53 protein-coding genes and 1 pseudogene (1 of these 54 running past the window's edge) are annotated in these 54,815 nt (G+C 70.1%); 24 read left to right on the top strand and 30 right to left on the bottom strand.

Annotated elements, in window-relative coordinates:
• Window positions 1-580, top strand: the 3' portion of a protein-coding gene (locus tag ASF45_RS23815) for an NAD(P)H-dependent glycerol-3-phosphate dehydrogenase (RefSeq protein ID WP_056668992.1). The gene continues 413 nt to the left of window position 1, outside the view; only the last 580 of its 993 coding nucleotides appear in the window; its start codon lies off the left edge, out of view; it ends in the stop codon at window positions 578-580.
• On the opposite strand, the gene ASF45_RS23810 is transcribed toward ASF45_RS23815, so the two are convergent.
• Complete coding sequence (locus ASF45_RS23810) at window positions 581-1,381, bottom strand: ScpA family protein (protein ID WP_082551262.1); 801 nt, start codon at window positions 1,379-1,381, stop codon at window positions 581-583. It abuts the gene before it with no gap.
• A gap of 66 nt (window positions 1,382-1,447) precedes the next feature.
• On the bottom strand, window positions 1,448-1,654 hold the full coding sequence (locus ASF45_RS23805; protein ID WP_056668986.1) for a DUF3460 family protein: 207 nt from the start codon (window positions 1,652-1,654) through the stop codon (window positions 1,448-1,450).
• Window positions 1,655-1,734: 80 nt separating this feature from the next.
• Here ASF45_RS23805 and bamE point away from each other — a divergent pair, with 80 nt between their 5' ends.
• Window positions 1,735-2,208 (top strand): outer membrane protein assembly factor BamE, encoded by a 474-nt coding sequence (bamE, locus tag ASF45_RS23800; RefSeq protein WP_056668984.1) that lies wholly within the window; start codon window positions 1,735-1,737, stop codon window positions 2,206-2,208.
• A 16-nt stretch (window positions 2,209-2,224) separates the two neighbouring features.
• On the opposite strand, the gene ASF45_RS23795 is transcribed toward bamE, so the two are convergent.
• The 8 genes from ASF45_RS23795 to ASF45_RS23760 all read right to left on the bottom strand — a co-directional run bounded on the left by ASF45_RS23795 (window position 2,225) and on the right by ASF45_RS23760 (window position 9,247).
• Window positions 2,225-2,926 carry an SDR family NAD(P)-dependent oxidoreductase gene (locus ASF45_RS23795; protein ID WP_056668981.1) on the bottom strand — a complete coding sequence of 234 codons (702 nt, stop codon included), beginning with the start codon at window positions 2,924-2,926 and terminating at the stop codon, window positions 2,225-2,227.
• Complete coding sequence (phhA, locus tag ASF45_RS23790) at window positions 2,923-3,822, bottom strand: phenylalanine 4-monooxygenase (protein WP_056668979.1); 900 nt, start codon at window positions 3,820-3,822, stop codon at window positions 2,923-2,925. Before phhA ends, ASF45_RS23795 begins: the two co-directional genes overlap by 4 nt.
• Window positions 3,815-4,147, bottom strand: coding sequence for a 4a-hydroxytetrahydrobiopterin dehydratase (locus tag ASF45_RS23785; protein ID WP_056668976.1), 333 nt, complete (start codon window positions 4,145-4,147; stop codon window positions 3,815-3,817). The genes phhA and ASF45_RS23785 overlap by 8 nt, the downstream gene beginning before the upstream one ends.
• Window positions 4,148-4,158: 11 nt before the next feature.
• Window positions 4,159-5,475, bottom strand: a complete 1,317-nt coding sequence (fahA, locus tag ASF45_RS23780) for a fumarylacetoacetase (protein WP_056668973.1) — start codon at window positions 5,473-5,475, stop codon at window positions 4,159-4,161.
• On the bottom strand, window positions 5,472-6,017 hold the full coding sequence (locus ASF45_RS23775) for a VOC family protein (protein WP_056668968.1): 546 nt from the start codon (window positions 6,015-6,017) through the stop codon (window positions 5,472-5,474). Before ASF45_RS23775 ends, fahA begins: the two co-directional genes overlap by 4 nt.
• A gap of 14 nt (window positions 6,018-6,031) precedes the next feature.
• The gene (locus ASF45_RS23770; RefSeq protein ID WP_056668964.1) at window positions 6,032-6,415 is read right to left on the bottom strand and encodes a RidA family protein; all 384 of its coding nucleotides are present in this window, start codon (window positions 6,413-6,415) and stop codon (window positions 6,032-6,034) included.
• 9 nt (window positions 6,416-6,424) lie between these two features.
• Complete coding sequence (locus ASF45_RS23765; protein WP_056668961.1) at window positions 6,425-7,825, bottom strand: amino acid permease; 1,401 nt, start codon at window positions 7,823-7,825, stop codon at window positions 6,425-6,427.
• 93 nt (window positions 7,826-7,918) lie between these two features.
• Complete coding sequence (locus ASF45_RS23760) at window positions 7,919-9,247, bottom strand: FAD-binding oxidoreductase (protein WP_056668958.1); 1,329 nt, start codon at window positions 9,245-9,247, stop codon at window positions 7,919-7,921.
• Between the two features lie 160 nt (window positions 9,248-9,407).
• Between ASF45_RS23760 and ASF45_RS23755 the strand changes: the two genes are divergently transcribed.
• The gene (locus ASF45_RS23755) at window positions 9,408-10,052 is read left to right on the top strand and encodes a TetR/AcrR family transcriptional regulator (RefSeq protein WP_056668955.1); all 645 of its coding nucleotides are present in this window, start codon (window positions 9,408-9,410) and stop codon (window positions 10,050-10,052) included.
• A 9-nt stretch (window positions 10,053-10,061) separates the two neighbouring features.
• Here ASF45_RS23755 and ASF45_RS23750 read toward each other — a convergent pair whose 3' ends face one another.
• A complete protein-coding gene (locus ASF45_RS23750) occupies window positions 10,062-10,262 on the bottom strand; it encodes a hypothetical protein (protein WP_056668953.1) in 201 nt (66 codons plus the stop codon).
• Entirely contained in the window at window positions 10,262-12,331 is a 2,070-nt protein-coding gene (gene metG / locus ASF45_RS23745) for a methionine--tRNA ligase (RefSeq protein WP_056668949.1), read from the bottom strand. The genes ASF45_RS23750 and metG overlap by 1 nt, the downstream gene beginning before the upstream one ends.
• Before the next feature lie 135 nt (window positions 12,332-12,466).
• On the opposite strand from metG, the gene apbC reads away from it, so the two are divergent.
• From apbC to ASF45_RS23730, 3 genes are read left to right on the top strand one after another with little or no spacing between them, the layout of a single operon-like run.
• On the top strand, window positions 12,467-13,558 hold the full coding sequence (gene apbC / locus ASF45_RS23740; RefSeq protein ID WP_056669956.1) for an iron-sulfur cluster carrier protein ApbC: 1,092 nt from the start codon (window positions 12,467-12,469) through the stop codon (window positions 13,556-13,558).
• Window positions 13,559-13,585: 27 nt separating this feature from the next.
• Window positions 13,586-14,416 (top strand): formate dehydrogenase accessory sulfurtransferase FdhD, encoded by an 831-nt coding sequence (gene fdhD, locus ASF45_RS23735; RefSeq protein WP_056668946.1) that lies wholly within the window; start codon window positions 13,586-13,588, stop codon window positions 14,414-14,416.
• A gap of 29 nt (window positions 14,417-14,445) precedes the next feature.
• The gene (locus ASF45_RS23730; protein WP_063887770.1) at window positions 14,446-15,324 is read left to right on the top strand and encodes a CPBP family intramembrane glutamic endopeptidase; all 879 of its coding nucleotides are present in this window, start codon (window positions 14,446-14,448) and stop codon (window positions 15,322-15,324) included.
• A 4-nt stretch (window positions 15,325-15,328) separates the two neighbouring features.
• On the opposite strand, the gene ASF45_RS35585 is transcribed toward ASF45_RS23730, so the two are convergent.
• Together ASF45_RS35585 and ASF45_RS37150 are read right to left on the bottom strand one after the other, a co-directional pair.
• Entirely contained in the window at window positions 15,329-15,574 is a 246-nt protein-coding gene (locus ASF45_RS35585) for a hypothetical protein (RefSeq protein WP_056668940.1), read from the bottom strand.
• A gap of 59 nt (window positions 15,575-15,633) precedes the next feature.
• A pseudogene (locus ASF45_RS37150) lies at window positions 15,634-16,635 on the bottom strand (MFS transporter); the annotation flags it as partial.
• On the opposite strand from ASF45_RS37150, the gene ASF45_RS36860 reads away from it, so the two are divergent.
• From ASF45_RS36860 to ASF45_RS23685, 6 genes are all read left to right on the top strand, one after another.
• Complete coding sequence (locus tag ASF45_RS36860) at window positions 16,586-16,720, top strand: hypothetical protein (protein ID WP_255357807.1); 135 nt, start codon at window positions 16,586-16,588, stop codon at window positions 16,718-16,720. The pseudogene ASF45_RS37150 and the gene ASF45_RS36860 sit on opposite strands and share 50 nt — an antisense overlap.
• A 119-nt stretch (window positions 16,721-16,839) precedes the next feature.
• On the top strand, window positions 16,840-18,177 hold the full coding sequence (argG, locus tag ASF45_RS23705; RefSeq protein WP_056668928.1) for an argininosuccinate synthase: 1,338 nt from the start codon (window positions 16,840-16,842) through the stop codon (window positions 18,175-18,177).
• A gap of 27 nt (window positions 18,178-18,204) precedes the next feature.
• A complete protein-coding gene (locus tag ASF45_RS23700) occupies window positions 18,205-18,894 on the top strand; it encodes a MarC family protein (RefSeq protein WP_056668925.1) in 690 nt (229 codons plus the stop codon).
• Between the two features lie 239 nt (window positions 18,895-19,133).
• Window positions 19,134-20,666, top strand: a complete 1,533-nt coding sequence (locus ASF45_RS23695) for a BCCT family transporter (RefSeq protein ID WP_082551242.1) — start codon at window positions 19,134-19,136, stop codon at window positions 20,664-20,666.
• Window positions 20,667-20,682: 16 nt separating this feature from the next.
• The gene (locus tag ASF45_RS23690; protein ID WP_056668920.1) at window positions 20,683-21,384 is read left to right on the top strand and encodes a MarC family protein; all 702 of its coding nucleotides are present in this window, start codon (window positions 20,683-20,685) and stop codon (window positions 21,382-21,384) included.
• Window positions 21,385-21,466: 82 nt separating this feature from the next.
• Window positions 21,467-22,441: a tripartite tricarboxylate transporter substrate binding protein gene (locus ASF45_RS23685; RefSeq protein ID WP_056668917.1), complete on the top strand. Its 975-nt coding sequence runs from the start codon at window positions 21,467-21,469 to the stop codon at window positions 22,439-22,441.
• 144 nt (window positions 22,442-22,585) lie between these two features.
• Here the strand turns inward: ASF45_RS23685 and ASF45_RS23680 are convergent, their stop codons facing one another.
• Both ASF45_RS23680 and ASF45_RS23675 read right to left on the bottom strand, forming a co-directional pair.
• On the bottom strand, window positions 22,586-23,464 hold the full coding sequence (locus tag ASF45_RS23680) for a restriction endonuclease (RefSeq protein ID WP_056668914.1): 879 nt from the start codon (window positions 23,462-23,464) through the stop codon (window positions 22,586-22,588).
• Window positions 23,465-23,557: 93 nt separating this feature from the next.
• Window positions 23,558-24,496, bottom strand: coding sequence for an SMP-30/gluconolactonase/LRE family protein (locus tag ASF45_RS23675; protein WP_056668911.1), 939 nt, complete (start codon window positions 24,494-24,496; stop codon window positions 23,558-23,560).
• Window positions 24,497-24,604: 108 nt separating this feature from the next.
• On the opposite strand from ASF45_RS23675, the gene ASF45_RS23670 reads away from it, so the two are divergent.
• Window positions 24,605-27,124 carry an ABC transporter permease gene (locus tag ASF45_RS23670; RefSeq protein WP_056668909.1) on the top strand — a complete coding sequence of 840 codons (2,520 nt, stop codon included), beginning with the start codon at window positions 24,605-24,607 and terminating at the stop codon, window positions 27,122-27,124.
• 1 nt (window position 27,125) lies between these two features.
• Here the strand turns inward: ASF45_RS23670 and ASF45_RS23665 are convergent, their stop codons facing one another.
• Both ASF45_RS23665 and ASF45_RS23660 read right to left on the bottom strand, forming a co-directional pair.
• A complete protein-coding gene (locus ASF45_RS23665) occupies window positions 27,126-27,623 on the bottom strand; it encodes an ATP-binding protein (RefSeq protein WP_200932203.1) in 498 nt (165 codons plus the stop codon).
• Between the two features lie 158 nt (window positions 27,624-27,781).
• Entirely contained in the window at window positions 27,782-28,690 is a 909-nt protein-coding gene (locus ASF45_RS23660) for a LysR family transcriptional regulator (protein WP_235581017.1), read from the bottom strand.
• A gap of 56 nt (window positions 28,691-28,746) precedes the next feature.
• On the opposite strand from ASF45_RS23660, the gene ASF45_RS23655 reads away from it, so the two are divergent.
• Together ASF45_RS23655 and ASF45_RS23650 are read left to right on the top strand one after the other, a co-directional pair.
• Complete coding sequence (locus tag ASF45_RS23655; protein ID WP_082551241.1) at window positions 28,747-30,285, top strand: MFS transporter; 1,539 nt, start codon at window positions 28,747-28,749, stop codon at window positions 30,283-30,285.
• A 26-nt stretch (window positions 30,286-30,311) separates the two neighbouring features.
• On the top strand, window positions 30,312-30,716 hold the full coding sequence (locus ASF45_RS23650; RefSeq protein WP_056668906.1) for a group II truncated hemoglobin: 405 nt from the start codon (window positions 30,312-30,314) through the stop codon (window positions 30,714-30,716).
• Here ASF45_RS23650 and ASF45_RS23645 read toward each other — a convergent pair.
• Entirely contained in the window at window positions 30,713-31,645 is a 933-nt protein-coding gene (locus ASF45_RS23645; protein WP_200932202.1) for a LysR family transcriptional regulator, read from the bottom strand. The two genes, ASF45_RS23650 and ASF45_RS23645, sit on opposite strands and share 4 nt — an antisense overlap.
• Before the next feature lie 114 nt (window positions 31,646-31,759).
• On the opposite strand from ASF45_RS23645, the gene ASF45_RS23640 reads away from it, so the two are divergent.
• Both ASF45_RS23640 and ASF45_RS23635 read left to right on the top strand, forming a co-directional pair.
• Complete coding sequence (locus ASF45_RS23640) at window positions 31,760-32,737, top strand: tripartite tricarboxylate transporter substrate binding protein (protein WP_082551240.1); 978 nt, start codon at window positions 31,760-31,762, stop codon at window positions 32,735-32,737.
• 5 nt (window positions 32,738-32,742) lie between these two features.
• A complete protein-coding gene (locus ASF45_RS23635) occupies window positions 32,743-33,735 on the top strand; it encodes a 4-hydroxythreonine-4-phosphate dehydrogenase PdxA (protein WP_235581016.1) in 993 nt (330 codons plus the stop codon).
• A gap of 1 nt (window position 33,736) precedes the next feature.
• Here the strand turns inward: ASF45_RS23635 and ASF45_RS23630 are convergent, their stop codons facing one another.
• The 10 genes from ASF45_RS23630 to ASF45_RS23585 form a co-directional block, all read right to left on the bottom strand.
• Entirely contained in the window at window positions 33,737-34,729 is a 993-nt protein-coding gene (locus ASF45_RS23630) for a tripartite tricarboxylate transporter substrate binding protein (protein ID WP_056668899.1), read from the bottom strand.
• A gap of 32 nt (window positions 34,730-34,761) precedes the next feature.
• A complete protein-coding gene (gene catC / locus ASF45_RS23625; RefSeq protein ID WP_056668896.1) occupies window positions 34,762-35,046 on the bottom strand; it encodes a muconolactone Delta-isomerase in 285 nt (94 codons plus the stop codon).
• A 34-nt stretch (window positions 35,047-35,080) separates the two neighbouring features.
• Entirely contained in the window at window positions 35,081-36,421 is a 1,341-nt protein-coding gene (locus tag ASF45_RS23620) for a short-chain fatty acid transporter (protein WP_056668893.1), read from the bottom strand.
• Between the two features lie 37 nt (window positions 36,422-36,458).
• Entirely contained in the window at window positions 36,459-37,184 is a 726-nt protein-coding gene (locus ASF45_RS23615) for an SDR family oxidoreductase (protein WP_056668890.1), read from the bottom strand.
• A gap of 38 nt (window positions 37,185-37,222) precedes the next feature.
• Window positions 37,223-37,519, bottom strand: a complete 297-nt coding sequence (locus ASF45_RS23610; protein WP_056668887.1) for a YciI family protein — start codon at window positions 37,517-37,519, stop codon at window positions 37,223-37,225.
• A gap of 95 nt (window positions 37,520-37,614) precedes the next feature.
• Entirely contained in the window at window positions 37,615-38,685 is a 1,071-nt protein-coding gene (locus ASF45_RS23605) for a cyclase family protein (protein ID WP_056668883.1), read from the bottom strand.
• A 16-nt stretch (window positions 38,686-38,701) separates the two neighbouring features.
• On the bottom strand, window positions 38,702-39,496 hold the full coding sequence (gene pcaD, locus ASF45_RS23600) for a 3-oxoadipate enol-lactonase (RefSeq protein WP_056668879.1): 795 nt from the start codon (window positions 39,494-39,496) through the stop codon (window positions 38,702-38,704).
• Window positions 39,497-39,507: 11 nt separating this feature from the next.
• Window positions 39,508-40,713, bottom strand: a complete 1,206-nt coding sequence (gene pcaF, locus ASF45_RS23595) for a 3-oxoadipyl-CoA thiolase (protein WP_056668876.1) — start codon at window positions 40,711-40,713, stop codon at window positions 39,508-39,510.
• Between the two features lie 4 nt (window positions 40,714-40,717).
• Entirely contained in the window at window positions 40,718-41,362 is a 645-nt protein-coding gene (locus ASF45_RS23590; protein ID WP_056668873.1) for a 3-oxoacid CoA-transferase subunit B, read from the bottom strand.
• 2 nt (window positions 41,363-41,364) lie between these two features.
• Entirely contained in the window at window positions 41,365-42,066 is a 702-nt protein-coding gene (locus ASF45_RS23585; RefSeq protein ID WP_056668870.1) for a 3-oxoacid CoA-transferase subunit A, read from the bottom strand.
• A gap of 73 nt (window positions 42,067-42,139) precedes the next feature.
• Between ASF45_RS23585 and ASF45_RS23580 the strand changes: the two genes are divergently transcribed.
• Both ASF45_RS23580 and ASF45_RS23575 read left to right on the top strand, forming a co-directional pair.
• Complete coding sequence (locus ASF45_RS23580; protein ID WP_056668867.1) at window positions 42,140-42,940, top strand: IclR family transcriptional regulator C-terminal domain-containing protein; 801 nt, start codon at window positions 42,140-42,142, stop codon at window positions 42,938-42,940.
• Window positions 42,941-43,004: 64 nt separating this feature from the next.
• On the top strand, window positions 43,005-44,207 hold the full coding sequence (locus ASF45_RS23575) for an MFS transporter (RefSeq protein ID WP_056668864.1): 1,203 nt from the start codon (window positions 43,005-43,007) through the stop codon (window positions 44,205-44,207).
• Between the two features lie 28 nt (window positions 44,208-44,235).
• Here ASF45_RS23575 and ASF45_RS23570 read toward each other — a convergent pair whose 3' ends face one another.
• Window positions 44,236-44,940: a PEP-CTERM sorting domain-containing protein gene (locus ASF45_RS23570; protein WP_082551239.1), complete on the bottom strand. Its 705-nt coding sequence runs from the start codon at window positions 44,938-44,940 to the stop codon at window positions 44,236-44,238.
• A gap of 156 nt (window positions 44,941-45,096) precedes the next feature.
• On the opposite strand from ASF45_RS23570, the gene ASF45_RS23565 reads away from it, so the two are divergent.
• From ASF45_RS23565 to ASF45_RS36150, 5 genes are all read left to right on the top strand, one after another.
• Window positions 45,097-45,906, top strand: coding sequence for a CoA ester lyase (locus ASF45_RS23565; protein WP_056668858.1), 810 nt, complete (start codon window positions 45,097-45,099; stop codon window positions 45,904-45,906).
• Window positions 45,907-45,991: 85 nt separating this feature from the next.
• Window positions 45,992-48,163 carry a peptidase domain-containing ABC transporter gene (locus tag ASF45_RS23560; RefSeq protein WP_056668856.1) on the top strand — a complete coding sequence of 724 codons (2,172 nt, stop codon included), beginning with the start codon at window positions 45,992-45,994 and terminating at the stop codon, window positions 48,161-48,163.
• Window positions 48,164-48,346: 183 nt separating this feature from the next.
• Window positions 48,347-49,690: an HlyD family type I secretion periplasmic adaptor subunit gene (locus ASF45_RS23555; RefSeq protein ID WP_056668853.1), complete on the top strand. Its 1,344-nt coding sequence runs from the start codon at window positions 48,347-48,349 to the stop codon at window positions 49,688-49,690.
• Between the two features lie 266 nt (window positions 49,691-49,956).
• Window positions 49,957-51,483 (top strand): hypothetical protein, encoded by a 1,527-nt coding sequence (locus ASF45_RS36155; RefSeq protein WP_063887769.1) that lies wholly within the window; start codon window positions 49,957-49,959, stop codon window positions 51,481-51,483.
• A gap of 107 nt (window positions 51,484-51,590) precedes the next feature.
• Window positions 51,591-54,815: beta strand repeat-containing protein (locus ASF45_RS36150; protein ID WP_369802161.1), on the top strand; the 3,225-nt coding region annotated here is incomplete at its 3' end.

Here is a 54,815-nt window from a genome sequence, read left to right as displayed (position 1 = left end):
GGAGGTCGCGGCCGGCCAGCCGACCGCGCTGGTCGCCGCCAGCGCCGATGCGGCGCTGCGCGAGGCGCTGGTCCAGGCCTTCCACGGCCCCACGCTGCGCGTCTACAGCAGCGACGACGTACCCGGTGTGGAGGTCGGCGGTGCCGTCAAGAACCTGCTGGCGATCGCCACGGGCCTGTGCGACGGCCTCTCGCTGGGGCTCAATGCGCGGGCGGCGCTGGTCACGCGCGGCCTGGCGGAGATGACGCGGCTGGGCCTGGCCCTGGGTGCGCGCGCCGAGACCTTCATGGGTTTGTCGGGTCTGGGCGATCTGGTGCTGACGGCCACGGGTGACCTCAGCCGCAACCGCAAGGTGGGCCTGCTGCTGGCGCGCGGCATGCGGCTGGACGAGGCCGTGGCCTCGCTGGGGCATGTGGCCGAAGGCGTCTACAGCGCGCGCACCGTGGTGCAACGGGCTCGCGCGCTGCGTGTGGAGATGCCGATCGCTGAAAGCGTGCTGGCCCTGCTCGATGGCCAACTGCAGCCGCAGCAGGCCGTGGCCGCGCTGATGGGCCGCGAGCCGGCCGCCGACGGCGTGTAGTCAACTGGTGGCGGTGTAGGCCAGGCGCACGTAGATCGGTGCGAAGGCCTCGGCCTGCACGATCTCCACCAGCGTTTCCTTGCCCAGCTCCAGCAGCGCGATGAAGGTGACGACCAGCACGGTCGAACCCTTCTCCGGGTTGAACAGTTCCTCGAATTCGACGAACTTGCGGCCTTGCAGCGTGCGCAGCACCTGGGTCATGTAGTCGCGCACGGACAGCTCCTCGCGCGTGATCCGGTGGTGCTGTACGAGCTTGGCGCGCTTCAAAATGTCGCGCCAGGCCTCCTGCAGGTCCACCAGGTGTACGTCGGGAAAGCGCGGCTGCAGCGATTGCTCGATGGTGACCTGGGCCTTGAGGAAGTCGCGGCCGAACTGCGGCAGCGCGTTCAGCCGCGCGCCCGCCAGTTTCATCTGCTCGTACTCGAGCAGCCGGCGCACGAGTTCGGCGCGCGGATCTTCAGCCTCTTCGCCCTCGGCCGCCTTCTTGGGCGGCAGCAGCATGCGCGACTTGATCTCGATCAGCATGGCCGCCATGAGCAGGTACTCGGCCGCCAGCTCGAGGTTGCGCGTGCGGATCTCGTCGACATACGCCAGGTACTGCCGCGTCACGGCAGCCATGGGAATGTCGAGGATGTTGAAGTTCTGCTTGCGGATCAGGTAGAGCAGCAGGTCCAGCGGGCCTTCGAAGGCCTCCAGGAAGACTTCCAGCGCATCGGGCGGGATGTACAGGTCCTGCGGGATGGCGAACAGCGGCTCGCCGTACAGGCGCGCGAGCGCCACCTGGTCCACCACCTCCGGCATGGGGGCGGCCTCGCCGTGGGCGGGTGGCAGCAGCTTGGACTCCACGCGGCGTGGCGCCTGCGTCGATCAGCTGTTGTCGGTCTGGTAGACGTAGGGCTTCTGGGCCACCTGGCCCTGGCGGAACTCGGTCCAGACAGTGCGGTCCACCGCCTTGTCCCACAGCAGGGCGCGGCCGGCGCGCTGGCGCGCTTCCAGGTCGGGCTGCTGGGCCTTGAGCTGGTCGATGAACTGCGTGGCTTCGGACTTGTAATCGGGGCGGCGGAAGATGGACATACACTGAACCTTTCGAAGGCGCGGATTTTAAGGGGGGCGGCATGGCGGCGCGTTGGAACGGATTGGCGCGGTGGACTGCCATGGCGCTGGCAAGCCTGTCGCTGCTGGGCTGCGACCCGCAGCGCATCGATGCGCTGGAGGAGGGTGTGGCGACCGAGGCCGACGTGCGCAAGCAGTTCGGCGAGCCCGAGAAGATCTGGGATGCGCCGGGCGGCGGCCGCACCTTCGAGTACAACCGCCAGCCCGCCGGCCACCGCAACTACATGATCACCATCGGCCCGGACGGCAAGATGAGCGCGCTGCGCCAGGTGCTCACGCCCGAGAACTTCGCCAAGGTGCAGCCCGGCATGATGATGGAAGACGTGCGCAAGATGCTCGGCAAGCCGATGAAGATCACGCCCTACGACCTGCAGCGCGAAGTGGTCTACGACTGGCGCTACCTGCAGGCGCCCAACACCTCGATGGTGTTCAGCGTGGTCTTCAACACCGACTACCGGGTGCTGCGCACCGGCTCCATGCTCGACCCGCAGGCGCCGGAGAACAAGGTCCAGTAACGGCGCCGCATGGCCGCTACACCCGGCCGCTGACCGGTAGCGCGACCCCGTGCACGGCGCGCGCCGCGTCGGACGCGAGGAAGCCGATCACCTCGGCCAGCGCCGCGGGCGCGACCCAGCGCGAGGCGTCCGCCTCGGGCATGGCGGCGCGGTTGTCGGGCGTGTCGATCACCGAGGGCAGCACGCAGTTCACCTGGATGCCCTGGTCGCGCAGTTCGGCCGACATCGATTCCGTCAGCCGCATCAGCGCGCTCTTGGACGCGCAGTAGCCGCCCATGTGGGCCGCGCCGCGCTGCGCCGCACCGGCGCCCACCGTCACGATGCGGCCGGCGCCCTGGGCCAGCATGCGCGGCACCACAGCGGCCGCCACGTGCAGCAGGCTGCGCGCGTTGAGGTCCATCAGCAGGTCCCAGCTGCCGTCAGCGAGCATGTGCACCGCCTCGCCCATGCGGAAGCCGCCTGCCAGGTGGCACAGCACGTCGATGCGCTGCGGTGCGGGGCAAGCCAGCGCGATGCGGCCGAGCAGCTGCGGGCGGTCGAGCAGGTCGGCTTCGACCAGCACCGCGCCTGGCAGCGCGCCGTACAGGCGCTGCAGCGCCTGCGCATCGCGGTCCAGCAGCAGCAGGCGCGCGCCGGCCTGGTGGAAATGGGTCGCCACGGCCTGGCCCAGTTGGCCGGCGGCGCCGGTGACCAGCACCACGGGTGCCGGCGCCGTCATGCGGTCACCTGCTGGCGCTTGCGCGCGTGGTAGCGGCCGGTGCCGCGCGCCAGCACGGTGTCGCCCGGCAGCAGCTCGCCGGGCGCGTGCTCGGCGGCGCCACGCACGCGCGCGTAGGAGGGGGCGAAGTCGACCTGGGCCAGGGCCAGCAGGTCGTCGAGGTGGTCCAGCACGAAGTAGGTCTCCTGGAAATCGTCGATGCGGTAGCGCGTGCGCATCACGCGCTCGAGCGCGAAGCGCACGCGGTTGGGCGAATCGTCCTCGACCGAGAACCGCGTCTCGGTGGACGAGGACACGATGCCGGCGCCGTAGATGCGCGGGGCACCTTCTTCCAGCACCAGCCCGAATTCCACCGTGTACCAGTACACGCGTGCCAACTGCTCCAGCATGCCGAGCGACTTGGCGCGCAGGCCGCCCTGGCCGTACGCCTGGATGAAGCCGGCCATCACCGGGTTCATCAGCATGGGCACGTGGCCGAACACGTCGTGGAAGACGTCGGGCTCCTCCAGGTAGTCGAGCTCATGCGCCTTTCGGATGAACTGGCCGGCGGGAAAGCGCCGGTGGGCCAGGTGCTCGAAGAACACGTCGTCCGGCACCAGGCCGGGCACGGCCACGACCTGCCAGCCGGTGCGCTGCATCAACACCTCCGACAGCTCCTCGAAGTCGGGGATGCGGTCGGCGCACAGCGGCAGTTCGGCCATGCCGCGCACGAAGGCGGCGCAGGCCCGGCCGGGCAGCAGCCGGCTCTGGCGTTCGAACAAGGTCTTCCACACCGCATGCTCCTGCGCGGTGTAGCGGTCCCAGTCCTGGGCGATGGTCCAGTCGGGCCGCTCGGGGCGCGGGCCGCCGCCGGCCAGGCCGTGCAGGGTGCTGGCGGTGGGATCGGCTTCATGCATGCGCGTGCTCCTCGAAGGGGGCGGCCTGCTGCGCGAGCGCCGCGGCGACCTGGTCCATGGTGCGGGCCAGCCGGATGTCGCGCAGCGACAGGCCGCCCGCGTCGTGGGTGGTGAGCGTGACGTCCACGCGGTTGTAGACGTTGAACCACTCGGGGTGGTGGTCGTGCTTCTCGGCGTGCACCGCGATCTGGCACATGAAACCCATGGCCTGCGCGAAGTCGCGGAACAGGAAGCGGCGCGACAGCGTGCCGCCGCGTTCCGTATCGGCCTGCCAGGCGGGCAACTGGACCAGCAGCGGCTGCAGTTGGGCGGGGGACAGTCTCATCTCGGACTCCTTCAAAAGTTGGACAGGCTGGGCAAGACCGTGCCTTCGCAGCGGCCGAAGCCGATGCGTGCAGCCCCGGGTCGCGCGCACCAGCCGCGCAGCGTCACGCTGTCGCCGTCCTGCAGCCAGGTGCGCGCCTCGCCGTTCGGCAGCCGGACCGGCTGCGTGCCGCCGCTGGTCAGCTCGATCAGCGCGCCGGCCTGGTCCAGCGTGGGGCCGGACAGCGTGCCGCTGCCGAACAGGTCGCCGCTTTGCAGATTGCAGCCGTTGACCGTGTGGTGCGCCACCATCTGCGCCACCGTCCAGTAGGCGTGGCGGTAGCTGGTCTGCACGATGGGGGCCGGCGCCTGGCCGGCTGCGCGCATGGTGGCGGTTTGCAGCTCCACCGTCAGCTGGATGTCGAACGCGCCGGCCGCGCGGTTGTGGGCCGAGTCCAGGTAGGGCAGGGGCTGCGGGTCGCCGGCCGGCCGCTCGAAGGCCACACGGTACGGCGCCAGGGCCTGCAGCGTGACGATCCAGGGCGAGACCGTGGTGGCGAAGTTCTTCGACAGGAAGGGCCCCAACGGCTGGTACTCCCAGCCCTGGATGTCACGCGCCGACCAGTCGTTCAACAGGCACAGGCCGAACACATGGTCCTCGGCCCCCTGCATGGCGATCGGCTCGCCCGGCGCATTGCCGGTGCCGATGAACACGCCCAGCTCCAGCTCGATGTCCAGCCGCTGGCATGGCCCCAGGCGGGGCGACGCGGCGCCTGGCGCCATGGTCTGGCCGATGGGCCGGCGAAAGCGCTGGCCCGACACGCCGATGCTGGAGGCACGCCCGTGGTAGCCGATCGGCACCCACTTGTAGTTGGGCAGCAGCGGGTTGTCGGGACGGAACTGCCGGCCGATGTGGGTGGCGTGGTGGATCGAGGTGTAGAAGTCGGTGTAGTCGCCGATGCAGGCCGGCAGGCCGTACTCGGCCTCGGCCTGCGGCACCAGGCAGGCCTGCCAGGCGGACTGCTGCGGCGCGCCGGCGCGCAGGCCATCGGACAGGGCATGGCGCAGCGCGCTCCAGGCCGCCGGGCCCATGGCCATCAGCGTGTTGAGTTGCGGCTGGGCTGCCGCCGCCGCGGCCGTGGCCGCCAGGCCCTGCAGCGTGCCGCTGCGCTGCAGGGCCGCCAGGTCCAGCACCTGGTCGCCGATGGCCACGCCACCGCGGTAGGGCTCGGCCGTGCCCTGGCGGCGAAAGCTGGCAAAGGGCAGGTTCTGGATCGGGAAGTCGGTGTCGGCCGCGTGGGCCGAGGCGACCCAGCTGCGCAACGCCGGATCGTGCGTGGCGTCGATCATGCGGCGCCCTGGAGTTCGCGCGCGTGCAGGAAGGCCGCGTGCCGGGGCGCGCGCTTGGTCCTGGACCAATCCTCCAGCATGTCCCATTTCACGGCATCGAGCCGCCGGACCAGGGCCTCTTCCTGCGGGTCGGGGCAGGCCAGCTCCACGCGGTGGCCGTTGGGGTCGAAGAAGTAGATCGAGTGGAACGCGCCGTGGTCGGTCACCCCGAGCACCGGCACGCCCCTGGATTCCAGGTGCGCCTTGAACTGCAGCAGCTCGGCGCGGTCCTTCACCCGGAAGGCCATGTGCTGCACCCACTCGGGCGTGTTGGGATCGCGGCCCATGGGCGGCTGCGTGGGCAGCTCGAAGAAGGCCAGCACGTTGCCGTTGCCGGCGTCCAGGAAGACGTGCATGTACGGGTCCGGCGCCTTGGTGGAGGGCACCATGTCCTCGGCGATGGCCAGCACGAAATCCATGTTGAGCATGTCGCGGTACCAGAGCACGGTCTCCTTGGCGTCCCTGCAGCGGTAGGCGACGTGGTGGATGCGGTCGATCTTCATGGGGATGCTCCTGTTCAAGCGGGCGTGCCGGACATGTCCAGCGCCTGCACTTCGATCTCGACGGCCACGCCGAAGGCCAGCTCGGCCTGCACCAGGCTGCGCACGGGATAGCGGCCCTCCTGGAAGTAGCTGCGGTAGACCGCGTTGAACGCGGCGAAGTCGGCCAGGTCGCGCAGCCAGACGGTGGTCTTGACCACCTGGTCCAGCGTGCTGCCCAGGCCCTGCAGCGTGCCGGCGATGGTCTGCAGCACCGCATGGGTCTGCTCTTCGATGCTGCCGGCGTGCGGCTTGCCGGCAGCGTCGAAGGGGATCTGGCCCGACAGCATGAGCAGGCCGGCTGCGCGGACGGCGGTGGAGAACGGCATGGGGCCGGGGGCGGGGTGGAAGGTGGCGGACATGGGCTTGGTTCAGGCAGCGCCCTGCACGGAAGGCAGGGCCGGGCGGGACGACAGGGCGCGGAAGGCGAGGTACAGCACGCCGATCCAGACCGGGATGGCCAGGGCCGAGCCGCGGATGGACGGGGTCAGCAGCATGACGCCGACCACCAGCGCCATGCCGGCCAGGCAGACGAAGTTGGACACCGGGGCGAACGGGGCACGGAAGGCCAGCGGCGTCCCGTTGCGCACCGCATCGCGGCGAAAGCGCATGTGCGTGACGATGATGACGACCCAGGTGATCACCAGCGAGGCCACGATCAGCGACATCAGCAGTTCGATCAGGCCGTGCGGGGCCACATAGTTCAGCACCACGCACAGGGCGGTGGCCAGGCCCGGGTAGACGATGGCGCGCACCGGCACGCCGCGCCGGTTGACCTGCATCAGCGCGCGCGGCGCATTGCCCTCGCTGGCCATGCCGTACAGCAGGCGGCTGGTGCTGTAGACCATGCTGTTGTAGACCGACAGCGTGGCGGTCAGGATCACGAAGTTCAGCACATGGGCCGCCAGGGTCTGGCCGATGCCCGAGATCACCAGCACGAACGGGCTGTTGCTGTAGGTGTCGCCGCCGGCCTTGAGCTGGGCGACCAGGTCGGTCCAGGGCGTCAGCGACAGCAGCACGGCCATCGAGCCCACATAGAACACCAGCACGCGCCAGACCAGCTGGTTGATGGCCTTGGGGATGACCTTGCGCGGCTGGTCGGTCTCGGCCGCCGCGAAGCCCAGCATCTCGACGCCGCCGAACGCGAACATGATGAAGGCCAGCGACATGACCAGGCCGGCGATGCCGTTGGGCATGAAGCCGCCGTGCGTCCACAGGTTGCTGACGGTCTGGGTCGGATTGCTGGTGGTCGAGAGCAGGTAGATGCCGGTGGCGATCATGGCCACCACAGCGACGATCTTGATCAGCGCGAACCAGAACTCGAACTCGCCGTAGGCCTTGACGTTGATGAAGTTCACCGCGTTGATCAGCACGAAGAACACGGCGGCCGTGGCCCAGGTCGGTACCTCGGGCCACCAGTACTGGATGAACTTGCCGCAGGCGGTCAGCTCCAGCATGCCCACCAGCACATACAGCGCGATGCAGTTCCAGCCCGACAGGAAGCCCGCGAAGCGGCCCAGGTGGCGGTTGGCGAAGTAGCTGAACGAGCCGGCGTTGGGCGCCTCGACCAGCATCTCACCCAGGAAACGCATGATCAGGAAGATCAGCGCGCCGCCGATGGCATAGCCCAGCAGCACGGCCGGGCCGGCCATCTCGATGATGCCGGCCGAGCCCAGGAACAGGCCGGTGCCGATGGTGCCGCCCAGCGCGATCAGCTGGATGTGGCGGTTCTGGAGCTTGCGCTCCAGGTGGCCGCTGTGGGTGGGTGTCATGGGAATGTCTCCTCGGGTCAAGGTGGGGGGGGCGGCGGCTCGTGGCCGCCTTGGGAATCTCGGGGATGTCGGGGGATGGCGGGGGCGAAGGGCCTATTGCTCGGCCTTGCCGCGCCACATGTCCCAGGCCAGGGTCAGGCCCACGCCGACGTCGCGCACCGGGCGCGGCGGGATGTAGTTGGCCGTGCCCTGCACCAGGAAGTCGTCGATCAGCGTGTTCTTGTGGCCCAGGGCGTGGTCGGCGATCAGCATGCCGGCGGCCGTGTGCCGCACGATGCCAGAGCCGTTGCAGCAGGAGGCGGCCCAGGCCTGCGGGCCGATCTGGTCGAACGCCGGCGCGTGGTTGTGCGAGACGGCCAGCCAGCCCATCCAGAAATGCTCCAGTTCGATGGCGCCCAACTGCGGGAAGCGGCGGCGCAGCAGCTCCAGGTTCATCGCGCGGGCCTCGGCGCGGCGCGCGTCGTCGGTGCGCAGTTCGGGCGAGTATTCGAAGCCCTGGCGGATCATCAACCGTCCGTCGGCGGTCAGCCGCACGGTGGAGCCGGCCACGCCGTGCGCAGGCGTCACGCCCCAGACCGGTTCGGACCCCAGCCGGGCCAGCTGCGCGGGAGCCAGCCGGTGCGTGAGGCTGGCGAACAGCAGCACCGGTACCTGGCGTTCACGGAACACGCCGAAGGATTGCGAGTAGGCGTTGACGGTCAGGACCACGCGGCCGGCGCGGATGCGGCGGCCCTGGGCCGTGCGCACGTGTGGGTTCGCACCCTTGAGCTCGACCTCGACCACCGGCGTGTTCTCGAACAGCTGCACCTGCGCGGGCAGGCTGTCGGCCAGGCCCCGCACCAGTGCGGCGGGGTTCAACAGCCGGGTGCCCGGGGTGTAGACCGCCGCCGCGTAGTAGCTGGTGCCCAGGCGCTTGCGCAGCGCGTCTCGGTCCAGGTAGGCATAGGGCTCGTCCCAGGCCTGCAGGTTGCGGACATAGGGCTGCAGCGCGCTCTCGGCCACCGCGTCCGTCACCGCCACGTGGTAGCGGCCGCGCCGGGCCCAGTCGCACTGGATGCGGTGTTCGGCCACGAGGCTTTCCAGCGCGTCCACCGCGAAGCGGTTGACCCGGATGACGCGCCGGCCGGCTTCAACATCGGCGTCGGATGGCGCGGAGCTGTGCGGCAGGTCGATGGCGAAGCCCGAGTTGCGGCCCGAGGCGTTCTCGCCGACCACACTGGCATCGACCACGGCGATGCTGGCATGGGGTTCCTGGGCCGCCAGTTGGCGGGCAGCGGCCAGGCCGGCATAGCCGGCGCCGATGACCAGGAAGTCCACCGACAGATCCTGCTGCAGCGGCGCGCGCGGCTGGCGCGGGCCAAGCAATGCGCTCCAGCCGTTGGTGTTGTCGTCGGTCGGCAGGCGGTCGATGTCGTGGGGCAAGGCTGAACTCCGCAGGGTGGGCCTTGTGGGCCGGTGCGGAAATTGTGCAGTATCAATAAATTATTATTGTTTAGTGTATGACCCTATGGACAGGTGGCGGGGAAAAAGTTAAAGCGGCCAGCGCGGCGGGCGTCCGGCCATATCAATTTATTATTTGTGAATGACCGTTCGCCGCAGCTCCACGCCCTCCGACGAAGCCCGCGTCCGCACGCCGCAGAGCGAGCGCGTGGAAGCGACCCGGCGCAAGATCATCGAAGCGGCGCTGACGCTGCTGCGCGAGGAGGGTTTCAAGAGCGCCACGCTGCAGGCGATCGCACGCCGCGCCGAGGTCAGCATGGGTGCGCTGCAGCACCACTTCGAGAGCCGTGACGTGCTGATGGAGCGGCTGGTGGCCGAGGTCATGGCGCCGTTGGGCGACCAGGGCGGGGTCTGGCCGGACCCGGCACTGCCGCTGGAGCAGCGCGCGCCGCAGTTCGTCCAGCGCGCCTGGCAGCACATCTTCGGTGCGCCGAACTACCAGACGGCCTGGAGCCTGTTCTTCGGCTGCAAGGCGATTCCGTCGCTGTTCGCGCGCATCGAGAACTACCGCGAGGAGGTGGACCGCGGGTTCTACACGCAGTTCTTCGCCACCTTCCCCGAGCTGAAAACCCATCCCCATCCGCAGGGCGTGGCCTCGGTGGTCTTCTCCTCGCTGCGCGGCGCGGCGGTGCAGGAGTTGTTCACGGTCGATGCGGCCGAGAAGGTGGGCAGCCTGGAGGTGCTGGCCGAGCTGATCATGGGCGCCTGCGCCCACCGCGCGCACTGAGCGGCGGCGCTATTCGTTGTCGGGTGTCACCACGTCCACGGCGGCGCCCACGGCCTTGCCGGTGACCTTCACGGCGCCCACGGCCACGTCCGCCGCGACGCCCACGGCCGTGGCCCCCACGCTCACGACCGCACCCGCCACCGTCACCACCGCGCAGCCGCCCATCGCCATGCAGGCCAGGGCGGCGAGCAGGGCGGCCGCGTGCCGCATCAGCGCACCCGCATGCCGGGCTGGGCGCCGGGCCAGGGCTCCAGCACGTGGATGCCGGGCTGGGCCTTCTCGTCGGCGTGGCTGGCGGCCAGCACCATGCCTTCGCTGACGCCGAACTTCATCTTGCGCGGTGCGAGGTTGGCGACCATCACGGTCAGCTTGCCGACCAACTGCTCGGGCTGGTAGGCGCTGGCAATGCCGCTGAACACATTGCGCGTGCGGCCTTCGCCGGCGTCCAGCGTCAGGCGCAGCAGCTTGGTCGAGCCTTCGACCTTCTCGCAGGCCACGATCTGGGCGATGCGCAGGTCGATCTTGGCGAAGTCGTCGATGCTGATGGTTCCGGCGATCTCCTCGCCACCGGGCAGCAGCTTCTCGGGCTCGGGGGCCGCCGGCGGCTCGAACAGCGCGTCGAGCTGCTTGATGTCCACGCGTTGCATGAGGTGCTGGTACGCGCCGATGGCATGGCCCGCGCCCAGCAGCCGGTCGGCGTCGGACCACTGCAGCGGCTCCACCTTGAGGAAGGCCTCGACCTGCGCCGCCAGCGCCGGCAGCACGGGCTTCAAGTACAGGGCCAGCAGCCGGAAGGCCTCGATGCAGGTGCTGCAGACATCCTGTAGCCGCGCATCCGCGCCCTCTTGCTTGGCGAGTTCCCAGGGCTTGTTCGCGTCCACGTACTCGTTCACGCGGTCGGCCAGCAGCATGATCTCGCGCAGCGCGCGTGCGGTGTCGCGGCGCTCGAAGGCATCGGCGATGCCCTCGGCCTCGCCCTGCAGCGTTGCCAGCAGGGCCTGCCCATCGGCACCTGGCGCGCCGAGCTGGCCGGCGAAGCGCTTGGCGATGAAGCCGGCCGCGCGCGAGGCAATGTTGACGAACTTGCCGATCAGGTCGGCGTTCACGCGCGCCAGGAAGTCGTCGCGGTTGAAGTCGATGTCCTCGTTGCGGCCGTTGAGCTTGGCGGCGATGTAGTAGCGCAGCCATTCGGCGTTCATGCCCAGGCTCAGGTACTTGAGCGGGTCCAGGCCGGTGCCGCGGCTCTTGCTCATCTTCTCGCCGTTGTTGACGGTCAAAAAGCCGTGCACGAACACGTTGTTGGGCACCTTGCGGCCAGCGAAGTGCAGCACGGCGGGCCAGAACAGCGTGTGGAAGGTGACGATGTCCTTGCCGATGAAGTGGTACTGCTCCAGCGCCGGGTCGGCCATGTAGGCATCGAAGTCCTGGCCGCGCTGGTTGAGCAAATTCTTCAGCGAAGCCAGGTAGCCGATGGGTGCGTCGAACCACACGTAGAAGTACTTGCCCGGCGCATCGGGGATCTCGATGCCGAAGTAGGGCGCCTCACGCGAGATGTCCCAGTCCGCCAGGCCTTCGCTGGTGCTGCCGTCGGGGTTCTTGCGCACCGTGAACCACTCGCGCACCTTGTTCGCCACTTCGCTCTGCAGGCCGCTCTCGGTGATCCAGCCCTGCAGGTACTCGGCGCAGCGTGGGTCGGACAGGCTGAAGAAGAAATGCTCGCTGGTGCGCAGCTCGGGCTTGGCGCCGCTCAGTGCCGAATACGGGTTCTTGAGGTCGGTGGGCGTGTAGACGGCGCTGCACACCTCGCAGTTGTCGCCGTACTGGTCCTTGGCACCGCAGTTGGGGCATTCGCCCTTGATGAAGCGGTCGGGCAGGAACATGTTCTTCTCGGGGTCGAAGAACTGCTCCACGCTCTTTTGCGCGATCAGGCCGGCCGCGCGCAGCGCGCGGTAGATGTCTGCGCACAGCGCATGGTTCTCGGCGCTGTCGGTGTGGCTCCAGTTGTCGAAGGCGACATGGAAGCCGTCCAGGTACTGCTTGCGGCCCGCGGCGATGTCGGCCACGAACTGCTGGGGCGTCTTGCCGGCCTTCTCGGCCGCGATCATGATGGGCGCGCCGTGCGCGTCGTCGGCGCCCACGAAGTTCACCTGTGCGCCCCGCATGCGCTGGAACCGCACCCAGATGTCGGCCTGGATGTACTCCATGATGTGGCCGATGTGGAAGTTGCCGTTGGCATACGGCAGCGCGGTGGTGGCGAAGATCTTGCGCGGGGCGGACATCTGGAAGGGGCGCTTTCAGGAAAGGGCGGTGGCGTTGCGCGCCGGCCGGCGCGCAAGGGACGGGTATTTTAGGAGTGCGCTGCGCCGCGCACCCGGCTCGGTACACTTTGCGCCCCCAAAGGAGTGAATGCCAAGATGCCAGTGACGGAACAGGCGCTGACCGACGCGCTCAAGCAGGTGGTCGATCCGAACACCGGCAAGGACTTCGTGTCCACCAAGCTGCTGCGCAACCTCAGCGTGCAAGGCGGCGAGGTGGCCTTCGACGTGGAGCTCGGCTACCCGGCCAAGAGCCAGATCCCCGCGCTGCGCAGCGCGCTGGTGGCCGCGGCCCGCAGCGTGCCGGGCGTGGACAACGTGTCCGTCAACATCGCCAGCAAGATCACCGCGCATGCCGTGCAGCGCGGCGTGCAGCTGCTGCCGGGCGTGAAGAACATCGTGGCCGTGGCCTCGGGCAAGGGCGGCGTGGGCAAGAGCACCACTTCGGCCAACCTGGCGCTGGCGCTGGCCGCCGAGGGCGCCCGCGTGGGCCTGCTGGACGCCGACATCTACGGCCCCAGCCAGGCCATGATGATGGGCCTGTCGGGCCGGCCCGAGAGCCTGGACGGCAAGACCATGGAGCCCCTGCCGGGCCACGGCGTGCAGGTCATGTCCATCGGCCTCCTGGTCGACCAGGACCAGGCCATGATCTGGCGCGGTCCGATGGCCACGCAGGCGCTGGAGCAGATGCTGCGCCAGACCAACTGGACCGACCTGGACTACCTCATCGTCGACCTGCCGCCCGGCACTGGCGACATCCAGCTCACGCTGAGCCAGCGTGTGCCCATGACCGGTGCGGTGATCGTCACCACGCCGCAGGACATCGCGCTGATCGACGCCAAGAAGGCCGTCAAGATGTTCGAGAAGGTGGGCGTGCCCATCCTGGGCCTGGTGGAGAACATGGCCGTGCACGTCTGCAGCAACTGTGGCCACCAGGAGCACATCTTCGGCGCCGACGGCGGCAAGAAGATGGCGGCCGAGTACAAGATGGACTACCTGGGCGCACTGCCGCTGGCGCGGGCCATCCGCGAGCAGGCCGACAGCGGCACGCCCACCGTGGTGGCCGAGCCCGATGGCGAGCTGGCCGGCATCTACAAGGCCGTGGCGCGCCAGGTGGCGGTGGCCATCGCGCAGAAGAACAAGGACTTCTCGTCCAAGTTCCCGACCATCAAGGTGTCCAAGGACACCTGAGGCCGCACGCGCGAGGAGCAGGACCCCGTGGCCACGCAGCAGGACGCCGGCATCTGCCTTCCCGCCGGCACGCGCCGCGTGGTGGTGCAGCGCGGCCCCGGTGCGCCGGGCGCCGATGGCGTGGCCGAGGAAGTGCCGGTCGCGCTCGAATACAACGGCATCTCGCACGCCGTGATGCTGGCCACGCCGCTGGACCTGGAGGACTTCGCGCTCGGCTTCTCGCTGACCGAAGGCATCGTCGACAGCCGTGCCGACGTGCGCGAGATCGAACTCGTGGAGGGCTGCGGCGGGCTCACGGTCCAGCTGCAGATCGCCTCCGGCTGCTTCGCGCGGCTCAAGGACAAGCGCCGCAGCCTGGCCGGCCGCACCGGTTGCGGCCTGTGCGGCGCCGAGAGCCTGCCGCAGGCCGTGCAGCGGCCCGCGCCGCTGCAGAGCGCGGCCCGCTTCGAAGCCGCCGCCGTGTCGCAGGCCGTGCGGGCCCTGGACCTGCGCCAGCCGCTGCGCGATGCGAGCGGCGCCACACATGCAGCCGGCTTCGCCGATGCGCAGGGCCGCCTGCTGCTGGTGCGCGAGGACGTGGGCCGGCACAACGCGCTGGACAAGCTGGTCGGCGCGCTGCTGGCGGCGAACCGGCCAGCACAGGACGGCTTCGTCGTCGTGACCAGCCGCGCGAGCTACGAGATGGTGGGCAAGACCGTGCGTGCGGGCAGCGCATTGCTGGCGGCGGTCTCGGGCGTCACGGGCCTGGCGATCGACCACGCGGCGGATGCGAATCTGGCACTGGTCGGCTTCGCGCGCGGCGACAGGCTCAGCGTCTACACGCACCCCGAACGCGTGCTCTGGCCGGCCGCGGCCTGATGGTGCGCTGCCGGCGCGCGGCATAGGCCGTGCACACCTCCTTCGTTCTTTTGCTGCTCGCCATCGCCGTGGCCTGGTGGCCGCAGCCGCAGCGCGGCTGGCCGGGCCATGTGCCGCCCTGGGCGCTGCTGTACGGCATTGCCGTGGCCCTGGCCTGGCACCACGGCCTGCTGCGCCCGCCGGCACTTGCCGCGCTGGCAGCGCTGTTTGTGCTGGCCACCGCGGCGGCGCACGCGCAGAACCGTGCGTTGCGCCTGCTGCTCTGGCTGGCGCTGGCAGGCCTGTGCGCGGCACTGGCCTTGCACCGCGTGCCGGGCTTTCACAACCCCGTGTTGCTGGACGGCGTGCGCTGGTCGCCCGGGGCGCCGGCGTTCACGCAGCGCCTGAACTTCGACAAGGGCTCGGTGGGGCTGGCGCTGCTGGTGCTGCTGGTGCCGGCAGCGCAAGGCGACAGCCGGCGCGCGGTGGTGCCGACAGCGGCCATCGCGCTGGCGACGCTGTGCGGGGTGCTGGGCCTGGGCTGGTGGCTGGGCCTGGTGCGGCCGGACCTCAAGTGGAACCTGCAGCTGGCCTGGTTCCTGCCCGTGAACCTGCTGCTGACCTGTGTGGCCGAGGAGGCGCTGTTCCGCCTGCTCGTGCAGGACGCGCTGGCGGGCCGCTTCGCTGCGCCCGCGGTACGGCCCGCGGCGGGGCGCGCTGCGCTGGCCGTGCTGCTGTCGGCCGCGCTGTTCGGCCTGGCGCACCTGGCGGGCGGGCCGCGCATGGCCCTGCTGGCGGGCCTCACGGGCCTGGGCGCGGCGCTGGCCTATACCGTGACAGGCCGGCTCGGCCCGGCGGTGCTGGTGCACTTCGCCGTCAATGCCGTGCACGCGCTGGCCTTCACCTACCCTACGCTGTCTGGCCGTTGAAGGCTCAGGCGGCCTTGCCGGCCAGCATGCCCGCGCCCACGTCCGCCGGCACCTGCCGGTAGTGCCACAGCGCGAGCGCGCCGACCGCGGCCACGGCCAGGAAGGCCAGGTGGAAGTCCTGCAGCAGCACCTGGCCGCCGACCTGCGCATGCATCTGGCCCGCCAGCGCCAGCGCCAGTGCCGCGACCGCCACGCCCATGGCCGCGGCCACCTGCATGGTGATGGCCGACAGCGTGGAGCCGGCGCCCATCTGTGGGGCAGCTCGATCATCATGAGCGTGGAGTTGGCCGTCAGCAGCATGGAGCGCGCACAGCCGGCCAGCACCAGCAGCGCGGCCAGCACGGGCCAGCCGGTCTGCGGCGTGACGGCCGCGAACGCCGCGATGCCCAGCACGCTCAGGCTGCCCGCCACCAGCAGCACGCGCCGAAAGCCGAAGCGCTTGAGGATGGGCGTGGTGACCGACTTGAGCGCCAGGTTGCCCAGGAAGTAGGGCAGCAGCATGGCGCCGGCCGTCACCGCGTCGTGGCCCAGGCCGAGCTGGAACAAGAGCGGCAGCAGGAAGGGCGTGGCCTGGATGCTCATCGAGGCCAGCGTGCCGCCCAGCGAGGCGATGGAAAAGCTGCGCCAGCCGAACGGCGCCAGGCTCACGAGCGGGTGCGGCGCGCGGCGCAGGTGGCGTGCCGTCCAGGCCAGCAGCGCCAGCCCCGCCAGGGTGGCCAGCAACGCGGGCAGCCGCGAGGCCGCAGGATCGGTCGCGTGCGCGGCCGACTCCAGCCCCGTGATCAGCAGGCACAGCCCGCCGATCGCACCCACGGCGCCGGGCCGGTCCAGCGGCCGCGGCGCCGGCGCGGCATCGGCCGGCACCCAGCGCCGCACCAGCCACAGGCCGACCAGGCCGATCGGCACGTTGAGCAGGAAGTTCCAGTGCCAGGACCAGTAGGTCGTGATGAACCCACCCAGCGGCGGCCCCAGCACGGGTGCGAACAGCACGGGCCAGGTCAGCAGCGCGGTGATGGCGATGCGGTCTTCGGTGCGCGAACCGCGCAGTGCGATGGCGCGGCCGAGCGGCAGCAGCAGCCCGCCGCCCAGGCCTTGCAGCGCACGCGCCGCGATGAGCTGGCCCGGCGTCTGCGCCAGCCCGCACACCAGCGAGGCCAGCGTGAACACGCCCACGGCCACGAGGAACAGCCGGCGCATGCCGTAGCGTTCGGCCAGCCAGGAGGCCAGCGGCAGCACCACGGCGCTGGCCAGCAGGTAGGCCGTGACGGTGGCGCTGAGCGCCAGCGGCTGGGCGCCGAGATCACGTGCGATGGAGGGCAGCGAGGTGTTCAGGATGCTGCTGTCCAGCATCAGCATGAACATCACGGCCGCGACGGTCAGCGTCACGCGCCGGTAGCCGGGGATGGTGTGATTGGTTGACATTGTCTCCATTGTTGCCGTGATTGGTTGATATCGTCAACCATGGCCGCGCGCCCCTAAAATCGCGCCCTTTCCCTGCTTTCCGGACCCATTCCCATGACCGCCACCATCCTGAACCGCCTGCCTGCAGGCGAGCGCGTCGGCATCGCCTTCTCCGGCGGCCTGGACACCAGCGCCGCCGTGCACTGGATGCGCGCCAAGGGCGCCATTCCCTGCGCCTACACCGCGAACCTGGGCCAGCCCGACGAGAGCGACTACGACGATATCCCGAAGAAGGCCCTGGCCTATGGCGCCGAGAAGGCGCGCCTGGTCGACTGCCGCCCGCAACTGGTGGCCGAGGGCATCGCCGCGATCCAGTCCGGCGCCTTCCATGTCAGCACCGGCGGCGCCACCTACTTCAACACCACGCCGCTGGGCCGCGCGGTCACCGGCACCGTGCTGGTGGTGGCCATGCGCGAGGACGGGGTCGACATCTGGGGCGACGGCAGCACCTACAAGGGCAACGACATCGAGCGCTTCTACCGCTACGGCCTGCTCGCCAACCCCAAGCTGCGCATCTACAAGCCCTGGCTGGACCAGGCCTTCATCGACGAGCTGGGCGGACGCAAGGAGATGAGCGAGTACCTCATCGCCAACGGCTTCGACTACAAGATGAGCGTGGAGAAGGCCTACAGCACCGATTCCAACCTGCTGGGCGCCACGCACGAGGCCAAGGACCTGGAGTTCCTGAACGCCGGCATGCACATCGTCAAGCCCATCATGGGCGTGCCGTTCTGGCGCGAGGACTGCGTCGTCAAGCCCGAGACGGTGTCCATCCGCTTCGAGGAAGGCCAGCCCGTCGCGCTGAACGGCCGCACCTTCGACAGCCCGCTGGCGCTGTTCATGGAAGCCAACGTGATCGGCGGGCGCCACGGCATCGGCATGTGCGACCAGATCGAGAACCGCATCATCGAGGCCAAGAGCCGCGGCATCTACGAGGCCCCGGGCATGGCGCTGCTGCACATCGCCTACGAGCGCCTGGTCACCGGCATCCACAACGAAGACACCATCGAGCAGTACCGCGCCAACGGCCGCAAGCTCGGCCGCCTGCTGTACCAGGGCCGCTGGTTCGACAGCCAGGCGCTGATGCTGCGCGAGACCGCGCAGCGCTGGGTGGCCCGCGCCATCACCGGCGAGGTGACGCTGGAGCTGCGCCGCGGCAACGACTACTCGCTGATGGACACGGCCAGCCCCAACCTGACCTACAAGCCCGAGCGCCTGTCGATGGAGAAGGTGGAAGACGCGGCCTTCACGCCGGCCGACCGCATCGGCCAGTTGACCATGCGCAACCTGGACATCGCCGACACGCGCGACAAGCTGGCGATCTACGCGGGCGTGGGTCTGCTCGGCAAGGGCGGCGACACCGACCTGCCGCTGCTCTCGCAAGGCGAATAAGCCGCAAGGCCCGGACGGCGGCACGCCATGACGCTGGAACTGCTGGCAGCCCTGGGCAAGGGCTTCCTGTTCGCGTTCGTCACCGTGCTGCCCATCCTGAACCCGGCCGCCGCGGCGCCGGTGTTTCTGAGCCTGACCGACGGGGCCGCGCCGCCCACGCGCGCGCTGCTGGCGCGGCGCATCGCACGCAACGTGTTCTGGCTCATGCTGGGCGCGATGCTGGTGGGCGTGTACGTGCTGGACTTCTTCGGCATCTCTCTGCCCATCGTGCGCGTGGGCGGCGGCATGGTCGTTGCGGCCAGCGCCTGGCGCCTGCTCAACACCTCGCAGACCAGCAGCGACCACCGCACCGCGCTGGCCGAGGCCTACACGCCCGAGATGGCCAGGCGCCAGGCCTTCTACCCGCTGACCTTCCCGATCACCTCGGGCCCGGGCTCGATCACGGCAGCGATCACCGTGGGCGTCTCGCTGGCCGACCCGCGGCTGTTGTTGGCGCTGGCGCGCACCGGGGGCGCGGTGCTGGCGCTGCTGGTCATCGGCGTGCTGGTGTACCTGGCCTACCGCTACGCCGACCGGCTGCTCAAGCCGCTGGGCGAGGCCGGCATGATCATCTTCCTGCGTCTTTCGGCCTTCATCCTGCTCTGCCTGGGCGTGCAGATCGTCTGGAATGGCGTGCACGAGCTGGTGCTGGGGCTGCTGCGCGAGGCGGGCGGCTAGAATACGAGCCCCTTCGGCGACTTGCCGGTATACACAAAGTGCGTTGCACGGTACCGGCACCCAGGTTTCCAGGCCCTTGCTGACAGCTGCCACGCGTTCGCCGCGGCAGACTCCATCTGGCACATCGGGCCGGCACCTCCGCCATCCATCCGTACCGGTTCGCTTGCCGACGCCTTGCGTGCGCCCCCGTGGGTCTGCGCATGCTGCGGCGGCCCGGTCATCCGAGGAGGAAAGAGCACATGCAGCTCATCGTGTCGGCCGGGTTCATCCTGGCCATCGTCCTGTGGGGTGTCGTCGCCCCGACCCACCTGGGTGCCGTGTTCGACGGCGCGCTCGCGCTGATCACGCGCAACTTCGGCTGGTTCTACCTCTGGATGGTGCTGGGCCTGGTGGTCGTCGCGCTGGTGCTGGCCTTCAGCCGCTACGGCAATCTCAAGCTCGGCGGCGAGGACGATGAGCCGGAATTCTCGGTCGGCGCTTGGTTCGCCATGCTGTTCGCCGCCGGCATGGGCATCGGCCTGGTGTTCTGGGGTGTGGCCGAGCCTGTGTCGCACTATGGGGCGCCGCCGCCGGGCATCGCGCCGAACAGTCCCGAGGCCGCTAACGCGGCCATGCGCTACAGCTTCTTCCATTGGGGCCTGCATCCCTGGGCGGTCTACAGCGTGGTGGCGCTGGCCATTGCATTCTTCCAGTTCCGCCGCGGCGGCTCCGCGCTGGTCAGCACCGCGGTGGAATCGCTGCCCTGGGCACCGGTGCGCCGCATCGGGCCGCTGGTCAATGTGCTGGCCGTGATCGCCACGGCCTTTGGTGTGGCGGCCTCGCTCGGCATGGGGGCCCTGCAGATCAACAGCGGGCTCAGTGCGGTGTTCGGACTGCCTGTGAGCCAGACTTCGCAGCTGGGCATCATCGCGGTGACCACGGTTCTGTTCATCACATCGGCCGTCAGCGGCGTGACCAAGGGCATCAAGTGGCTGTCCTCGTTCAACCTGCTCATGGCCGCGGCGCTGGCGCTGGCGGTGTTCGTGCTGGGGCCGACGATTGCCATCATCGACACGCTGACCACCACGCTGGGCAGCTACCTCAGCGAGCTGGTGCGCATGAGCCTGCGCATGACGCCGTTCCGCGACAGCAGCTGGGTTGGCGGCTGGACCATCTTCTACTGGGCCTGGTGGGTGTCCTGGTCGCCCTTCGTAGGCCTGTTCATCGCCCGCGTGTCGCGTGGCCGCACCGTGCGCGAGTTCATCCTCGGCACGGTGGCCGCGCCCACCGTGGCCGCCTTCGTCTGGTTCTCGGTGTTCGGTGGCACCGCGCTGCACCTGGAGGTCATGCAAAACGTTCCGATCGCCGAGGCGGTCAAGGCAGATGTCTCCACCGCCCTGTTTGCGCTGTTCGACCAGCTGCCGCTGGGCATGCTGATGTCGGGTATCGCCACCATCCTGGTGGTGGTGTTCTTCGTCACCTCGGGCGACTCCGCGGTGCTGGTGCTGGGCATGATGAGCACGGGCGGCAACGAGAACCCCAGCGCGCGCGTGAAGATCGCCTGGGGCCTGCTGGTGGCGGGCATCGCCGCGAGTCTGCTGCTGGCCGGTGGCCTGCAGTCGGTGCAGACCGCCACCATCGTGTTCGCGCTGCCATTCACGGTGGTCATCGTGCTGATGGCGGTGGCGCTGTGGCGCGGCCTGCGCGAAGACTACGACGAGGAGCGCCGGCGCGAGCGTGCGCTGCGCCGGCGCATGCGCGAGCTGGCCGGCCAGCCCGCGTCCAGGCCCTGAGCCCGCGGAGACCGTCTTGACCTTCGAGTTGCTGGGCGCCTTCGGCAAGAGCTTTCTGTTCGTCTTCGCCGCGCTGCTGCCCATCCTGAACCCGGCTGCCACCGCCCCGATCTTCCTGGGCCTGACCGAGGGTGCGTCGCCGCCCACGCGCGCGCTGCTGGCGCGCCGCATCGCACGCAACATGTTCTGGCTGCTGCTGGGCGCGATGCTGGTGGGCTCGTACGTGCTGGAGTTCTTCGGCATCTCGCTGCCCATCGTGCGCGTGGGCGGTGGCCTCATCGTGGCGGCCACGGCCTGGCGCCTGCTGACGGCTACGCATGCCACCGTGGACAGCCGCACCGAACTGGCCGAGAGCTTCACGCCCGACATGGCGCGGCGCCAGGCCTTCTATCCGCTGACCTTCCCCGTCAGCTGCGGGCCGGGTTCCATCGCGGCGGCCATCACGGTCGGGGTGTCGCTGGCCGATGCGCGGCTGTCGCTGTCGCTGGCGCGCATGGGTGGCGGCGTGCTGGCGCTGCTGGCCGTCGGCGTGCTGGTGTACCTGGCGTTCCGCTACGCGCAGCAGCTGCTCAAACCGCTCGGCGAGGCCGGCACCGTGATCTTCCTGCGGCTGACCGCGTTCATCCTGCTGTGCCTGGGCGTACAGATCGTGTGGGACGGGGTGTACGAACTGGGCGTGGGCATGCTGCGCGACGGGCTGCTGCCCGTGAGCGCCTAGGCGACACCAGGCTGGGGGAAACCCAGTGGGCCGGCGGGCGGCGGCTGGCCAGAATCGCCGGCAACTTTCCACAGGAGACGCCGTGTCCGCATCCCGCATCACCCGCCGCACCGCCTTGGGCGGCATCGCCGCCAGCCTCGGCGCGCCTGTTCTGGCCAACGAGCCCTACCCGAGCCGCCCCGTCACCATGGTCGTGCCCTACACGGCCGGTGGCTCCACCGACATCGTCGCCCGGCTCATCGCGCAGAAGCTGTCGGAAAGCCTGGGCCAGCCCTTCATCGTGGACAACAAGGGCGGCGCCAACGGCGTGATTGGCATGGACATCGCGGCGCGCGCGGCGCCCGACGGCTACACGCTGCTCATGAACACCGCGGGCGCGCAGGCGCTGGCGCCGGTGATCTACAAGACCAAGTTCCATGCGCTGGACAGCTGGGAGCCGATCAGCCTGATCAGTTCCATCCCGTTCGTGATCGTCGCGCGCGAGGGCCTGCCCGTGAAGAATTTCGCCGAGTTCGCGGCGCTGGCCAAGGCCGGCAACCCACCCCTCAGCGCCTCCTCGGGCAGCAGCATGATCGTGCTGGCCACCGACCAGTTGAAACGCGTGATCGGAGCGCCCACGCTCATCAACGCGCAGTACAAGGGCACCTCGATGCAGGCCCAGGCCGTGATCAAGGGCGAGGTCGACGTGTCCTTCGACTCGTTCGTGACGCTGCCGCAGATCAAGGCCGGCAAGGTGCGCGCGCTGGCTGTGGTGGCCCCGCAGCGGGCCGCCTCGCTGCCCGACGTGCCCACGCTGGCCGAGCTGGGCGTGAAGGACATGGACTTCGCCAGCTGGTCCGGCCTGCTCGCGCCCAAGGGTACGCCCCGGGCCATCGTCGAGCGATTGTCGACCGAGGTGCAGAAGATCGTGCGCACGCCCGAGATGCAGGAGCGCCTGAAGGGCATGGACCACACGCCCGTGGGCAGCGGGCCGGCCGAGTTCGCCAAGCTGATCGGCGACGACTACGCGCGCTGGCAGCGCGTGGTGAAGGAGACGGGGTTCAAGATCGAAGGGTGAAGAACCTTGTAATTCTTCCAAATGATGGAACGATTGCAAGGATGGAGCGCCCGCCTGTCTGATGGCTTTAGCCTTGCGCAATCGTGCGAGGCTTTTCGTGGGCGAATCCAAACGCACCTTTGCTGCGCCTGGATGGGTGAACGCCTATAGCTTGAACTCGTTGAAAAACGAATGATCAAGTTCGTAGGTGGTGATAGGGCGCAGGCCCAGTTCAAAGCGCTCCAGCATGTCGATGAGCTTCTCGCCGTCGATCAATTCGATCGGTGGTGCGCCGTCTCGTGTTGCCTCGCGCTTTGCTTCGGCCGTGAAGGTGCCAGTGGTGATGATGATGCCTTTGTCAGCCCGGCCGGACATCGCACCGCGAAAGTCGCGCACTTGTGAGGGGGCCACAGACTTGGCGTAGCGCTTGCACTGGAAAAGCACTTTGAACGAAACCAAAGGGTTGACTTGAAGTATCCCGAATCCGTCGATGCCTCCGTCACCGCTTTGACCAGTGACAACAACTTGGGTGAACCCTGCCTCGCGCAGCAACCGCTGCGAAAGGCGTTCAAAACCGGCAGGCGCCAGCGATAGAAGCATCTCAAGCGCCTCATCTCGGTAGTCCTGTGAGAGGGCTCCAGTTCCTTCTGCGACCTTTTCAGCGACGGGCTCGGAAGCTTCCTTCTGCTTACGCTGCTGCTGAAAAATCTTGACCCATTTCAGGAAGATGGCCCTGGCCTGATCGTGGGTCAAGCTGGTTTTGAACCCCGACTCCGTCAGACTCCAAACGCCGTGCTTGGAGGAACTGATAAAGCCTTCACGGACCAAATAAAAACGTGCCCATGCAACCTGATTGCGAAACCGAGATCCCCCGGAGGGAAGCGTCTCGTTCAGCACATTGTCGGGCACTTTCAGGTTTGCAGAGACACGGTCTACCGCTTCGTCCGGCTTGGCGGACCCGCCAAGCGCTCGCAGGGCGTCCAGCAGAGGTCCGAAATACCGGACAAACTGCGCGCCCTCATCCTTCTTCTGTTTGGTGACCAAGACAGGTTCCTTTCAGCATATTGCGCCTGCAGGGGCCATGGATTCGGCGTCGTGAAACAACGCATCGGCAATGCGGCGGGCTTTCTGCGACGACTACCCTCCCACTGCGCCCTGCGTGTTCACATACAGCGCATAGACCGACTGGCTGGCCGCCATGAAGAGCCGGTTGCGGTGGCGCCCACCGAAGCACAGGTTGGCGCAGCGCTCGGGCAGCAGGATGCGGCCGATGGTCGTGCCGTCGGGCGCGAAGATGCGCACGCCGTCCTGGCCTTCGCCCGTGCCCCAGCCGGCCCACAGGTTGCCGTCCACGTCGCAACGGAAGCCGTCGGGCGAGGACTCGGGCTCGCAGGTGAAGAACACGCGGTCGTTCGTCAGCGTCATGCCGTCGGCCGCCACGTCGAACACCCGGATGCGCTTGGGCGCCGCGCCGGACTCGACCACGTACAGCAGTTTCTCGTCCGGCGAGAAGCACAGGCCGTTGGGCCGCGCCACGGCGTCCGTCACCACCGTCGTCTTGCCGGTCGCCGGGTCGAAGCGGTAGACGCATTCGGGCCGCTCGGGCTGGGCGGGCAGGCCCTCGTACCAGCCCAGGATGCCGAAGGGCGGGTCGGTGAACCAGATGCTGCCGTCGGACTTGACCACGATGTCGTTCGGCGAATTCAGCCGCGCGCCCTCGAAGCGCTCGACCAGCGGCGTGATGCTGCCGTCGTATTCGGTGCGCACGATGCGCCGGCCCAGGTGCTCGCAGCCGACCAGCCGGCCCTGGCGGTCGCGCGTGTGGCCGTTGGCGTTGCCCGAAGGCTGGCGGAACACGCTCACGGCGCCCGTGGTCTCGTCCCACTTCATGATGCGGTCGTTCGGCACGTCGCTCCAGAGCAGGTAGCGGCCGTCGCCGAACCAGACCGGGCCCTCGGCCCAGCGCATGCCGGTGGCGATGCGCTCGACCGCGGCCGAGCTGATGCGGTACTTGGCGAAGCGGGGATCCAGGACGACGACGGCGGGGTCGGGGTAGCGGGTCGCGGGTTGCCACATGGTGTGAAAGGGTGGAGCGGTCGGAGCCGCGCAGTATGCCCGCCGCGCCAAGGCTTTTGGCCCGGAACCACCCGGCCCGGATAATCCCCCGCTGCTTCGGAGCCAGCCGTGAATCAATCCTTTCTTTCCCTGGGGTGGCGCACGCTGTGGCGCGACCTGCGCTCGGGCGAGCTGCGCCTGCTGCTGGTGGCGGTGACGCTGGCCGTGGCCGCGCTGACGGCCGTGGGCTTCTTCGCCGACCGGCTCCAGGGCGGGCTGCAGCGCGACGCGCGGCAGCTGATCGGCGGCGACGCCGTGGTGGCCAGCGACAACCCGACCCCGGCCGCGTTCGAGGCGCAGGCCCGCGCGCTGGGCCTGCAGACCGTCTCCACGCTGGGCTTTCCGACCATGGGCCGTGCGGGCGAGGCGCAGGGCGGGGCCAGCCGGCTGGTGGCGCTCAAGGCCGTGGCGGCGGGCTACCCGCTGCGCGGCAGCCTCAAGGTGGCGCAGCAGCCCGGTGAAGAGGGCGGCAACACGCGCGACGTGCCGGCGCCGGGCGAGGTCTGGGTCGATGCGCCGCTGCTGGCCGCGCTGGACCTGAAGATGGGCGATGCGCTGCTGCTGGGCGACAGCAGCTTCCGCGTCGCGCGCATCATCGTGATCGAGCCCGACCGCGGCGGCGGCTTCATGAGCTTCGCGCCGCGCGTGATGGTCAACGCGGCCGACCTGCCGGCCACGCACCTGGTGCAGCCGGCCAGCCGCATCACCTACCGTTTCGCCGTGGCCGGCGACGAGCCCGCCGTGCAGCGCTTCACGCGCTGGGCCGATGCGCAGATCCAATCGCGCGAGGCGCGCGGCCTGCGGCTCGAATCGGTCGAGAGCGGCCGGCCCGAGATGCGCCAGACGCTGGACCGCGCCGAGAAATTCCTGAGCCTGGTGGCGCTGCTGTCGGCGCTGCTCTCGGCCGTGGCCGTGGCGCTGGCCGCGCGCGCGTTCGCGTCCAAGCACCTGGACGACTGCGCCATGCTGCGCGTGCTGGGCCTGTCGCAGCGCACGATCGCGCTGTCCTACAGCTTCGAGTTCGCGCTGGTCGGCCTGTTCGCCAGCGCGCTCGGGGTGGCCGTCGGCTTCGGCGTGCACTACCTGTTCGTGCTGCTGCTGGCCGGGCTGGTCGAGGCCACGCTGCCCGCCGCCACGCTGTGGCCGGTGGCCTACGGCCTGGGCATCGGGCTCACGCTGCTGTTCGCGTTCGGCCTGCCGCCCGTGCTGCAGCTGGCCAAGGTGCCGCCGCTGCGCGTGATCCGGCGCGATGTGGGGCAGTTGAAGCCCGCCTCCATCGCGGTGCTGGCACTTGGCGTGGCGGGCTTCGCCGGCCTGCTGCTGGCCGTCAGCAGCGACATCAAGCTGGGTCTGATCGCCGTCGGCGGCTTCGCAGGCGCGGTGCTGCTGTTCGCCGCGCTGTCGTGGGTGGCGGTATGGCTGCTGCGCAAGAGCGTCAACGAGAGCACCGCGCCGCGCTGGCTGGTGCTGGCCACGCGCCAAGTCTCGGCGCGGCCGGCCTACACCGTGGTGCAGGTCAGCGCGCTGTCGGTGGGCCTGCTGGCGCTGGTGCTGCTGGTGCTGCTGCGCACCGACCTGATCGGCGCCTGGCGCCAGGCCACGCCGCCGGACGCGCCCAACCGCTTCGTCATCAACATCCTGCCCGAGCAGGGCGATGCCTTCCGCAAGACGCTGGACGATGCCGGCGTCGCCAAGTACGACTGGTACCCCATGTTCCGCGGCCGCCTGGTGGCCGTGAACGACAAGCCGGTGAACCCGGCCGACTACACCGACGAGCGCGCGCAGCGCCTGGTCGACCGCGAGTTCAACCTCTCGCATGCGGCCCAGCAGCCGCCGCACAACGAACTGGTCGGCGGCCGCTGGACGCCCGAGGAGCAGGGCGCCGTCAGCGTCGAGGAAGGGCTGGCGCAGACGCTGGGCCTCAAGCTGGGCGACACGCTGCGTTTCGACATCGGCGGCATCCAGTCCGATGCGCGCATCACCTCGCTGCGCAAGGTGGACTGGGGTTCGCTGCACGCCAACTTCTTCGTGATGTACCCGGTGGCGGCCATGCCCGACCTGCCCATCACCTACCTGGCGGCCTACCGCGCGCCGGAGATGGCGGGCTTCGACAACGCGCTCGTGCGCGCCTTCCCGAACGTCACGAACGTGGACATGAGCACGGCGCTGGCCCAGGTGCAGCGCGTGCTGGACCAGGTGGTGCGGGCGGTGGAGTTCCTGTTCGGCTTCACGCTGGCGGCGGGCCTGGTGGTGCTGTTCGCCGCCATCACGGCCACGCGCGAGGAGCGCGCGCGCGAGTTCGCGATCATGCGCGCCGTGGGCGCCAGCAGCGCGCTGCTGCGCCAGGTGCAGCGGGCCGAGCTGGCCGGCGTGGGCGTGCTGGCCGGCCTCCTGGCCACGCTGGTGGCCATGGCCGTGGGCTGGGCGCTGGCGAAGTTCGTGTTCGAGTTCGCCTGGTCGGGCTCGCCGTGGGTGCCGCTGGCCGGCGCGGCAGCCGGCGCCGTGCTGGCGCTCGGCGCGGGCTGGTGGGGCCTGCGCGACGTGCTGCGCCGGCCCGTGGTCGATACGCTGCGCCGCGCCGCCGCCTGATTCAGCCGTAGCGCTGCAGCGCGAAGCCTTCGCGCGGATCGGGGGGCTCGAAGTGGCGGTTGATCAGGCTGAACTGCGCCTCGTCGGTCTGGAACGGATGCGTGCCGGCCGCGTTGCGCGCCTGCAGCCGCGCGCGGCAGACCGCCTCGGGCACGTCCAGCAGGTGCAGCCGGTGCGCGGCGCCGGACTGGTCGATCAGCCCGCGCATCCAGGCGCGCTGGGCCCGCGTGTTGGCCGGGAAGTCCAGCACCACCGAGACGCCGCTGCGCAGCATGGCGACCACGTGCTCGCCGAGCATGGCCTTGAGCCGGCCCGTGCGCTGCAGGTAGTCGGGCAGGGCGTGGATCTCGCCGGGGTACAGCACGGCGAGCCAGGCGTCCTCCTGCACGAGCACGGTGGCCGGCTGCGCCGCCAGGCGGCGCGCGAGTGTGGATTTGCCTGCCGCGATCCTGCCGCACAACAGGTGCAGCATGGCGGAGGCACTGGCGGGACGGGTCATGGGATCTCCTGGTGGAAAAACCCCAGGAGACCGTGACGACGCGCCTTCTGGGGCGGGTCGTCTTGGCTTGCAGCCGCGCGCTAACCCACCGTCCGCGGACGGCGGCGAATAATGGTGGTGCGCAGGGTGTGGGCCATGAAGGGGTCGCAGTGTAGCGGCTACTCGGGGAACAGGTGTTCGGCCGCGAAGTCCACGAAGGCCCGCACCTTGGGCGACAGCTGGCGGCTTGAGGGCCACAGTGCCGAGAACTGCCCCGCTTCGCGCGGCGCGTCGGCCAGCACCTGCACGAGTTCGCCGCGCGCGAGGGCGTCGCGCGCGAGGAAGTCCGGCATCCAGGCGATGCCCATGGCCGCGATGGCTGCGCCCAGCATGGCTTCCATGTTGTTGCAGACCAGCGCGGTCGGCAGCCGCTCGGGCAGGCCTTGCAGCTTCCAGTCCTCGATCCTGCCGCCGCTGGCGAACTGGTAGCGCAGGCAGACGTGCTGCGCGAGGTCCGCGGGCCGTTGCGGCGTGCCGTGGGCCGCGAGGTAGGCTGGCGCGACCACCAGCAGGAAGCGGAATGGCCCGAGCCGGCGCGCCACCAGCGGCGAATCCTCCAGCGTGCCGCTGCGGACCACGATGTCGAAGCCTTCCTCGACCACGTCGACGAGCCGGTCGTTGAAGTCCAGTTCCAGATCGATCTCCGGGTAGCGCGCGCGAAAGCCCGGCAGCATGGGCAGCAGGAAGCGGTAGCCGATCACGGGCAGGCTCACGCGCAGCCGGCCGCGCGGCGTGGCCACGGCCGCCTGCAGCATGGCCTGGGCGTCGGCCAGCTCGTCGAGGATGCGGCGGCAGCGCGCGTGGAACTGCGCACCCTCCTGCGTGAGCCGCACCTGGCGCGTGGTGCGGTGGAACAGGCGCACGCCGAGCTGCTGTTCGAGCCGTGCCACGTTCTTGCCCACGGCCGAGGCCGAGATGCCCAGCGCGCGCCCGGCCGCCGCGAAGCCCTGCAGGTCGGCGGCGCGCACGAAGGAGACGATGGCGGGAAGGCTGTCCGTGCGGCTTGATTGCGGAATCTGGGTTGGCAATATGTGGAGCTCTGGCCGGATTGTGCGACGACTGCATCCTTTCTATCGTCGCTGCCATGTCCTCACCGTCTTTCTCTTCTGTCGGCGCCACCTGGGTGCGCGCCGCCGTCTGCCTCGCCGGTCTTGCCATGCCCTTGAGCTTCACGGGTCCGGCGGTCGTGTTGCCGCTCTTGCGCGAGGCGCTGGGCGGCAACCCCGTGGCACTGCACTGGGCGACCAACGCGTTCATGCTGAGCTTCGGCGCCGCGCTGATGGCGGCCGGCGCGCTGGCCGACAACCTGGGGCGCCGCCCCGTGTTCCTGGGCGGGCTGCTGCTGGCCGTGGCCAGCGGCGTGGCGCTGGCCTGCGCGCCGACCCTGCTGGTCTTCAACCTGCTGCGCGGCGTGCAGGGCCTCGCGGCGGCCGCGGCCCTGGCCAGCGGCTCGGCGGCGCTGGCCCAGGAGGTGCAGGGCGCCGCGCGCACGCGCGCCTTCGGCTGGCTGGGCGCGAGCTTCGGCGCCGGCCTCGCGTTCGGGCCGCTGGCCGCGGGCGTGCTGGGCGAGCACCTGGGCTGGCGCGCCGTGGTCGTGCTGCCGGGCCTGGTCAGCCTGCTGGCCTTGGTGCTCGGCGCCTGGCGCCTGCCGGCCTCGCGCAACCCTGCGGCGACGCGGCTGGACGGGCGCGGCACCCTGGCCTTCACGCTCGCGCTGGGCCTGCTCACGCTGGGCGTGTTGCAGGCGCCCGCACAGGGCTGGGGCGCGGTGCAGGTCGTGCTGCCGCTGGCCGGCGCCGCGCTGGCCGCACTGCTGTTCTGGCGCACCGAGGCCGGCCTCCTGCGCCGCGGCGGCCAGCCCATGCTGGACATTTCGCTGCTGCGCTACCCGCGCTTCGTCGGCGTGCAACTGCTGGCGGCCGCACCGGCCTACGGCTTCGTCGTGCTGCTGGTGTTGCTGCCGATTCGCTTCATCGGCCTGGAAGGCCGCGGCAGCTGGGAGGCCGGGCAGCTCATGCTGCTGCTGTCCGGCCCCATCCTGCTCATGCCCGGCGTTGCGGCGCGGCTCGCGGGCCGCTGGTCGGCAGCAGCGGTTTGCGGGGCCGGGCTCGTGTTGTGCGCCGCGGGGCTGTTGTGGCTGGGGCACTGCGGCCCGACCAGCGGTCTGCGCGGCTATGCCGGGCCCCTGCTCATGATCGGCCTGGGCGTCGGCCTGCCCTGGGGCCTCATGGACGGTCTGGCCGTCAGCGTGGTCCCGCGCGAGCGCGCGGGCATGGCGGCCGGCATCTTCAACACCGTGCGCGTGGCCGGCGAGGGCATTGCGTTGGCGCTGGTCGGCGCGGGCCTGGCGACGCTGCTGGCGACCGAACTGCACCCGCTTTTCCCTGGCACGGACGTGGCGCAGGCCGCGCAGCGCCTGGCCACGGGCGATCTGGCGCAGGCCATGGCCCTGCTGCCCGGCGGCACGCGCGCCGAACTGCTGCAGGCCTATGCACGGGCCTTCGGCCTGCTCACCCAGGTGCTGGCCGGCGTCACGCTGGCCACGGCGTGCGTGGTCTTCCTGGTCCTGCGCGCGCCGGACCCGCACGGTGCCGAAGGCCCGTTCGCGGCGGAGCGGGGCTGACCCGGCCCAGCACCGACAATCGGCCCATGCAGACCGAAGAACAGCCCGCCTTCGCCACCCCCTTCGAATGGATCGGCGGCGAAGACAAGGTACGCGCGCTGGTCGAGCGCTTCTACGACCTCATGGACTTGGAGCCCGGCTACGCCGCGCTGCGCGCCGCCCATGGCGACAGCCTGGACAACGCGCGCCAGCGCCTGTTCTGGTTCCTGTGCGGCTGGCTGGGCGGCCCGTCCTACTACACCGACCAGTTCGGCCACCCGCGGCTGCGCGCGCGCCACATGCCGTTCTCCATCGGCATCCGCGAGCGCGACCAATGGCTGGCCTGCATGGACCAGGCCATGGGCGAGACGGGCGTGCCCGAGGAACTGCGCATGCGGCTGAAGGACAGCTTCTTCCAGACCGCGGACTGGATGCGCAACCGCGGCGCTTAGAGCCGTTCGAGCAGCAGCGCGCGGAACTGCTGCGCCGCCGGCGACAGCGGCCGTTCGCGCGGCGCGATCACGTCGATGGCCGGCAGTCGGATCGGAAGCAGGATGGGCGCCACACGCAGCGCGCCCAGCCGCGCGTAGTGCGCTGCCAAGGAGCTGGGCATCAGGGCTGCCATGTCCGATCCCGCCACGAGCGCGGTCGTGACCGTGGTCGAGGCGGTCTCGATGTAGTCCAGCCGCTGGTGCACACCGACCTCGCGCAGCGCCGCTTCCAACCGGCCGCGCTGCGGCGAGCCCGCCGGCTGCAGCACCCAGGACCAGTCGCCGAGTTCGTGCAGTTGCAGCCGCTTGCGCGCGAACGCAGGGTGGCCCTTGCGCACGACCACCTGCATGGCTTCCTCCAGCAAGGGCGTGATCGTGAATTCGTCTTCGCTGAAGCCCTCGGTCAGCCGGCCCAGCACCAGATCCACGTCGCCGCGCGCGAGCTGGGCCAGCACCACGTCGCTGGTGCCCACGGCCACGGCCAGCGCCACCTGCGGGTGGCGGCGCCGGTACTCGAGCAGGGCCGGGGCCAGCAATTCGGGCACGGCGCCCGGCACGGCGGCCAGCCGCAGCGCACCGGACAGGCCCGAGCGCAACGCGCCCATCTCTTCGCGCACGGCGCCGAAGTCGGTCAGCACGCGGCGCGCGTAGCGGATCAGCACCTCGCCTGCAGGCAGCGGCCGCATGCCGCGCGCGAGCCGTTCGAACAGCTTCTCGCCGAGCGACTCCTCCAGCTGCAGCAGCAGCTTGGTGGCGGCGGGCTGCGTGACGTTCATGGACCGGGCGGCGCGGCCCAGGTGGCGTTCGGCGTCCAGCGCGGCGAGCAGCAGCAGCTGGCGCGGGCGCACGCGCAGCAGCAGGGCCTGGTCGCTGAGGTGGTCGGTCGTCATATCCAAAAGGTGATGGATTGTTCGGCATCCGCGATTGGATCGCCGCCGCGGAAATCCCTAAGCTCGTGCCACGACGGGCGAGCTTCGAACGCCTGCGACCACGGAGACACCACGATGCCCCACGACACCCTGGACCGGCGCCGCGCGCTGGCGCTGCTCGGCCTGCTGGCCACGGGCGTGCCCGTCCTGGCCCAAGGCTTTCCCGACAAGCCGCTGCGCATCCTGGTCGGCGCCTCGCCCGGCGGCGGCACCGACATCCTCGCGCGCGTGCTGGCCGACAAGATGGCGCCCACGCTCAAGCAGCCGGTGGTGGTCGAGAACCGGCCCGGCGCCTCCAACACCATCGCGGCCGAGCTGGCGGCGCGCGCGGCGCCGGACGGCAGCACGCTGCTGCTGGCCACCAACACGGCCCAGGCCGTGGCGCCGCACATGCTCAAGCTCAAGTACGACCCGCTCAAGGACCTGCAGCCCATCGGTCTCGTGGCCGTGATGCCCAACGTGCTGGTGGTCTCCAGCACGGGGCCGTTCAAGAGCGTCAAGGACGTGCAGGCCGCGCTGGCGGCCAAGCCGGGCGCGCTCAAGTACGCGTCCTCGGGCATCGGCAGCACGCAGCACATCGGCGGCGAGGCCTTCGGCATGGTCACGGGCACGCGCGCCATCCATGTGCCCTACAAGGGCAGCTCGCAAGCGCACATCGACGTGATCGCGGGCGAGGTCGACATGATGTTCGACAGCACCTCCTCGGCCATGAGCCAGATCCGCGCGGGCAAGCTGCGCCCGCTGGCGGTGAGCTCGCCCACGCGCTCGGCCGAGATGCCCGACGTGCCCACGCTGGCCGAACTCGGCATCCAGGGCGCGGATGTGTCGACCTGGTACGGGCTCTACACCACGGGTGGCACGCCGCGCGCGGCGGTGGAGCGGCTGACGGCGGACCTCCTGCTGGCCCTGCAACTGCCCGACGTGCAGGCCCGCATCAAATCCCTGGGCGGTGAGCTCGGCACCTTGAGCGGCGAGCGCTTCGCCGAGATGAACCGCAGCGAGTACGAACACTACGGCCGCCTCGTGCGCGGCGCCAACATCAAGGCGGAATGAAGAAGATGAGCACCCCCCGCATCGCCGTGCTGCTCGGCGACCCCAGCGGCGTCGGCCCCGAGATGGCCGTCAAGCTGCTCGCACGCGAGCGCAACCGACAGCAGGCCGAGATCCTGCTGATCGCCGACAGCGCCGCGCTGGCCTCGGGCCAGGCCATCGCAGGCCAGCAGCTGGAGCTGCTGCGCGTGGACCACCTGGACGCCGTGCGCTACGAGCCCGGCCGCATCACGCTCTTGCCCTGCGACGCGCTGGACGGCCCGCCCGTGCTGGGCGAATCCAACGAGGCCTCGGGCCGCGCCAGCATGCGCGCGCTGGACCTGGCCATCGATGCGGTGCGTGCCGGCCGGGCCGACGCCATCGTCTTCGCGCCGCTCAACAAGCACTCGCTGCGCCTGGGCGGCCTCGTGCACGAGGACGAGCTGCGGCACCTGCAGGAGCGCTTCGGCGTGCGCGGCTTCACGAGCGAGTTCAACCTGACGGGCGCGCTGTGGACTTCGCGCGTGACCTCGCACATCCCGCTCAAGGACGTGGCAGCGCACATCACGGGCGAGGGCGTCTGCGACGCCGTGCGGCTCATCGACAGTGCGCTGCGCCGGGCCGGCGTCGCCAGGCCACGCATCGCGGTCTCGGGCCTGAACCCGCACGCGGGCGACGGCGGCTCCATCGGCATGGAGGAGATCGAGACCATCGCGCCGGCCGTGCAGCGCCTGCGCGCCGAAGGCCTGGACGCGCGCGGCCCCTATTCGCCCGACACCGTGTTCATCGGCGCGCGGCGCGGCGACGTGGACGCCGTGGTCTCCATGTACCACGACCAGGGCCAGATCGCGATGAAGCTCATGGGCTTCGAGAAAGGGGTGACGCTGCACGGCGGGCTGCCCGTGCCCGTGGCCACCTCGGCCAGCGGCAGCGCCTTCGACATCGCGGGCCGCGGCGCGGCGCAGATCGAGGGCCTGCAGGAAGCCTTCGACCTGTGCGTGCGCATGGCGGCCGCGCGCTAGATCAGTCCACGCTGGCGCCGGACTCTTTCACCACCTTGCCCCACTTGGCCGTCTCGGCCTTGATGAAGGCGGCGAACTGCTCGGGCGTTTCGGCCACGACCTCGCCGCCCTGGGCGACGATCTTGGCCTTCACATCGGGGTTGTTGAGCACCTTGACGAGCGCCTTGTTGAGCTGCGTCACGATGGGTGCGGGCGTGCCGGCCACGGCGAACAGTCCGAACCACGAGGTGGCCTCGTAGCCGGGCACGCCGGACTCGGCGATGGTCGGCACGTCGGGCAGCTCGGGCGAGCGCTTGGCGGTGGTCACGGCGATCGGGCGCAGCTTGCCGGCGCGCACATGCTGGATGGCCGAGGGCATGTTGTCGAACATGATCGCGATCTGGTTGCCCAGCAGGTCGTTCACGGCCGGTGCGCTGCCCTTGTAGGGGATGTGCACCATGTCAACCTTGGCCATGGACTTGAACAGCTCGCCCGACAGGTGGATGGAGCTGCCGCTGCCCGAGGAGCCGAAGTTGACCTTGCCCGGATTGGCCTTGGCGTAGGCGATCAGCTCGGGCACGGTCTTGAACGGCTGCGACGGGTGGGCCACCAGCAGGTTCGGCACGTTGGCCACGCGCGACAGTGGCGCGAAGTCCTTGATCGGGTTGAAGGGCATCTTCTTGTACAGCGCCTCGTTGATGGCGTGCGTGCCCACGGTGCCCATGAACAGCGTGTAGCCGTCGGCCGGCGCACGGGCGGCCAGCTGGCCGCCGATGTTGCCGCCCGCGCCGGCGCGGTTGTCGATGACCACGCTCTGGCCCAGCTCGGTGGAAAGTGCCTGGCCCACGATGCGGGCCAGGATGTCGGTGGTGCCGCCGGCCGAGAACGGCACGATCATGGTGATGGGCTTGGTGGGGTAGGCCTGGGCGGCGGCTGGGCCGGCGATCAGGGTGGCCGCGGTGGCGGCGGCCACGGCCAGCAGGCTGCGGCGGGTGACGGTGTGGATGGTGGTCATCAATGCTCCTCGAAAAATGGATCGCGCAGGTCTTATTCCTGCACGATGGACGATGGGTGGTTGGCCAGCGGCGTGACCTTGATCTGCATGTAGGGGAACAGCGGCAGGCCGCTGAGCAGGGTGTGCAGCTCGTCGTTGCTGGCGACGTCGAAGATGCTCACGTTGGCGTATTCGCCGACGACGCGCCACAGGTGGCGCCACTTGCCGGCCCGTTGCAGGTCCTGCGAATAGGCCTTCTCGCGGCGCTTGATCTCGTCGGCCTCGGCAGGGCTGACGGTGGCGGGGATGTTCACGACCATGTGGACCATGTACAGCATGTGGGGACTCCTTGGAAAGACGATGGGGGGCGGCTCAAAGATGCGGCCAGATCACCATGGTGGCGGCGTAGATGGCGCCGACCAGCAGCATGGACACCACCGTGTAGCCCATGATGTCCTTGAGCTTGAGCTTGGACAGTGCGAGCGCTGGCAGGATCCAGAACGGCTGCACCAGGTCGTTCCAGCCGTTGCCCAGCATCACCGACATCGCGGTCTGCGCCTGCGAGGCACCGAGCGTGTGGGCGGCGTCGATCATGAACGGCCCCTGCAGCACCCAGTGGCCGCCGCCGGACGGCGCGAAGAAATTGATGACGAACGAGCTGACCAGGCCCCACAGCGGCAGCGTGTTCGCGCTGGACACGCTCACGAACAGGTGGGCGATGGACTCCACCAGACCCGAGCCGTGCATGATGGCCATGATGCCGGCGTAGAAGGGGAACTGCAGGATGATCCCGCCGATCGTCTTGACGCCTTCGTTGAGCTTCTCGACGTACTTCATCGGTGTGCCGAGCAGCAGCACGCCCAGGAACAGGATGAAGAAGTTGATCATATTCAGGTCGAGGTTGCCGCCCTGCACGAAGTGCATCACCACGTAGGCCATGCCGCACAGGCCGATCAGCAGGCTGAGCAGGCGGCTGTTGTTCAACCGGTAGGCCAGCGTCTTCTCGTCGCCCAGCAGTTGGTGCGCGTCGCCGCCCGCTTTGGCGTCGGCCGCCACGCTGGCCGGGTCCAGTTCGGTGACGGGCTCGCCGGCCTTGGGGTGCATGGTGGCGTTGAGCAGCGGCAGCGCGATCAGCACGGCCAGGCTGGTGAGCAGGATGGGGGCCGAGAAGATGGTCTCGCTCAGAGGGATCAGGCCCATCTTGCCTACGAAGGCGTGGCCCTTGGTGGAGATCAGCACCGGGATCGTGGCCGAGAAGCCCAGGCTGTACATCGTGAAGCCGGTGTAGGCCGAGGCGATGATGAGCGGGTAGTGCACGCCCTTGACCTTGAGCGCCAGCTTGCGCGCCATGATGCCGCCGATCACCAGGCCGAAGCCCCAGTTCAGGTAGCTGCCGATGCAGCCCACCAGCGTGGCGACGATGATGGCCTGGCGCGGCGTGTGCACGCGCTCGGTGATGCGGTTCAGGAAGCGGTCGACGATGGGCGCCGCGGCCAGCACGTAGCCCATCACCAGGATCACGGCCATCTGCGTCGTGAAGGCCAGCAGGCTCCAGAAGCCCTTGCCCCAGTCCTGCACGACGGCCGGGAGCGGGCGGCTCTCCACACCGAAGGCGAGCGCCATGGTGAGCAGCGTGAGCATGATGGCGAAGACGAACGGATCGGGCAGGTAACGCCGCATCAGCTCGGTGAAGAACGCAGTGATTTTCGACATGGAGTCCGTTGGGAAGAAAGGGAGAGGGCGGTGCGGCTCAGACGCCCGCCACGCCGACCGTCATGCCGCCGCAGACGTAGAGCACCTGGCCGGTGACGAAGCCGCTGCGGGCATCGAGCAGGTAGGACACGGCGTGCGCCACGTCGTCCGGCGTGCCGACGCGCTTGACCGGCACCGCGTCGATGATGGCCTGCGTGCGCGGCGCGTCGGGCGGGTTGGCACGGTCGAACAACTCGGTGCGGATCGGCCCGGGGCCGATGGCGTTGGCCGTGATGCCATGGCGGCCCAGCTCCAGCGCCCAGACCCGCGTCATGCCGATCAGGCCGGCCTTGGTGGCCGAGTAGGCCGTGCGCAGCTCCTTGCCCAGTGCCGCGCGCGAGGACATGTTCACGACGCGGCCGAAGCCCGCGGCCTGCATGCCCGGCAGCAGGGCCTGCAGGCACTGCAGCGCGCAGCGCAGGTTCAGCGCCACGGCCAGGTCGAACTGGGCCAGCGTCTGCTCGGCCGTCGCGGCCGGCACCACGATGCCCACGTTGTTGACGAGCCGCGTGATCGGGCCGCCGGCCAGCGCCTGCTGCAGCGCGCGCGCGGTTTCCTCGGGGTTGGACAGGTCGGCCTGGATGCCGCCGGGCACATGGTCCACCGTGCGGTCGATGACGACGGGCTCGTAGCCGTCGGCGCGGCAGCGTTCAGCGGTGGCCGCGCCGATGCCGGCGCCGCCGCCGGTGATCAGCACGCGTTCACGGGAAGGATGGGTTGTCATGGTTGTTCTCCTGGGTCGCAAGCGGGAAGGGCCGGGGTTCAGAGGTGGCAGTGGCCGTCCACGTAGGCCTTGCGCCAGCGTGTGAGCGTCACCCGCTCGAACAGGCCGGCGGCATGGAAGGGATCGGCCTCGATGAAGCGCTTGGCTTCCTCGCGGCTGTCCAGCGCCACCACGTACAGGCCACCGCCCAGGTCGCTGCCGTCGTCGGCCAGCTTGGCGCCGCAGGCCAGCAGCAGGTGCTTGTGCTGCTCCAGGAAGGCCAGGTGGGCCGGCCGGTGCGCCTGGCGCACGGACTGGTGGTTCGGCTTGTCGAAGGTTTCGATGATGAAGGGCACGGCGGTCTCCAGATGCGCGGCGTTTCGCCACAGGCCGGTGCGCGATGGGGCCTGTGGTGCATGGGGTCGGGCGGCCGTGGCCGCCCGGAGGTTTGCTAGACGGTGGCGACGGGCGTGACCGGCGAGGCCACGGCCCCGGGCAGGTTCAGCGGCGGTGCCGTCAGCAGGAAGCGGTGGCGTCCATGCGTGCGCAGCCACCCTGCCAACGGCGTGAGATGCCACAGCTCGCCCAGGTGCACGCCGAGCTTGAACAAGCAGTGCTCGTGCAGCGGCAGGGCGGCGCAGCAGGCCGGCCCGGCCTTGGCCGGAAAGGCCTCGACGGCATAGTTGTCGGCCGCGATGGCGGCGATCTGGCTGTCGGTGATCCATTGCAGCAGGCGCTCGTCGCGGCCGTCCAGCACGGCGCAGCTGGCGGCCAGCACCGCCGGGTCCGGCCGCTTGTGCATGCCCAGCACCACCTCGGCAAAGCCGGTGTGCAAGCAGACCATGTCGCCAGGCTCCACCACGACGCCATCGGTCTCGAGCACGCGCATCAGCTGGTCGTAGCCGACCACGGTGTAGGCATTGCCCAGATGGGCGTGCAGGTCGACCATCACGCCGCGCCCCTGCACGCCGGTGCGTGCCATGCCCTCGATGCCCAGTGCGTGCGCGGCAGAGGTGCTGACGGCGGCGCCGGGCGTTGCGGGCACACCCGCGTCGCGCACGTCGCTGGGGCCGGCGATGTCGCGGCCGGCCGCGAAGCCGTTGTAGTAGAGCGGCTCGGGCAGGCCGTCGCCGTTGGCATCGAACAGCGCGCCCACATGGGCGAAGCCGTCCCATTGGGTGGAGTACTGCAGGTGCAGGATCGCGAGGTCGTCGGACAGCACGTCGGTGCGGCCGGGTTCCAGCTCGCCCAGCAGGCAGTTGAAGTTCACCAGCCCCTTGCGCAGCAGGGGGCGCAGCACGGGCGGTTGCCGGTTGGCGTTGAGTGCGTTGCCGCCGGGATAGTCCAGCGGCAGGCTCAGCGCGAAGCTGCGCCCTTCGCGGACTTCGGCCACGCCCTGGCGCACCTTCTCGGCCGTCAGCAGGTTCAGGCGGCCCAGCTGGTCGTCGGGGCCGAAATCGCCCCAGGTGGAGCCCGGCGGGCGCTGCTTCCAGCGCGGGTTGGCGGCTGCGGTGGTCGTCATGGCTGGTTCCGCCAACTCAGCCGCGCAGGAACTGCGCCAGCGCCTGGTCGAAGGCCTGCGGCGCTTCGAGGTTGGACAGGTGCGAGGCCGGCACCTCCACCAGCTGCGCGCCGGCGATGGCGGATTGCATGGCCTGCGCATCGGCCACCGTGGTCACGGGATCGGCGCTGCCGGCCACGAGCAGCGTGGGCACGGCGATGCGCGCGATGGCGGTGCGCAGGTCGGCCTGGGCCAGTGCCTCGCAGCAGGCGGCGTAGCCTTCCGGGGCGATGCCGGCGATCCAGGACTGGGCCCGCTGCACCAGGGCGGGCTGGGCGGCGGTGAAGGCCTCGGTGAACCAGCGGCTGGGCGAGGAGGCGGCGAGTTCGGCCATGGCGGCGGCGCCCTGTGCGCGCACCAGCGCGGCACGCGCGGTCCAGCCTTCGGCGGTGCCGATCCTGGCGGCGCTGTTGGCGACGAACAGGCGGTCCAGCCGATGGGCCGCATGCACGCCCAGCCACAGGCCGGTGAAGCCGCCCATGGAGATGCCGCAGAAGTGCGCACGGGCGATGCCCAGCGCGTCCAGGATGGCGAGCACATCGGCGCCCAGCAGGTCGAAGCCGTAGGGGCCGGACGAGACGGTGCTGCCGCCGTGGCCGCGCGTGTCGTAGCGCACCACGCGGTAGTCCGTGGCAAAGTGCGCGGCCTGGGCATCCCACATCTCCAGCGTGGTGCCCAGGGAGTTGGACAGCACCAGGGCGGGGGCGTCGGCCGGGCCTTCGACGCGCACGCGCAGGCTGCCATTGGCGGTGGGGACGAGGGTATCGCTCATGCCGTCCCCACTCACACGCGTTCGAGCACCACGGCGATGCCCTGGCCCACGCCGATGCACATGGTGGCCAGCGCGTAGCGGCCGCCCGTGGCGTGCAGGCGATTCACGGCCGTGGTGGCCAGGCGTGCGCCGCTGGCACCCAGCGGATGGCCCAGCGCGATGGCGCCGCCCCAGGCGTTGACGCGCTCGTCGTCGTCGGGCAGGCCCAGCATGCGCAGCACGGCAATGCCTTGCGCGGCGAAGGCTTCGTTGAGTTCGATCACGTCGAGCTGCGCCAGCGTGAGACCGGTCTGGGCCAGCACCTTCTGCGTGGCCGGTGCCGGGCCGATGCCCATCACGCGCGGGGCCACGCCGGCCGTGGCCATGCCGACCACGCGGGCGCGCGGCGTCAGGCCGTTCTTTTTGGCCTGCTCCTCGCTAGCCAGCAGCAGCGCGCAGGCGCCGTCGTTGACACCGCTGGCGTTGCCGGCGGTCACGGTGCCGTCAGGACGCACCACGCCCTTGAGCTTGGCGAGGGCTTCCAGGCTGGTGTCGCGCGGGTGCTCGTCCTTGTCGACGACGATGGCGTCGCCCTTCTTCTGCGGGATGGTCACGGGCGTGATCTCGCGCGCCAGGTGGCCGGCCTGCTGGGCGGCGACAGCTTTCTTCTGGCTTGCCAGGGCCATGCGGTCCTGCGCTTCGCGCTCGATCTTGTAGTCGTCCGCGACGTTCTCTGCCGTCTCGGGCATGGCGTCCACGCCGTACTGGGCCTTCATCAACTTGTTGATGAAGCGCCAGCCGATGGTGGTGTCGTACACGGCGTTGGCACGACTGAACGCGCTCTCGGCCTTGGGCATCACGAAGGGCGCGCGGCTCATGCTCTCCACACCGCCGGCGATCAGGAGCCCGGCCTCGCCGGACTTGATGGCGCGCGCGGCCGTGCCCACGGCATCCAGGCCCGAGCCGCACAGGCGGTTGATGGTGGCGCCGGGCACCGCGATCGGCAGGCCGGCCAGCAGCGCCGACATGCGCGCCACGTTGCGGTTGTCCTCGCCGGCCTGGTTGGCGCAGCCGTACAGCACGTCGGCGATCTGCTCCCAGTCGACCCCGGGGTTGCGCGCCATCAGCGCCCGGATCGGGATCGCGCCCAGGTCGTCGGCACGCACGGAAGACAGCGCGCCGCCATAGCGGCCGAAGGGCGTGCGGATGGCGTCGCAGATGAAGGCTTGGATGCTCATGGGATCAGTCCTTGAGAAGGGGCAGGCCGACGAGCTGTTCCAGCTCGGCGTGGGACAGGCCGTCCACGGCATCGACCACGCGCACGCCGCCTGGCGTGATGGCGAAGGTGGCGAGGTCGGTGTAGATGCGCTTGACGCAGGCCAGGCCGGTCAGCGGGTAGCTGCACTGCTGGACGATCTTGCTGACGCCCTGCTTGGTCAGCAGGTCCATCATGACCCAGGTCTGCTTGGCACCGATGGCCAGGTCCATGGCGCCGCCCACGGCGGGAATGGCGCCGGGCTCGCCCGTGCTCCAGTTGGCCAGATCGCCCGTGGCCGAGACCTGGAAGGCGCCCAGCACGCAGATGTCCAGGTGGCCGCCGCGCATCATCGCGAAGCTGTCGGCGTGGTGGAAGAAGGCGCCGCCCGCCAGCAGCGTGACGGGCTGCTTGCCGGCGTTGATGAGGTCGTAGTCCTCGCTGCCCGCGGCGGGCGCCGGGCCCATGCCCAGGATGCCGTTCTCGCTTTGCAGGATGACCTCGCGGCCGGCCGGGATGTGGTTGGCCACCAGCGTGGGCTGGCCGATGCCCAGGTTCACGTAGGCGCCGTCGGGGATGTCCTGCGCGACCAGGCGGGCCAGGGCGTCTTTGCTGCGTTTGGTGTAGGCCATGTTCATGCCGCCTTCTTGAAGCCGGCGGCCTGCGTGGCCACGCGGTCGATCTTGACGATCTTGCTGACGAAGATGCCGGGGGTGACGATGGCCTCGGGGTCCAGCGCGCCGAGCTCCACGACCTCGTGGACCGAGGCGATGGTCTGGCGCGCGGCCATGGCCATCACGGGGCCGAAGTTGCGCGCGGACAGGCGGTAGGTCAGGTTGCCCCAGCGGTCGCCGCGCTCGGCCTTGATCAGCGCCACGTCGCCATGGATCGGGTACTCCAGCACGTAGTGCTTGCCATTGATCTCGCGCGTTTCCTTGCCCTTGGCCAGTTCCGTGCCGTAGGCCGTGGGGCAGAAGAAGGCGCCGATGCCGGCGCCGGCGGCGCGCATGCGCTCGGCCAGGTTGCCCTGGGGCACGATCTCCAGCTCGATCTTGCCGCTGCGGTACAGGTTGTCGAACACGTAGCTGTCGGCCTGGCGCGGGAAGCTGCAGATGATCTTGCGCACGCGGCCTGTGGCCAGCAGTGCCGCCAGGCCCGCGTCGCCATTGCCCGCGTTGTTGTTGACGACGGTGAGGTCGCGCGCGCCTTGGGCGATCAGCCCGTCGATGAGTTCGGCCGGGATGCCGGCCGTGCCGAAGCCACCGATCAGGACGGTGGAACCGTCGCGCACGTCCGCCAGTGCGGACGCGACGGACTCTGCAATCTTGTCGATCACTGCATGCTCCTCAAACAAAATTTGTTCTACATACGAACATTTGTTCGCTAAAAGAATTATAGTGAACACCCTCATGGCCACCGACAACTCCGCAGACGCTTTGGCGACACCCAGGCCCGGCGACAGCTACGTGCAGTCGTTCGCGCGCGGGCTGGAAGTCATCCGCTCCTTCAGCGCCCAGGCGCCGCAGCAGACGCTGAGCGAAGTGGCGGCGCGCACCGGCCTCACGCGGGCTGGGGCGCGGCGCATCCTCCTGACCCTGCAGGCGCTGGGCTATGTGGAGACCGACGGCCGGCTGTTCCGGCCGACGGCGCGGCTGTTGGACCTGGGCTTCGCCTACCTGTCCTCGCTGCCGATCTGGAACCTGGCCGAGCCCGTGATGGAAGACCTCGTGGAGCGCGTGCGCGAGTCGAGCTCGGCCGCCGTGCTCGAGGGCTTGGACATCGTCTACGTGCTGCGCGTGCCCACGCACAAGATCATGCGCACCAACCTCGGCGTGGGCTCGCGCCTGCCGGCGTTCTGGACCTCGATGGGCCGCGTGCTGCTGGCGGCGCTGCCCGAGGACGAGTTGCTCCAGCGCCTGGCCCGGCTGCCGCGCGAGCGCCACACCGCCCACACCACGCTCGATGACGCAGGGCTGCTGGCGCGCATCCGCGCGGTGCGCGCGCAGGGCTGGTGCCTCGTGAACCAGGAACTGGAAGAGGGCCTGATCTCGATCGCGGCGCCGCTGGTGGACCGCGCGGGCCGCACCGTGGCCGCGCTCAACGTGAGCGGCCAGGCCAACCGCACGAGCGAGACGCAGATGCGCGAGGAGATGCTGCCCGCCCTGCTGTCGGCCGCGCAGGCCATCGGGCAGAGGATGCTGCGCGGCTGAGCCCACTGGGCGTCGGCTCCGGGGCAGGCATGCCGCTACAGTGCGGCGCCATGGAGCAACAACGATGACCGGCCCCTGGATGACCCTGGCCATCACGCTGGCCGTGCAGGCCATGGTGTCGATGGCCTTGCTGACCTTGCCGGTCATGGCGCCCGTGGTGGCGCCCGCGCTGGGCGTGTCGGCCGCGTTGGTCGGCGTCTACGTGGCCCTGGTCTATGCCGGCGCCATGGCCGCGAGCCTGGCGGCCGGCACGGCCGTGGCGCGCTTCGGCGCGATCCGCGTGAGCCAGGCCGGGCTGGTGCTGTGCGCCGCCGGCCTGGCCCTGTGCGCCGTGCCGTCCACGGTCGCCAGCGCCGTCGGCGCGGTGTTGATCGGTCTGGGCTACGGGCCCATCACGCCCTCGAGCTCGCACCTGCTCAGCAAGAGCACGCCCGCGCACCGCATGTCGCTGGTGTTCTCGGTCAAGCAGACCGGCGTGCCGCTGGGCGGCATGCTGGCCGGGGCACTGGTGCCCAGCCTGATGCTGCTGCTGGGCTGGCAGGGCGCGCTGCTGGCCTCGGCCGCGGCCAGTCTGGTCTGCGCCGTCGTCGCCCAGCCGCTGCGCGCCGAACTCGACGCCGACCGCCAGGCCGACAAGCCCATGGCGCTGGGCAACCTCGCGCAGCCGATCCGGCTCGTGCTCGGACATCCGGCGCTCAAGATGCTGGCCGCCTGCTCCTTCGTGTTCTCGATCGCCCAGCTCTCGCTGACGACCTACCTCGTGACCTACCTCAACGAGGGCCTGGCCTACGGGCTCGTGGCCGCGGGGCTGGCGCTCTCGCTCGCGCAACTGGGCGGCGTGGTGGGGCGCATCCTGTGGGGCTGGGTGGCCGACCGCGGCATGGGCGCGCGCCGCATGCTGGCGCTGCTGGCTGCCGTCATGGCGCTGGGCAGCGTGGCGACGGCGTTGCTCTCGCCTGCCCTGCCGCAATGGCTGGTGCTGGCCGTGCTCGTGGTGTTCGGTGCGTCGGCGATCGGCTGGAATGGCGTCTACCTGGCCGAGGTGGCGCGCCAGGCGCCGCCCGGCCTGGCTGGCGTGGCCACGGGGGGCACGCTGGCGTTCACGTTCTTCGGGGTGGTGCTGGGGCCGCCGGTGTTCGGCGCCTTGTCGGCCCTGTTCGGGACCTACCGCGCGGGCTATCTGGGGCTGGCGGTGCCGACTGGCCTGTGTTGCGTGGCGCTGTTGCGCGCCAGGCTGTCGGCGCGGGCCGCCGAGGGCGGCCGCTGAGCGCACGGCGATGCGTGCGCGGCGTGGCTCAGGCTTGGTACTTGCGCCGTGCGCGGGCCGCCAGGCCGATGCCGCCGGCCAGCAGCAGCGCCAGCGACGAGGGCTCCGGCACTTCGTTGTCGCGCTCGGTGATGATGGCCATCGACTGGATCTCGGGATCGTCTTGCTCCAGGAAGCGGATGTCGTAGCGGGTCGAGCGGTAGCTGGGCGAGATGGACGCGTAGTTGTCGTTCACGTCGCCCATGATCAGGGTGTAGAGGGCGTAGGAGCCGTTCGGGTCGCTGTCGTACTGGTTGGGCTTGGTGTCCATGCTGGCCTGCGTGCCGTCGAAGTTGGTCACTTGCCACACCGCGAGGTTGAGGCCGTAGCCGGCGGCCGGGCCGTAGCTGCCCTGCATCAGGGAGGCGTAGTACCCGTCGATCACGTAGTGCAACAGCGCCGTGGCCATGTCGACCGTGCCCGGATTCTTCAGGAACGGGGCGAAGGAATCGGTCAGCGTGTACTGGTAGGCGGTGGTCCAGCCCGGAAATTGGGCCGAGTGCTCGATGCAGATGGCGAACAGGGTGTCGGGGAGGGTCTCGTTGCCCGACACGGTGGTCACCCCTGTCATGTCACCCATGTATCCCGAGAAGTAGTTGGTGGAAGTCATCGTGCCCTGGACGACTGTGGCGCTTGCGGGGGCGGCCAGACAGGCGGAAAGAGCGGCGGTGGCGAGGATGCTTTGCAGGTTCATGGGAGTCTCGGGTGGTGCGCAAAAGAGAGATGAAGCATACAAAGATAGATGGATTACTTATGTGTGGAATTTGGTGTTCCATCTGCGCGGTCCGGTGCCGGATGTGACGTAGTTGCGATTTTTTATGTATGCAATTGAAGAAGGGGTGATTTGAGAATGCAAGAACGCAGTTACCTGTTCGTGCCCGGCGACCGGCCCGAGCGCTTCGACAAGGCCCTGGCCAGCGGCGCCCACGGCGTGATCCTGGATCTGGAAGACGCAGTGCAGCCCGAGCGCAAGCCGCAGGCGCGCGCGGCCGTGCGCCAGTGGCTGGCGCAGGCCAGCCAGCCGGTGTGGGTGCGCATCAACCCGGCCGACACGGCCTGGTTCGCCGAGGACTGCAGCCTGCTGGACGCACCCATGGTGCGTGGCTTCATGGTGCCCAAGGCCCAGGACGCCGACGGTCTGGCGCAACTGGCCGTTCGGTTGCGCCAGGACCAGTGGCTGATCCCGCTCGTGGAGACGGTGGCCGGCTGGTTCGCCGCCCAGGCCATCGCGCGCGTGCCGCGCGTATTGCGGCTGGCCTTCGGCTCGGTGGACTTCATGTCCGATTCGGGCATCCAGGGCGAGGGCGAGGAGATGCACAGCGTGCGCACGCAGCTCGTGCTGGTGTCGCGCCTGGCCGGCATCGCTGCGCCCATCGACGGCGTGTCCGTGGCCATCGACGATGCGGCCCAGCTCGACAGCGATGTGCGGCGTTCGCGCCGCTTCGGCTTCGGTGCCAAGCTGTGCATCCATCCCAAGCAGGTGGCGGGCGTGCACCAGGGCTTTGCACCCTCGGCCGCCGAGGTGGCCTGGGCCGAACGCGTGGTCGCGGCGCTGGCCGCCGGGCCGCTGGGCGCGGTCACGGTGGACGGCAAGATGGTTGACAAGCCCATCGCGCTGCTTGCGCAGGCGATCCTGGCGGAAGCGCGTCCAGCCGACTAGCGGTCCGAACGGCGGTCTGGTCGGGCGTTGGCGCCCGGCGGCTCGTGCTGAAATTCGGCCCGGCCCCGAGGGGCCAGGATCCAACATGCCCGACCGCTTTGCCCATTCCACCATCCAGTGCCTCGCCGCGGTCGCGCAGCACCACCAACTGCCGATCAATCCGGAACGCTTGATCGAGGACTACGCGCTGGGCGCCGAGGAACCGGCGCCGGCCACGTTGTTGCGCATCGCCAGCGACATCGGGCTCAAGGCCAGCCATGAGCGCATGGGCTGGGCCGGCCTGCTGGCGCAGCAGGGCGTGTTCCCGCTGATCGCACGGCTGGCCGATGGCCGCTGCGTGATCGTCGTGGGCGCCAAGCGCGATGCCGGTGCGCCCGCAACCGACGGCAAGCCGGGCGGCCAGGTGGCCGTGCTGGACCCGCAGTCGGAACGCCCGACCGAGGTGCGGCTGTTCGAGCGCGCCGCCTTCGCCGCGCTCTGGCAAGGCGAGGTCTACCTGCTCAAGCGCCTGCACGCGCTGCCCGAGGCGCAGCAGCGCTTCGGCCTGCGCTGGTTCGTGCCGGAGATCATGAAGCAGAAGGCCGCGCTGCGCGACATCGCCATCGCGGCGCTGGCCATGCACCTGCTGGCGCTGGCCTCGCCGATCTTCTTTCAGCTCGTGATCGACAAGGTGCTGGTGCACCAGAGCATGTCCACGCTCTGGGTGCTGGCCGTGGGCGTGGTCATCGCACTGCTGTTCGATGCGCTGTTCGGCTTCCTGCGCCAGCTGCTCACCTTGTCGGCCACCAACAAGATCGACATGCGGCTCACACGGCGCACCTTCGCCAAGCTGCTGTCGCTGCCGATCGACTACTTCGAGACCACCACCGCCGGCGTGATCACGCGCCACATGCAGCAGGTGGAGAAGATCCGTGCCTTCCTCACGGGCCGCATGTTCTTCACGGTGCTGGACGCGACCTCGCTGGTCGTTTTCCTGCCCATCCTGTTCGCCTACTCGATGAAGCTGGCGCTGGTCACGCTGGCTTTCACAGCGCTGATCGCCTGCGTGGTCGCGGTCATGGTGCCGGTGTTCCGGCGCCGGCTCAACGACCTGTACAACGCCGAGGGCGCGCGCCAGGCCATGCTGGTGGAGACCATCCATGGCATGCGCACGGTCAAGGCGCTGGCCATCGAGCCGGCCCAGCGCCGGCTGTGGGACCAGCGCTCGGCGCAGTCCATCAACATGCAGTTCCGCGTCGGCAAGATCGCGATCACGGGCGCGGCCATCACCGACTTCCTGGGCAAGCTGCTGCCCGTGGTGATCATCGCGTTCGGCGCGCAGCTGGTGTTCGACGGTGAGCTCTCGGTCGGCGCGCTGATCGGCTTTCAGATGCTGGCCGGCCGCGTGGTGCAGCCGCTGATCGCCATCGTCGGCCTGGTCAACGAATACCAGGAGACGGCGCTGGCCGTGCACATGCTGGGCGAGGTCATGAACCGGCCATCCGAGGGCTCGGCCGGCGCCGGCGGGCTGCGGCCACAGTTGGGCGGTGCCGTGACCTTCGACGCCGTGAGCTTCCGCTACCCGGGCTCCAGCGTCGCCGCGCTGGACCGCGCGAGCTTCACAATTCCCGCCGGCGCCGTGGTCGGCATCGTCGGGCGCAGCGGCTCGGGCAAGACCACGCTGACCAAGCTGATCCAGGGGCTGTACAGCGTGCAGGAGGGCGTGGTGCGCTTCGACCGCGTGGATGCGCGCGAGATCGAGCTGGCCCACCTGCGCCGCCAGATCGGCGTGGTGCTGCAGGAGAACTTCCTGTTCCGCGGCACCGTGCGCGAGAACCTGTCGGTGGCGCGGCCCGAGGCCTCGTTCGAGGACATCGTGGCGGCCGCCGAGGCCTCCGGCGCGGCCGAATTCATCGAGCGGCTGCCGCAGGGCTACAACACGCTGCTGGAGGAGAACGCCGCCAACCTCTCGGGCGGGCAGAAGCAGCGCCTGTCGATCGCACGCGCGCTGCTGACGCGCCCGCGCATCCTGATCCTGGACGAAGCCGCCAGCGCGCTGGACCCCGAGAGCGAGGCCATCTTCATCCGCAACCTGTCGCAGATCGCGGTCGGGCGCACGGTCATCATGATCTCGCACCGGCTCTCCACGCTGGTCAATGCGCACGCCATCCTGGTCATGCAGCAGGGCAAGCTGGTGGACCAGGGCCGCCACGCAGAGTTGCTCACGCGCTGCGAAACGTACCAGACCCTGTGGCACCAGCAGACCAGCCATGTGTAAGCGATACCCCCCGTTTCGCGCGCACTGCGTGTGCGCGCATACCCCCCAGGGGGCGCATCCTGCGGCCTGGCAGCGCCAGTTCCGCGGTCGCGCTTGCATGGCCTGCTCCGCGGCCTCTGGCACCTCTGCCTGCGTGCCGGCGCATTGGGCTGCGTGCGTTGCGCAGCACGTGTGGAGGCAGGCATGAACTGGTTCAAGCGCGACCGCGACGCCACCGCCGTCGCCTACCTGCCCGACGCCGACGAGATCGAGCGCAGTCCGGTGCCGCGCCTGGCGCGGCTCACGCTGCACGCGCTGGTGCTGGCTGTCGTGGCCTTCGTCGCCTGGGCCTGCCTGTCGCAGATCGACCAGGTCGTCGTGGCCAAGGGCCGGCTCGTCAATCCGCTGCCCAATGTCGTGGTGCAACCGCTGGAGACCGGCGTGGTGCAGAACGTCGCCGTGCGGGTGGGCCAGGTCGTGCGCAAGGGCGATGCGCTGGCGTCCCTGGACGCCACGTTCACACAGGCCGACGAATCCCAGCTGCGCGTGCGTCTGGCCAGCCTGCAGACCCAGGTGCAGCGCCTGCAGCAGGAACTGTCGGGCAAGGCCGTCGTCCGCGGGCCCGCCCAAGGCGATGCGGATGCGCAACTGCAGGCCACCTTGCTGGTCGAGCGCCAGGCCAACTACCAGGCGCAGCAGCGCAAGCTGGCCGAGACGGCGGCCAAGCTGCGTGCCGCCCTGGCCACCAACCGGCAGGACCAGGCGCTGGTGGCCTCGCGCCTGAAGTCGCTGCGCGAGATCGAGGCCATGCAGGAGCGCATGGTGGCGCAGAAGCTGGGCTCGCCGCTGCAGCTGCTGGAAGCCCAGCAGCGCACCAAGGAGGTCGCGCGCGAGCTGGAACTGGCCGTCAGCCGCGAGCAGGAGCTGCGCCGCGAGCTGGCCGCCTTCGATGCCGAACAGACCGCCTTTGAGAAGGGCTGGCGGCAAAAGACCATGGAGGACCTGCTGACGGCCTCGCGCGAGCGGGACAGCGTGCGCGAGCAGCTGCAGAAGGCAGAACGCCGCCAGAACCTCGTGACCCTGCTCGCGCCGCAGGACGCCGTGGTGCTGGAGATCGCCAAGCTCTCGCCGGGCTCGGTCGTGCGCGAAGCCGAGACCTTCTTCACGCTGGTGCCGCTCAACGTGCAGCTCGAGGCCGAGGTGCAGGTCGAGGCGGCCGACGTGGGCTACATCCGGCGCGGCGACCATGCCCACGTGAAGGTCGCCACCTTCCCGTTCCAGCGCCACGGCACGCTGGATGGCGAGGTGCGCACCATCAGCGAGGACGCCTTCCAGCGCGACCCGGGCGCGCGCAGTGGCAGCGATGCCTATTACCTGGCGCGGTTGACGCTGGGCGACGCGGCGCTCAAGAACATGGCCGAGAGTGCGCGCCTCCTGCCCGGCATGACGCTGGATGCCGAGATCGTGGTCGGGCGGCGCTCGGTCATGTCCTACCTGGCCTGGCCTTTGACCAAGGGGCTGGACGAAGCCATTCGTGAGCCACGGTGACATTTTGTGGCTTGAATGCAACGAAAAGTGTCTGTTCAGGTTAAGAACATATAAATCTGCAAATTAGGTCAGGCAGCATTCAAGTTTTCCTGCGTCACGGTCGCCATGACGTAGTGCGGAGGTGGCGGCGCGCGCAGTGGTTTGACGCTCAGAAGCGTCGCCCCTCCTGAAAAGCAAGCACATGGCGGTCACTTTGGTGGTCTAATTTGTCCACTAAAACTGCACACGTGTTTGTGCGCATGAACTGACTACGAAGAGAGCCCAACATGAGCAACATCAGTGGCCTGACCACCGAGCAGATCGCCGCGCTCACGACCGCCCAGATCCAGTCCTTGAACACGGCGGACATCGCGGCGTTCACGACGGCGCAGACCCAGGCCCTGACCACGGTGCAGGTGGTGGCTCTCCAGACCAATCAGGTCCAGGCGTTCAGCACCTCCAACATTGCCGCGCTGACGACGACGCAGATCGCTGCGCTGGAAACGCGCGACGTGGCGGCTTTGCGCACCACCCAGGTCGCGGCCTTGAACACGGCCGCGGTCGCGGCCCTCACGACCACGCAGATCGGTGCGCTGGGCACGGGCTCCATCGCCGTGCTGAGCACCGCCAGCATCGCCGCGCTGACGACCACCCAGATCCAGGAACTGACCACCGCCCAGGTGCAGGCGCTGGGCACTGCGCAGCTCGGCGCGCTGAGCACGGCGCAGGTCGTGGCGCTGGAGACGCGGGACATCGCGGTGCTGCGCACATCCCAGATCACGGCACTCAACACCGCCGACATCGCCGCGCTGACGACAGCCCAGGTGGGCGCCATCAACACCGCCAACATCGCGGTGCTGCAGACCACGGCGGTGGCGGCATTGACGACGGCGCAGGTCGAGGCGCTGACGACCGCCCAGGTCAACGCGCTGAGCACGGCCGGCATCGCCGCGCTGAGCACGGCGCAGGTTGCGGCACTGGAAACGCGTGACGTGGCCGTGTTGCGCACCAACCAGGTCGCGGCCCTGACGACGGCCGGCGTGGCCGCGCTGACGACCACCCAGGTCGCCGCGCTGCTGACCACGGCGCAGGTCGAAGCCCTGACGACGACGCAGGTCGGTGCGATCACGACGGCCGGCATCGCCGCGCTGACCACCGCCCAGGTGGCGGCGTTGGAAACGCGTGACGTGGCCGTGTTGCGCACCAACCAGGTCGCGGCCCTGACGACGGCCGGCGTGGCCGCGCTGACGACCACCCAGGTCGCCGCGCTGAGCACGGCCAGCGTGGCCGCGCTGACGACGGCTGGCGTGGCCGCGCTGACCACSGCGCAGGTGGCGGCGCTGACCTCCAACCAGGCCGCATCGCTGACCACGGCCGGCATCGCGGCGCTGACCACGGCCCAGGTGGTCGCCCTGGAGACCGGCGACCTGGCTGCATTGCGCACGAACCAGATCGCAGCCCTGACCACGGCCGGCGTGGCCGCGCTGACGACCGGCCAGGTCGTGGCGTTGACCAGCGTGCAGGTCGCATCGCTGACCACGGCCGGCATCGTCGCGCTGACCACGGCGCAGGTCGCGGCGCTGGAGACACGCGACGTGGCGGCACTGACCACCACGCAGGTGCGGGCGCTGGAAACCACCGACCTCGCCGCGCTGACCACCGTGCAGGTGGGGGCGCTGAGCACGGCCGGCATCGCTGCCTTGACCACGGCCGGCGTGGCCGCGCTGACCACGGCGCAGGTCGAAGCCCTGACGACGACGCAGGTCGGTGCGATCACGACGGCCGGCATCGCCGCGCTGACCACCGCCCGCTGACCACGGCGCAGGTCGAAGCCCTGACGACGACGCAGGTCGGTGCGATCACGACGGCCGGCATCGCCGCGCTGACCACCGCCCAGGTGGCGGCGCTGGAGACGCGTGATGTGGCTGCACTGCGCACCAGCCAGGTCGCGGCCCTGACCACGGCCGGCGTGGCCGCGCTGACGACCACCCAGGTCGCCGCGCTGAGCACGGCCGGCGTGGCCGCCTTGACCACGGCTGGCGTGGCGGCCCTGAGCACTGCGCAGGTCGCCGCCCTGACATCGAACCAGGCCGCTGCGCTGACCACCGCCGGCATCGCAGCGCTGACCACCGCCCAGGTGGCGGCCCTGGAAACCGGCGACCTGGCGGCCCTGCGGACCAACCAGATCGCGGCGCTGACGACGGCCGGCGTGGCCGCGCTGACGACCAGCCAGGTCGTCGCGCTGACCACCACCCAGGTCGCGGCCTTGACCACCAGTGCCATCGTGGCGCTGACGACGGCGCAGGTCGCGGCGCTGGAGACGCGCGACGTGGCGGCGCTGACCACCACGCAGGTGCGTGCGATGGAGACCACCGACCTCGCCGCGCTGACCACCGTGCAGGTGGGTGCGTTGACCACGGCCGGCATCGCCGCGCTGACGACGGCCGGCGTTGCGGCGCTGACGACGGACCAGGTCGCGGCGCTGAGCAGCAGCCAGGTGGCTGCGCTGACCACGGCCGGCATCGTGGCGCTGACGACCGCCCAGGTGGCGGCGCTCGAAACCCGCGACGTGGCTGCGCTGACCACGGCACAGGTGCGTGCGCTGGAGACCACCGACATCGCCGCGCTGACCACCACCCAGGTCGCCGCGCTGAGCACCGCCAGCGTGGCCGCGTTGACCACGGCCGGCGTCGCAGCCCTGACCACCGCGCAGGTCGCGGCGCTGACTTCGAGCCAGGCCGCTGCGCTGACCACGGCCGGTATCGCCGCGCTGACCACCGCCCAGGTGGTGGCCCTGGAAACCGGCGACCTGGCCGCGCTGCGCACGAACCAGATCGCCGCGCTGACCACGGCCGGCGTGGCCGCGCTGACGACCGACCAGGTCGTGGCGCTGACCAGCGTGCAGATCGCGGCGCTGACCACCAGTGCCATCGTGGCGCTGACGACCGCACAGGTCGCTGCACTTGAAACCCGCGACGTGGCGGCCCTGACCACCACCCAGGTGCGCGCCTTCGAAACCACCGATCTCGCGGCCCTCACCACAGTGCAGATCGCCGCGCTGAGCACCGCCAGCGTGGCCGCGCTGACCACCGCAGGCGTCGCGGCGCTGACGACCGCCCAGGTCGCTGCGTTGACCTCCAACCAGGCGGCCGCATTGACGACGGCCGGCATCGCCACACTGAGCACAGCCCAGGTGGCGGCGCTCGAAACCGGTGACCTGGCCGCGCTGCGGACCAACCAGATCGCGGCGCTGACGACGGCCGGCGTGGCCGCGCTGACGACCAGCCAGATCGTGGCACTGACCAGCACCCAGGTCGCCGCGCTGACGACCAACGCCATCGTGGCGCTGACCACGGCCCAGGTCGCGGCGCTGGAAACGCGCGACGTGGCGGCACTGACCACCAACCAGGTCCGTGCGCTGGAAACCACGGACCTGGCCGCGCTGACGACCACGCAGATCGGCGCGCTGACCACGGCCGGCATCGCCGCGCTGACGACGGCCGGCGTGGCCGCGCTGACGACCGACCAGGTCGTGGCGCTGACCACCAGCCAGGTCGCCGCGCTGACGACCCAAGCCATCGTGGCGCTGACGACCGCCCAAGTGGCGGCGCTGGAAACCCGCGACATCGCCGCGCTGACGACCAACCAGGTGCGCGCGCTGGAAACCACCGACCTCGCCGCCTTGACGACCACGCAGATCGGCGCGCTGAGCACGGCCGGCGTGGCCGCGCTGACAACGGCCGGCGTGGCTGCGCTGACCACCGCGCAGGTGGCGGCGCTGACGTCCAACCAGGCCGCATCGCTGACCACGGCCGGCATCGCGGCGCTCACCACGGCCCAGGTGGTCGCCCTGGAGACCGGCGACCTGGCTGCATTGCGCACGAACCAGATCGCAGCCCTGACCACGGCCGGCGTGGCCGCGTTGACGACCAGCCAGATCGTGGCGCTGACCAGCACCCAGGTCGCCGCGCTGACGACCAACGCCATCGTGGCGCTGACCACGGAGCAGGTGGCCGCGCTGGAAACGCGCGATGTCGCCGCGCTGACCACCACCCAGGTCCGCGCACTCGAAACCACCGACCTCGCGGCCCTGACCACGGTGCAGATCGGCGCGTTGAGCACGGCCGGTATCGCCGCGCTGAGCACGGCCGGCGTGGCTGCGCTGACCACGGCGCAGGTCGCAGCCCTCACGACGGCCCAGGTGGCTGCGCTGACGACGGCCGGCATCGTGGCGCTGACCACGGCCCAGGTGGTCGCGCTGGAAACCCGTGACGTGGCGGCGCTGACCACCGCGCAGGTGCGCGCCTTCGAAACCACGGACCTGGCGGCGCTGACGACTGTGCAGGTGGCCGCGCTGAGCACGGCCGGCATCGCCGCATTGGCGACCGCGGGCGTGGCCGCGCTGACGACCGCCCAGGTCGCGGCGCTGACCTCGACCCAGGTGCAGGCCCTCACCACCGCGGGCGTGGCGGCGCTGAGCACGGCCCAGGTGGTCGCGCTGGAGACCGGCGACCTGGCTGCGCTGCGGACCAACCAGATCGCGGCGCTGAGCACGGCCGGCGTGGCCGCGCTGACGACCGCCCAGGTCGCGGCGCTGACCAGCGTGCAGGTCGCGGCGCTGACCACCGGCGCCATCGTCGCGCTGACGACGGCCCAGGTCGCAGCGCTCGAGACGCGCGACGTGGCCGTGCTGACCACCACGCAGGTGCGTGCGATGGAAACCACCGACCTCGCGGCGCTGACCACCGTGCAGGTGGGAGCACTGAGCACGGCCAGCATCGCGGCGCTGACGACGGCCGGCGTGGCCGCGCTGACGACCGACCAGGTCGTGGCGCTGACGAGCACCCAGGTCGCGGCCCTGACCACGGCCGGCATCGTGGCGCTGACGACCGCCCAGGTCGCGGCCATGGAAACCCGCGATGTGGCTGCGCTGACCACAGCCCAGGTGCGCGCGTTCGAAACCGCCGACCTCGTGGCATTGACCACCGTGCAGGTGGGCGCGCTGAGCACGGCCGGCATCGCGGCATTGACCACAGCCGGCGTGGCCGCGCTGACCACGGCGCAGGTCGAAGCCCTGACGACGACGCAGGTCGGTGCGATCACGACGGCCGGCATCGCCGCGCTGACCACCGCCCAGGTGGCGGCG

This window comes from Pseudorhodoferax sp. Leaf265 (assembly GCF_001422365.1).
In the GTDB taxonomy this organism is placed as follows: Bacteria; Pseudomonadota; Gammaproteobacteria; order Burkholderiales; family Burkholderiaceae_C; genus Pseudorhodoferax.
Note: the sequence above shows the minus strand (reverse complement) of the source record. Positions and strands in the feature narration are given on the sequence as shown.

What these genes read in the sequence shown, in the direction of transcription:
- ASF45_RS23645 (WP_200932202.1), bottom strand. Translation starts at nt 31,645, where the DNA reads ATGACGACCGACCACCTCAGCGACCAGGCCCTGCTGCTGCGCGTGCGC.
- ASF45_RS23805 (WP_056668986.1), bottom strand. Translation starts at nt 1,654, where the DNA reads ATGTCCATCTTCCGCCGCCCCGATTACAAGTCCGAAGCCACGCAGTTC.
- argG (WP_056668928.1), top strand. Translation starts at nt 16,840, where the DNA reads ATGACCGCCACCATCCTGAACCGCCTGCCTGCAGGCGAGCGCGTCGGC.
- pcaD (WP_056668879.1), bottom strand. Translation starts at nt 39,496, where the DNA reads ATGAGCGATACCCTCGTCCCCACCGCCAATGGCAGCCTGCGCGTGCGC.
- ASF45_RS23590 (WP_056668873.1), bottom strand. Translation starts at nt 41,362, where the DNA reads ATGGCCTACACCAAACGCAGCAAAGACGCCCTGGCCCGCCTGGTCGCG.
- ASF45_RS23560 (WP_056668856.1), top strand. Translation starts at nt 45,992, where the DNA reads ATGCCCGACCGCTTTGCCCATTCCACCATCCAGTGCCTCGCCGCGGTC.
- bamE (WP_056668984.1), top strand. Translation starts at nt 1,735, where the DNA reads ATGGCGCTGGCAAGCCTGTCGCTGCTGGGCTGCGACCCGCAGCGCATC.
- ASF45_RS23675 (WP_056668911.1), bottom strand. Translation starts at nt 24,496, where the DNA reads ATGTGGCAACCCGCGACCCGCTACCCCGACCCCGCCGTCGTCGTCCTG.
- ASF45_RS23630 (WP_056668899.1), bottom strand. Translation starts at nt 34,729, where the DNA reads ATGACCACCATCCACACCGTCACCCGCCGCAGCCTGCTGGCCGTGGCC.
- ASF45_RS23555 (WP_056668853.1), top strand. Translation starts at nt 48,347, where the DNA reads ATGAACTGGTTCAAGCGCGACCGCGACGCCACCGCCGTCGCCTACCTG.
- ASF45_RS23650 (WP_056668906.1), top strand. Translation starts at nt 30,312, where the DNA reads ATGCAGACCGAAGAACAGCCCGCCTTCGCCACCCCCTTCGAATGGATC.
- ASF45_RS23640 (WP_082551240.1), top strand. Translation starts at nt 31,760, where the DNA reads ATGCCCCACGACACCCTGGACCGGCGCCGCGCGCTGGCGCTGCTCGGC.
- phhA (WP_056668979.1), bottom strand. Translation starts at nt 3,822, where the DNA reads ATGCATGAAGCCGATCCCACCGCCAGCACCCTGCACGGCCTGGCCGGC.
- ASF45_RS23615 (WP_056668890.1), bottom strand. Translation starts at nt 37,184, where the DNA reads ATGACAACCCATCCTTCCCGTGAACGCGTGCTGATCACCGGCGGCGGC.
- fahA (WP_056668973.1), bottom strand. Translation starts at nt 5,475, where the DNA reads ATGATCGACGCCACGCACGATCCGGCGTTGCGCAGCTGGGTCGCCTCG.
- ASF45_RS23575 (WP_056668864.1), top strand. Translation starts at nt 43,005, where the DNA reads ATGACCGGCCCCTGGATGACCCTGGCCATCACGCTGGCCGTGCAGGCC.
- ASF45_RS23570 (WP_082551239.1), bottom strand. Translation starts at nt 44,940, where the DNA reads ATGAACCTGCAAAGCATCCTCGCCACCGCCGCTCTTTCCGCCTGTCTG.
- ASF45_RS23580 (WP_056668867.1), top strand. Translation starts at nt 42,140, where the DNA reads ATGGCCACCGACAACTCCGCAGACGCTTTGGCGACACCCAGGCCCGGC.
- ASF45_RS23810 (WP_082551262.1), bottom strand. Translation starts at nt 1,381, where the DNA reads ATGCCGGAGGTGGTGGACCAGGTGGCGCTCGCGCGCCTGTACGGCGAG.
- ASF45_RS23605 (WP_056668883.1), bottom strand. Translation starts at nt 38,685, where the DNA reads ATGACGACCACCGCAGCCGCCAACCCGCGCTGGAAGCAGCGCCCGCCG.
- ASF45_RS23755 (WP_056668955.1), top strand. Translation starts at nt 9,408, where the DNA reads ATGACCGTTCGCCGCAGCTCCACGCCCTCCGACGAAGCCCGCGTCCGC.
- ASF45_RS23795 (WP_056668981.1), bottom strand. Translation starts at nt 2,926, where the DNA reads ATGACGGCGCCGGCACCCGTGGTGCTGGTCACCGGCGCCGCCGGCCAA.
- ASF45_RS23750 (WP_056668953.1), bottom strand. Translation starts at nt 10,262, where the DNA reads ATGCGGCACGCGGCCGCCCTGCTCGCCGCCCTGGCCTGCATGGCGATG.
- ASF45_RS23655 (WP_082551241.1), top strand. Translation starts at nt 28,747, where the DNA reads ATGTCCTCACCGTCTTTCTCTTCTGTCGGCGCCACCTGGGTGCGCGCC.
- ASF45_RS23775 (WP_056668968.1), bottom strand. Translation starts at nt 6,017, where the DNA reads ATGAAGATCGACCGCATCCACCACGTCGCCTACCGCTGCAGGGACGCC.
- metG (WP_056668949.1), bottom strand. Translation starts at nt 12,331, where the DNA reads ATGTCCGCCCCGCGCAAGATCTTCGCCACCACCGCGCTGCCGTATGCC.
- ASF45_RS23770 (WP_056668964.1), bottom strand. Translation starts at nt 6,415, where the DNA reads ATGTCCGCCACCTTCCACCCCGCCCCCGGCCCCATGCCGTTCTCCACC.
- ASF45_RS23765 (WP_056668961.1), bottom strand. Translation starts at nt 7,825, where the DNA reads ATGACACCCACCCACAGCGGCCACCTGGAGCGCAAGCTCCAGAACCGC.
- ASF45_RS23620 (WP_056668893.1), bottom strand. Translation starts at nt 36,421, where the DNA reads ATGTCGAAAATCACTGCGTTCTTCACCGAGCTGATGCGGCGTTACCTG.
- catC (WP_056668896.1), bottom strand. Translation starts at nt 35,046, where the DNA reads ATGCTGTACATGGTCCACATGGTCGTGAACATCCCCGCCACCGTCAGC.
- ASF45_RS23785 (WP_056668976.1), bottom strand. Translation starts at nt 4,147, where the DNA reads ATGAGACTGTCCCCCGCCCAACTGCAGCCGCTGCTGGTCCAGTTGCCC.
- ASF45_RS35585 (WP_056668940.1), bottom strand. Translation starts at nt 15,574, where the DNA reads ATGGGCGCCGGCTCCACGCTGTCGGCCATCACCATGCAGGTGGCCGCG.
- pcaF (WP_056668876.1), bottom strand. Translation starts at nt 40,713, where the DNA reads ATGAGCATCCAAGCCTTCATCTGCGACGCCATCCGCACGCCCTTCGGC.
- ASF45_RS23700 (WP_056668925.1), top strand. Translation starts at nt 18,205, where the DNA reads ATGACGCTGGAACTGCTGGCAGCCCTGGGCAAGGGCTTCCTGTTCGCG.
- ASF45_RS23565 (WP_056668858.1), top strand. Translation starts at nt 45,097, where the DNA reads ATGCAAGAACGCAGTTACCTGTTCGTGCCCGGCGACCGGCCCGAGCGC.
- ASF45_RS23635 (WP_235581016.1), top strand. Translation starts at nt 32,743, where the DNA reads ATGAGCACCCCCCGCATCGCCGTGCTGCTCGGCGACCCCAGCGGCGTC.
- apbC (WP_056669956.1), top strand. Translation starts at nt 12,467, where the DNA reads ATGCCAGTGACGGAACAGGCGCTGACCGACGCGCTCAAGCAGGTGGTC.
- ASF45_RS23695 (WP_082551242.1), top strand. Translation starts at nt 19,134, where the DNA reads ATGCAGCTCATCGTGTCGGCCGGGTTCATCCTGGCCATCGTCCTGTGG.
- ASF45_RS23665 (WP_200932203.1), bottom strand. Translation starts at nt 27,623, where the DNA reads ATGACCCGTCCCGCCAGTGCCTCCGCCATGCTGCACCTGTTGTGCGGC.